Annotated in this window: 57 protein-coding genes, 1 other RNA gene, 1 pseudogene and 2 riboswitches (1 of these 61 cut by a window edge); of the genes and pseudogenes, 23 read left to right on the top strand and 36 right to left on the bottom strand. The window is 38.1% G+C overall.

Going from position 1 to position 53684, the window contains the following annotated elements; translation table 11 throughout:
• From V4T18_RS06385 to V4T18_RS06365, 5 genes are all read right to left on the bottom strand, one after another.
• The coding region (locus V4T18_RS06385; protein WP_332647775.1) for a hypothetical protein at positions 1-245 on the bottom strand (245 nt) is incomplete at its 3' end.
• 122 nt (positions 246-367) lie between these two features.
• Positions 368-2572: a HAMP domain-containing sensor histidine kinase gene (locus V4T18_RS06380; RefSeq protein ID WP_332647773.1), complete on the bottom strand. Its 2205-nt coding sequence runs from the start codon at positions 2570-2572 to the stop codon at positions 368-370.
• A 12-nt stretch (positions 2573-2584) separates the two neighbouring features.
• A complete protein-coding gene (locus V4T18_RS06375; RefSeq protein ID WP_332647771.1) occupies positions 2585-2728 on the bottom strand; it encodes a hypothetical protein in 144 nt (47 codons plus the stop codon).
• Entirely contained in the window at positions 2718-3407 is a 690-nt protein-coding gene (locus tag V4T18_RS06370; protein WP_332647769.1) for a response regulator transcription factor, read from the bottom strand. Before V4T18_RS06370 ends, V4T18_RS06375 begins: the two co-directional genes overlap by 11 nt.
• Before the next feature lie 106 nt (positions 3408-3513).
• Positions 3514-4371 carry a DMT family transporter gene (locus tag V4T18_RS06365; protein ID WP_332647784.1) on the bottom strand — a complete coding sequence of 286 codons (858 nt, stop codon included), beginning with the start codon at positions 4369-4371 and terminating at the stop codon, positions 3514-3516.
• A gap of 98 nt (positions 4372-4469) precedes the next feature.
• On the opposite strand from V4T18_RS06365, the gene V4T18_RS06360 reads away from it, so the two are divergent.
• Both V4T18_RS06360 and V4T18_RS06355 read left to right on the top strand, forming a co-directional pair.
• Positions 4470-4700 carry a DNA-binding protein gene (locus tag V4T18_RS06360; protein WP_332647766.1) on the top strand — a complete coding sequence of 77 codons (231 nt, stop codon included), beginning with the start codon at positions 4470-4472 and terminating at the stop codon, positions 4698-4700.
• Positions 4701-4814: 114 nt separating this feature from the next.
• Positions 4815-5501 carry a TraR/DksA C4-type zinc finger protein gene (locus V4T18_RS06355; protein WP_332647764.1) on the top strand — a complete coding sequence of 229 codons (687 nt, stop codon included), beginning with the start codon at positions 4815-4817 and terminating at the stop codon, positions 5499-5501.
• A gap of 91 nt (positions 5502-5592) precedes the next feature.
• On the opposite strand, the gene V4T18_RS06350 is transcribed toward V4T18_RS06355, so the two are convergent.
• The 3 genes from V4T18_RS06350 to V4T18_RS06340 all read right to left on the bottom strand — a co-directional run bounded on the left by V4T18_RS06350 (position 5593) and on the right by V4T18_RS06340 (position 8765).
• Entirely contained in the window at positions 5593-6579 is a 987-nt protein-coding gene (locus V4T18_RS06350; RefSeq protein ID WP_332647762.1) for a homoserine dehydrogenase, read from the bottom strand.
• A gap of 257 nt (positions 6580-6836) precedes the next feature.
• The gene (locus V4T18_RS06345; RefSeq protein WP_332647760.1) at positions 6837-7235 is read right to left on the bottom strand and encodes a hypothetical protein; all 399 of its coding nucleotides are present in this window, start codon (positions 7233-7235) and stop codon (positions 6837-6839) included.
• A 225-nt stretch (positions 7236-7460) separates the two neighbouring features.
• Positions 7461-8765: an O-acetylhomoserine aminocarboxypropyltransferase/cysteine synthase family protein gene (locus V4T18_RS06340; protein ID WP_332647758.1), complete on the bottom strand. Its 1305-nt coding sequence runs from the start codon at positions 8763-8765 to the stop codon at positions 7461-7463.
• A 166-nt stretch (positions 8766-8931) separates the two neighbouring features.
• A riboswitch (SAM riboswitch) is annotated at positions 8932-9042 on the bottom strand.
• A 293-nt stretch (positions 9043-9335) separates the two neighbouring features.
• On the opposite strand from V4T18_RS06340, the gene nfsA reads away from it, so the two are divergent.
• Complete coding sequence (gene nfsA / locus V4T18_RS06335) at positions 9336-10067, top strand: oxygen-insensitive NADPH nitroreductase (RefSeq protein WP_332647756.1); 732 nt, start codon at positions 9336-9338, stop codon at positions 10065-10067.
• Between the two features lie 258 nt (positions 10068-10325).
• Positions 10326-10703, top strand: coding sequence for a hypothetical protein (locus tag V4T18_RS06330; protein ID WP_332647753.1), 378 nt, complete (start codon positions 10326-10328; stop codon positions 10701-10703).
• A gap of 17 nt (positions 10704-10720) precedes the next feature.
• On the opposite strand, the gene V4T18_RS06325 is transcribed toward V4T18_RS06330, so the two are convergent.
• Positions 10721-12406 (bottom strand): hypothetical protein, encoded by a 1686-nt coding sequence (locus V4T18_RS06325; RefSeq protein ID WP_332647750.1) that lies wholly within the window; start codon positions 12404-12406, stop codon positions 10721-10723.
• A gap of 140 nt (positions 12407-12546) precedes the next feature.
• On the opposite strand from V4T18_RS06325, the gene V4T18_RS06320 reads away from it, so the two are divergent.
• The 3 genes from V4T18_RS06320 (at position 12547) to V4T18_RS06310 (ending at position 15530) form a co-directional block, all read left to right on the top strand.
• Positions 12547-13200, top strand: a complete 654-nt coding sequence (locus V4T18_RS06320; RefSeq protein WP_332647782.1) for a lysoplasmalogenase — start codon at positions 12547-12549, stop codon at positions 13198-13200.
• 33 nt (positions 13201-13233) lie between these two features.
• Positions 13234-14457, top strand: a complete 1224-nt coding sequence (pepT, locus tag V4T18_RS06315) for a peptidase T (RefSeq protein ID WP_332647747.1) — start codon at positions 13234-13236, stop codon at positions 14455-14457.
• A gap of 119 nt (positions 14458-14576) precedes the next feature.
• Entirely contained in the window at positions 14577-15530 is a 954-nt protein-coding gene (locus tag V4T18_RS06310; RefSeq protein WP_332647744.1) for a DMT family transporter, read from the top strand.
• Between the two features lie 730 nt (positions 15531-16260).
• Here V4T18_RS06310 and V4T18_RS06305 read toward each other — a convergent pair.
• Entirely contained in the window at positions 16261-16704 is a 444-nt protein-coding gene (locus V4T18_RS06305; RefSeq protein WP_332647742.1) for a DUF4395 domain-containing protein, read from the bottom strand.
• A 108-nt stretch (positions 16705-16812) separates the two neighbouring features.
• Between V4T18_RS06305 and V4T18_RS06300 the strand changes: the two genes are divergently transcribed.
• On the top strand, positions 16813-17523 hold the full coding sequence (locus tag V4T18_RS06300; protein WP_332647740.1) for a Fe-S oxidoreductase: 711 nt from the start codon (positions 16813-16815) through the stop codon (positions 17521-17523).
• Between the two features lie 257 nt (positions 17524-17780).
• Here the strand turns inward: V4T18_RS06300 and V4T18_RS06295 are convergent, their stop codons facing one another.
• The 8 genes from V4T18_RS06295 to V4T18_RS06260 all read right to left on the bottom strand — a co-directional run bounded on the left by V4T18_RS06295 (position 17781) and on the right by V4T18_RS06260 (position 25489).
• On the bottom strand, positions 17781-18431 hold the full coding sequence (locus V4T18_RS06295) for a GNAT family N-acetyltransferase (protein WP_332647737.1): 651 nt from the start codon (positions 18429-18431) through the stop codon (positions 17781-17783).
• Complete coding sequence (locus V4T18_RS06290; RefSeq protein WP_332647735.1) at positions 18431-19549, bottom strand: mandelate racemase/muconate lactonizing enzyme family protein; 1119 nt, start codon at positions 19547-19549, stop codon at positions 18431-18433. Before V4T18_RS06290 ends, V4T18_RS06295 begins: the two co-directional genes overlap by 1 nt.
• A 5-nt stretch (positions 19550-19554) precedes the next feature.
• The gene (locus V4T18_RS06285; protein WP_332647732.1) at positions 19555-20667 is read right to left on the bottom strand and encodes an amidohydrolase; all 1113 of its coding nucleotides are present in this window, start codon (positions 20665-20667) and stop codon (positions 19555-19557) included.
• Between the two features lie 213 nt (positions 20668-20880).
• Positions 20881-21021, bottom strand: coding sequence for a hypothetical protein (locus tag V4T18_RS06280; RefSeq protein ID WP_332647730.1), 141 nt, complete (start codon positions 21019-21021; stop codon positions 20881-20883).
• A 168-nt stretch (positions 21022-21189) separates the two neighbouring features.
• Positions 21190-23202, bottom strand: a complete 2013-nt coding sequence (locus tag V4T18_RS06275) for a TRAP transporter permease (RefSeq protein WP_332647727.1) — start codon at positions 23200-23202, stop codon at positions 21190-21192.
• The gene (locus tag V4T18_RS06270; protein WP_332647724.1) at positions 23192-23704 is read right to left on the bottom strand and encodes a DUF1850 domain-containing protein; all 513 of its coding nucleotides are present in this window, start codon (positions 23702-23704) and stop codon (positions 23192-23194) included. The genes V4T18_RS06275 and V4T18_RS06270 overlap by 11 nt, the downstream gene beginning before the upstream one ends.
• 70 nt (positions 23705-23774) lie before the next feature.
• Positions 23775-24779 (bottom strand): TAXI family TRAP transporter solute-binding subunit, encoded by a 1005-nt coding sequence (locus V4T18_RS06265; protein ID WP_332647721.1) that lies wholly within the window; start codon positions 24777-24779, stop codon positions 23775-23777.
• 164 nt (positions 24780-24943) lie between these two features.
• On the bottom strand, positions 24944-25489 hold the full coding sequence (locus V4T18_RS06260; RefSeq protein ID WP_332647720.1) for a superoxide dismutase family protein: 546 nt from the start codon (positions 25487-25489) through the stop codon (positions 24944-24946).
• 524 nt (positions 25490-26013) lie between these two features.
• Here V4T18_RS06260 and V4T18_RS06255 point away from each other — a divergent pair.
• From V4T18_RS06255 to V4T18_RS06240, 4 genes are all read left to right on the top strand, one after another.
• The gene (locus V4T18_RS06255) at positions 26014-26196 is read left to right on the top strand and encodes a YjfB family protein (RefSeq protein ID WP_332647718.1); all 183 of its coding nucleotides are present in this window, start codon (positions 26014-26016) and stop codon (positions 26194-26196) included.
• A gap of 163 nt (positions 26197-26359) precedes the next feature.
• Entirely contained in the window at positions 26360-26998 is a 639-nt protein-coding gene (locus tag V4T18_RS06250; RefSeq protein WP_332647717.1) for a YfbR-like 5'-deoxynucleotidase, read from the top strand.
• 221 nt (positions 26999-27219) lie between these two features.
• Positions 27220-27412, top strand: a non-coding RNA gene (gene ssrS / locus V4T18_RS06245) — 6S RNA.
• Positions 27413-27879: 467 nt separating this feature from the next.
• Positions 27880-28305 carry a VOC family protein gene (locus V4T18_RS06240; RefSeq protein ID WP_332647715.1) on the top strand — a complete coding sequence of 142 codons (426 nt, stop codon included), beginning with the start codon at positions 27880-27882 and terminating at the stop codon, positions 28303-28305.
• 53 nt (positions 28306-28358) lie between these two features.
• Here the strand turns inward: V4T18_RS06240 and V4T18_RS06235 are convergent, their stop codons facing one another.
• The 6 genes from V4T18_RS06235 to V4T18_RS06210 form a co-directional block, all read right to left on the bottom strand.
• A complete protein-coding gene (locus V4T18_RS06235; RefSeq protein ID WP_332647712.1) occupies positions 28359-28730 on the bottom strand; it encodes a hypothetical protein in 372 nt (123 codons plus the stop codon).
• Positions 28731-28740: 10 nt separating this feature from the next.
• Entirely contained in the window at positions 28741-28962 is a 222-nt protein-coding gene (locus tag V4T18_RS06230) for a transcriptional regulator (RefSeq protein WP_332647710.1), read from the bottom strand.
• Positions 28963-29091: 129 nt separating this feature from the next.
• Positions 29092-29679, bottom strand: a complete 588-nt coding sequence (locus V4T18_RS06225; protein ID WP_332647708.1) for a hypothetical protein — start codon at positions 29677-29679, stop codon at positions 29092-29094.
• A 133-nt stretch (positions 29680-29812) separates the two neighbouring features.
• Positions 29813-30115 (bottom strand): hypothetical protein, encoded by a 303-nt coding sequence (locus V4T18_RS06220; protein WP_332647706.1) that lies wholly within the window; start codon positions 30113-30115, stop codon positions 29813-29815.
• Positions 30116-30430: 315 nt separating this feature from the next.
• Complete coding sequence (locus tag V4T18_RS06215) at positions 30431-30598, bottom strand: hypothetical protein (RefSeq protein WP_332647704.1); 168 nt, start codon at positions 30596-30598, stop codon at positions 30431-30433.
• Positions 30599-30686: 88 nt separating this feature from the next.
• Positions 30687-31493: an SDR family NAD(P)-dependent oxidoreductase gene (locus V4T18_RS06210; RefSeq protein ID WP_332647701.1), complete on the bottom strand. Its 807-nt coding sequence runs from the start codon at positions 31491-31493 to the stop codon at positions 30687-30689.
• Between the two features lie 278 nt (positions 31494-31771).
• On the opposite strand from V4T18_RS06210, the gene V4T18_RS06205 reads away from it, so the two are divergent.
• Positions 31772-32200, top strand: coding sequence for a GatB/YqeY domain-containing protein (locus tag V4T18_RS06205; RefSeq protein WP_332647699.1), 429 nt, complete (start codon positions 31772-31774; stop codon positions 32198-32200).
• Positions 32201-32267: 67 nt separating this feature from the next.
• Here the strand turns inward: V4T18_RS06205 and V4T18_RS06200 are convergent, their stop codons facing one another.
• Entirely contained in the window at positions 32268-32906 is a 639-nt protein-coding gene (locus V4T18_RS06200; protein WP_332647697.1) for a LysE family translocator, read from the bottom strand.
• A 137-nt stretch (positions 32907-33043) separates the two neighbouring features.
• On the bottom strand, positions 33044-33463 hold the full coding sequence (locus tag V4T18_RS06195; protein WP_332647695.1) for a hypothetical protein: 420 nt from the start codon (positions 33461-33463) through the stop codon (positions 33044-33046).
• Between the two features lie 225 nt (positions 33464-33688).
• On the opposite strand from V4T18_RS06195, the gene V4T18_RS06190 reads away from it, so the two are divergent.
• From V4T18_RS06190 to V4T18_RS06175, 4 genes are all read left to right on the top strand, one after another.
• Positions 33689-34882, top strand: a complete 1194-nt coding sequence (locus V4T18_RS06190; protein ID WP_332647693.1) for a YbfB/YjiJ family MFS transporter — start codon at positions 33689-33691, stop codon at positions 34880-34882.
• Positions 34883-35019: 137 nt separating this feature from the next.
• On the top strand, positions 35020-36189 hold the full coding sequence (gene norA / locus V4T18_RS06185; RefSeq protein WP_332647691.1) for a multidrug efflux MFS transporter NorA: 1170 nt from the start codon (positions 35020-35022) through the stop codon (positions 36187-36189).
• A gap of 386 nt (positions 36190-36575) precedes the next feature.
• A complete protein-coding gene (pruA, locus tag V4T18_RS06180; RefSeq protein ID WP_332647690.1) occupies positions 36576-38123 on the top strand; it encodes an L-glutamate gamma-semialdehyde dehydrogenase in 1548 nt (515 codons plus the stop codon).
• Between the two features lie 11 nt (positions 38124-38134).
• A complete protein-coding gene (locus V4T18_RS06175) occupies positions 38135-39325 on the top strand; it encodes an ornithine--oxo-acid transaminase (RefSeq protein ID WP_332647689.1) in 1191 nt (396 codons plus the stop codon).
• Between the two features lie 135 nt (positions 39326-39460).
• Here V4T18_RS06175 and V4T18_RS06170 read toward each other — a convergent pair whose 3' ends face one another.
• A complete protein-coding gene (locus tag V4T18_RS06170; protein ID WP_332647688.1) occupies positions 39461-39805 on the bottom strand; it encodes a DUF6176 family protein in 345 nt (114 codons plus the stop codon).
• Positions 39806-39975: 170 nt separating this feature from the next.
• On the bottom strand, positions 39976-40767 hold the full coding sequence (locus tag V4T18_RS06165; RefSeq protein ID WP_332647685.1) for an alpha/beta fold hydrolase: 792 nt from the start codon (positions 40765-40767) through the stop codon (positions 39976-39978).
• Positions 40768-40881: 114 nt separating this feature from the next.
• Between V4T18_RS06165 and V4T18_RS06160 the strand changes: the two genes are divergently transcribed.
• Both V4T18_RS06160 and V4T18_RS06155 read left to right on the top strand, forming a co-directional pair.
• Positions 40882-41433: a DUF1273 domain-containing protein gene (locus tag V4T18_RS06160; protein ID WP_332647682.1), complete on the top strand. Its 552-nt coding sequence runs from the start codon at positions 40882-40884 to the stop codon at positions 41431-41433.
• A gap of 132 nt (positions 41434-41565) precedes the next feature.
• Complete coding sequence (locus V4T18_RS06155) at positions 41566-41877, top strand: hypothetical protein (RefSeq protein WP_332647681.1); 312 nt, start codon at positions 41566-41568, stop codon at positions 41875-41877.
• Between the two features lie 94 nt (positions 41878-41971).
• Here V4T18_RS06155 and V4T18_RS06150 read toward each other — a convergent pair whose 3' ends face one another.
• Together V4T18_RS06150 and V4T18_RS06145 are read right to left on the bottom strand one after the other, a co-directional pair.
• Positions 41972-42196: a sulfurtransferase TusA family protein gene (locus V4T18_RS06150; RefSeq protein WP_332647679.1), complete on the bottom strand. Its 225-nt coding sequence runs from the start codon at positions 42194-42196 to the stop codon at positions 41972-41974.
• Positions 42197-42212: 16 nt separating this feature from the next.
• Positions 42213-43277 (bottom strand): YeeE/YedE family protein, encoded by a 1065-nt coding sequence (locus V4T18_RS06145; RefSeq protein ID WP_332647676.1) that lies wholly within the window; start codon positions 43275-43277, stop codon positions 42213-42215.
• A 463-nt stretch (positions 43278-43740) separates the two neighbouring features.
• Here V4T18_RS06145 and fumC point away from each other — a divergent pair, with 463 nt between their 5' ends.
• Positions 43741-45132, top strand: a complete 1392-nt coding sequence (gene fumC / locus V4T18_RS06140; RefSeq protein ID WP_332647675.1) for a class II fumarate hydratase — start codon at positions 43741-43743, stop codon at positions 45130-45132.
• A 103-nt stretch (positions 45133-45235) separates the two neighbouring features.
• On the opposite strand, the pseudogene V4T18_RS06135 reads toward fumC, so the two are convergent.
• Positions 45236-45457: pseudogene (locus tag V4T18_RS06135) on the bottom strand (nitroreductase family protein); the annotation flags it as partial.
• A gap of 222 nt (positions 45458-45679) precedes the next feature.
• Here V4T18_RS06135 and V4T18_RS06130 point away from each other — a divergent pair.
• Together V4T18_RS06130 and V4T18_RS06125 are read left to right on the top strand one after the other, a co-directional pair.
• Complete coding sequence (locus tag V4T18_RS06130) at positions 45680-46444, top strand: MerR family transcriptional regulator (protein WP_332647672.1); 765 nt, start codon at positions 45680-45682, stop codon at positions 46442-46444.
• Positions 46434-48179 (top strand): ABC transporter ATP-binding protein, encoded by a 1746-nt coding sequence (locus tag V4T18_RS06125; RefSeq protein ID WP_332647671.1) that lies wholly within the window; start codon positions 46434-46436, stop codon positions 48177-48179. Before V4T18_RS06130 ends, V4T18_RS06125 begins: the two co-directional genes overlap by 11 nt.
• A 44-nt stretch (positions 48180-48223) precedes the next feature.
• Here V4T18_RS06125 and V4T18_RS06120 read toward each other — a convergent pair whose 3' ends face one another.
• Together V4T18_RS06120 and V4T18_RS06115 are read right to left on the bottom strand one after the other, a co-directional pair.
• Entirely contained in the window at positions 48224-48892 is a 669-nt protein-coding gene (locus V4T18_RS06120) for a potassium channel family protein (protein WP_332647669.1), read from the bottom strand.
• Positions 48893-48919: 27 nt separating this feature from the next.
• Positions 48920-50257: a TrkH family potassium uptake protein gene (locus V4T18_RS06115; RefSeq protein ID WP_332647667.1), complete on the bottom strand. Its 1338-nt coding sequence runs from the start codon at positions 50255-50257 to the stop codon at positions 48920-48922.
• Positions 50258-50460: 203 nt separating this feature from the next.
• A riboswitch (cyclic di-AMP (ydaO/yuaA leader) is annotated at positions 50461-50603 on the bottom strand.
• A gap of 190 nt (positions 50604-50793) precedes the next feature.
• On the opposite strand from V4T18_RS06115, the gene V4T18_RS06110 reads away from it, so the two are divergent.
• Positions 50794-51084: a hypothetical protein gene (locus V4T18_RS06110; protein WP_332647665.1), complete on the top strand. Its 291-nt coding sequence runs from the start codon at positions 50794-50796 to the stop codon at positions 51082-51084.
• A gap of 11 nt (positions 51085-51095) precedes the next feature.
• Here the strand turns inward: V4T18_RS06110 and chrA are convergent, their stop codons facing one another.
• From chrA to V4T18_RS06095, 3 genes are all read right to left on the bottom strand, one after another.
• Positions 51096-52247, bottom strand: coding sequence for a chromate efflux transporter (chrA, locus tag V4T18_RS06105; protein ID WP_332647662.1), 1152 nt, complete (start codon positions 52245-52247; stop codon positions 51096-51098).
• A gap of 225 nt (positions 52248-52472) precedes the next feature.
• Entirely contained in the window at positions 52473-52664 is a 192-nt protein-coding gene (locus V4T18_RS06100; RefSeq protein WP_332647659.1) for an ABC transporter permease, read from the bottom strand.
• Positions 52665-52785: 121 nt separating this feature from the next.
• On the bottom strand, positions 52786-53684 hold the 3' portion of the coding sequence (locus V4T18_RS06095; RefSeq protein WP_332647656.1) for a nucleobase:cation symporter-2 family protein. 418 nt of this gene lie beyond the right edge of the window; 899 of the gene's 1317 nt are visible here — the last part of the coding sequence; its start codon lies beyond the right edge, outside the window; the stop codon is at positions 52786-52788.

Genomic DNA, 53684 nt, shown 5'->3' with positions numbered 1-53684 from the left:
GTGCGGATAGCACACCCTTTCGTTCGGATACGACCTCCTCTTGTGCGGATAGCACACCCTTTCGTTCGGATACGACCTCCTCTTGTTCGGATAGCACACCCTTTCGTTCGGATACGACCTCCTCTTGTTCGGATAGCACGCTTTTGTTCGGATACGACTTCCTTTCGTTTCGGATAAACAACTCTCATATTCAGACGCCCACCTTCCATTGCGGATAGCCACCCTTCCGTAGTCAAATCCACCATCTTGTGTAAATACCGTGCACATAGCACCACCTTTTATTCATATACACATTAGGTCGGGAGTCCATAATTTACAAATATCACAAAAAAACACACCTCTACTAAAATAGAAGCGTGCCACATAGTTAAGCAGTTGGAATAACGACCTTCACTTTAAATAAATCGCCATCCACTTCGATATTTAATTGGGCGTTGTGTAAATCTATAATTGACTGTGCAATTGCTAACCCTAGCCCTGAGCCATCTGTATGACGAGATGTATCTGCTCGTTTGAAGCGCTCTGTTAGCTCCTCCACATTATCACCTAGCTCATACTTCGCCACATTTTTCACTGTAAACTCAGCTACCCCGTTTTCTTGCTTTAGTGTCACATAAACACGCGTGCCCTCTAAGCTATACTTACGTGCATTGATAACTAAATTATCAATCACACGCCACCATTTTTGACCGTCTACGTAAGCGAAAATCGGCTGTTCACTAATGGAAACACGTAAATCTAAGCCCGCAGCAACAAAGTCCTCCTTCTGCTCACCTACAGCCTGTTGTAAAAGCTGCGCTAAGTCTACTCGTTGTTTAACCAGCTCAATGTTGCCACTTGCCATTTTCGATACATCGAACAAGTCCTCAATTAATGTTTTCAGTCGTTCGGATTTTTTATCTAAAATATTTACATATTTTAAACGCTCTTCCTCTGTTAGCTCTGGATTTTTCAATAAATCCGTATACGTAATAATCGATGTTAGCGGTGTTCGTAAATCATGACTAACGTTCGTAATCAACTCGGTTTTCAAACGTTCACTTTTCGCCTGCTCGCTCATCGACTTTCGAACACCCTCACGTAAATCATTTAAATGACGGGCATGATCTGCAAAAGGAGATTTCCCCTTCACCTTGATATCATTCGTTAATCTTCCCTCAGCCATATCCTTCGTTTGCTGCATAATACGGTTGAGATAGCCAATTCGACGCAGGAAAACATACAACACCGGCAATAATACGAAAAAGAAGCAAGGGATATAAATAAGTAATAAAGCAGGTTGCATCATTATCGGAGTGATCCCAACCCCACCAAGGAAAAATACAGCCAGCACAAACATCGATTGAACCCCAATTGACCGATTTAAAAACGAATCCGTTATTGCATCTTTAATTCTGAACAAAATTGAGTTTTGGAGTATCACCATACGATTCTCCGCTTTTAATACATCATATAGCCAAATACCAGTTAAAATTGTGCCACCAATAACCGCAAAATCAAAAAGGTAAAAAAACATATATTCAGTAAATATCTCTACGCCACGATAACCCTCATTATCGTAATAATAAGCCATACCTTCTATCGTATACTCAAAATCAATTAAGTTGAAGTAGCCCAACATCCCTAGTGTAATCGGAATTGCCAGTTGGATATCAATCGTCCATTGTTTAAATTTCCCTTCCACTTCTGGAAATGCAGAAAAAATAGCTCGATTCGGCTTTAACACGGTCAAAAGAAGGATTAATGCTATAATCCCCAATATCCATAGCGTAAAATAACTGATTTTCTGTATCTTAAATGTTTTATAGTTCTGCTGGAAATCTGTATGCTCCAACATCGCATTTGAAATAGAAATCGTTCCTGAAAAATACGCACGTTCAATTGGTAAGTATAGTTCTTCACCAGACACCCCTGATCCACCTGGAATATACTCACCTAAATAAATGCTATGTCCACCATCAGATACAAGCGGATTATCCTCTGTAAAATTTTTCTTAAATACGAGTTCGTAATTTAGGTTATTTGAGAAAGTTTCGTCCGTATCCGTATTCGTTAAGTTATAAGAAAAATATTTATAATCTTGTTTAAATTGCTGCAAGTCATTCGCCCGCTCTTTAAAATAAGCATCGACAGCTCGTTCCTTAATGGCACGAATTTTTTTCTCAACGGTATCGGTATCCTCAAAGTTTGCCTTCACATCAGCAATTTTAGCATCTCGCTCTTTGATTAACGCTTCCTGTACATCTTGATCCACAGCGGCATCTTCACTTCCAAGCTGTTGCGCATATTGCTCCTTAATTTTAGTGATTTGCTCAGCTAATGTGCCGTAATAATTGCGATACTGCGCAATTTCATCATCAGAAACCGTAATCTTTTCCTTCGCTTTCTCAGGAGTAATTGGATTTAACACATATGATTTCAATCCCTCTTGAAAGCTATTTTCTATATTTTTAAAGTCCGTTGACTCAAAATAATCTTGTCCAATAATTTCAGTTGATTTCGTCAGAAACGTATAGCCTGAAACAATTACTAAAAACATAAGAAAAAGTGTGAGGAATAATCGTCCTTTCATTTGACCTTCCTCCTAAAATAATTTTAATAATAGTTGAATCGTATCCATGAAATGTGCATCTATCACTTGCCATATGTATGTCCCGATACATACAATCCCAATCGCTGCAGCAATAATACTGCATGTTGAGCAAACGGCCTGTAGTTTATTTTTCAATTTTATAACCTAATCCCCATACGACTTTTAAATAGCGAGGATTTTTCGGGTCAGCCTCGATTTTTTCACGGATTTTTCGGATATGCACTGCCACAATATTTTCTGCATTATACGCCTCTTCATTCCAAACGAGCTCATAAATTTCACGAATAGAAAATACGCGCCCTGCATTTTTTAGTAGCAGCTCTGTAATTTTATATTCAATCGGGGTTAGCTTTACAGGTTCACCATCTAAACGTACCTCTCGAGCCTCTGCATTTAACGAAAGCCCATTCACTTCAATATTTTCCTCTTTCGCGTATGTCCCAAGCTCGACGTAACGACGCAGCTGCGATTTCACACGCGCCATGAGCTCTAGTGGATGAAATGGCTTCGTTAAATAGTCATCTGCCCCTACTGATAATCCGTGAATTTTATCCGAATCCTCTGCCTTTGCACTGAGCATAATAATCGGGATATTTCGCTCAGTTCGAATTTTAAATGTTGCCGTTATTCCGTCCATTTTCGGCATCATTATATCTAAAATAATTAAATGTACTTCATTTTTTTCAAGCTGCTGCAATGCCTCTACACCGTCCGCAGCCTTTAACACATTATAGCCTTCATTTCGTAAATAGATCTCGATACCATCACGAATATCTTGATCGTCGTCTGTTACTAGTACAGTCAGTTTATTCATTTCACACACCTCACTGCTTTTCCTTATACGCTTATCTTAAATTATAAAAATGAACTTTCAATCATCATAAATATGAAGAAATTCTTAAGAAATACATAAGACATGTTTAGTCCGTAGCCTTAGATCCTAACGTTAACACGACAATCCCACTTAACAATAAAAATACGCCTATCCAAGAAGTGAAAGATAAATACTCCCCTAGCCAAAACACACCGAGCAGGGCAGCTGTCAATGGCTCCGCTAAGCTTAAGGTTACAGCTGAAGATGCATTTATTTTTTGTAATCCATTCAAAAAAAGAACATAAGCAACACTTGTTGTTGCAATGCCCATAAATAACATTGGTGCTATATTTTGTGGAACGGTTACCCAGGATACACCATCCATACTAGCAAGAGGCGCGAGCAAAATTGCACATAATGTAAATGTCATCGCAACTGCGGGAAGCGTTTCCTCCCGTTTCATAAGTTCTTTACTAACATTTGTATATGTGGCAAACATAGCACCAGCACCTAATGCAACTAAAACACCCAATGGTTCAACCTTTGCCTCTCCACTATGAACAAATAATAATAAACAGCCGATAATCGCTAAAATTGTAGCAATTATCCATACTCTTGTTGGTCTCGCCTTGAAAAATAACCATTCAATAACACCCGAGAATACAGGGGCACTTCCGATCGTAACTACCGTCCCAATCGCTACGCCTGAATAACGAATTGATGTAAAAAATAAACCTTGAAACAGCGCAATACTAATTGCTGCAAGGAATGTCCATCGCCATGACCAATGACGGACCTTTAGCTTTCCTAAAATTATCACGATGATTAATAGTAGACCGCCTCCAATAGCTGAACGAACACCAGCTATAGCAAATGAAGAAATCCCTTCCTGTAAGTACATTCTAGTAGTCCCAGTCGTCCCCCAAAGAACAGCGGCAATTAACACAAATATGTATGGTAATATACGCAAGATTACAACCTCCCTTAATCTCATGCTTTTCTAGTACATTCTTATAAATATGCTTATAATAAACATACATATATGAAACGGAGATTATAAACATGTATAAAACAGTTGCAGAAACAGCAAGCGACTTAGGTATGCCTGAGCACCAAATTCTACATTACATCTATAACGGACGCATTAGAGCAGTGCACGACGGCGAACAATTTTTAATTAATAGCGGTCAATTCGATACGTATCACGAGCAAATCGAACGTATTAAAGAAGAAATTGAAATTTGGCGTAACACACCAATCCCAGAAGATATAGATGTGAAGGACGAAGATTGACTTCAATTACATATTTTACCACGTTTTACCTTAATATCAAAAACCTTTATCCTCTACTGGAATAAATAACTTTGCCTTCATTCGCCCATACTATGTTTGAAAAGGAAGGACGTGATGACGATTCTAACCGAAAAACAAAAGGCAACACTTAAAAAAATCTTACTGGAAGAACAAGAAGCATTACAGCGAGTCGTTGCAGATGATGATTTATTAGAGGGAGGGAGCTTACGCGATGCAACAGACGAATTATCTACTATCGATAATCACCCTGCCGATTTAGCAACCGAACTTTTTGAACGCGAAAAGGATATAGCGCTCAAGGCTCACGATGAGGATGAATTATCAAAGGTAGACGCTGCACTTCATGCAATGGAAAACGGTACGTATGGAGTTTGTGCAAAATGTAAGGTCGATATTCCGTATGAGCGATTAATCGCCATTCCGTACACTGCATTTTGTCTTTCACATTCCGAGGATAGGTCTGTGCCAAATGATCGCCCTGTAGAGGAACAGGTCATTCTACCAGCTGTCGATAACTCCTTTGCTGGACGAGATGACAAGGATGATATTCATGATTATGAAGATTCCTTCCAAACGGTTGCGCAATACGGTACATCTGAAACCCCTTCAGATTTTGAAGGTGATTTTGATAATTATAATGATTTATATGACGACCCAGAGGAAATCGGAATGGATGAGGAACTGGATTCATTAGCTATTTCTGAAATAGACATATTAACACAGCAAATTTCACGACTCGAGGCGGAAGAAGCAAGAAAATATGATTATTTAGAAGATTAGTTTCCTTTTTGCTTTGCCAAACGGTGGAGCTTTCGTCGCAAAAAAGGCTTTTGACATCCGGTACATCCGGTTAGCCAAAAGCCTTTCATTATTAAATCGATACGACGAAGCCTGCACGCTTGCCAATAATTTCTGCATAGTCCTCTACCATTACACTAGCAGTTGGATACATACCTGCTCCTGGACCGACTAATGTTAATGTCCCAATATAATTTGTTTCCATTGTAACAGCGTTAAATACATCATCTATCGGGTATAGTGGGTGTTCACTATCTACTAAAATAGGCTCCACCTTCCCTACAATACGACCGTCGGATAATTTATCTACCTGCGCTACATGTCGATAGCGGAGACCTTTTGCTGTTGCTTCTTTAACGGCTTCTGTCGAAATCGTATCGATCCCGATCACTTCAACCTCTGACCAATCTGGTTGCTCTCCAAACGCTAAAGAAGATAATACCATTAATTTTTTAAATGCATCCTGACCTGAAACATCGTTATATGGATCGGCCTCTGCATAGCCTAAACGTTGCGCCTCTGAAAGTGCCTTATCAAAGCTCCAGCCTTCTCCACGCATTTTTGTGAGGATATAGTTTGTTGTTCCGTTTAAAATCCCTTGAATACGGCTTACGTCGTTTACAAGTAAAATATTTTTCATTGTTTTAATGACTGGTACGCCACCTGCGACTGTCGCTTCATAGCCTACAAAAACACCGTTCTTTTTCGCTAGGTCCTGAAGCTCCGTTCCACGCTTTGCAAACATCACTTTATTCGCCGTAATAACATGACATTTATGCTCCACCGCACGTTTTAAATAGGTATACGCCGGCTCCTCATTAACGATTGCCTCAAAAACAACTTGCAGGCCCTTTTCTGCGAGAACCTCGTCAATATTTTCTGTCATTAAATGCTTCGTACCCGGTACACGCTCACGACTTGCGTCTGTTACTAGTATTTTCGCTACCTCTAACTCGACACCAAGCTTTTCACGAAGCTCTTCACGCTTTTCATTTAAAATATGGTATATCCCTTGACCTACTGTGCCAAATCCTAAGATGGCTGCCTTTATTGTTGCCATATTGTCTCCCCCAAAATCATCGATAAATCTATATAAACAAATTATTCTAATAATTTTACATAAAAAAATTCTATCTTATATTATACAGGAAAACAAGAAAAATCTCCCCTAGATGAACAAATGTTTATGTAAAATGTACATTAAGCGGTTACATCCTCAAAAAGCTTTCATCATTTCGACACATTTAGAGTTTCTACTATTGATAATAATAAAAAGATGTCTTTGGACACTAGACATCTTTTTTACACAGATTTATTTTATACTGCGATCAAGATTTTTTTAGAGGATATTGCACGATAACGATCCATAATCTTTCTCACGATAATTTCTTCTTTTTTTGTAAATGCTGGTATACCATATGTACGATGTACGAGCTGGAATTGACCATAGGCTAAGTACCATTCCTTTGCTGGCATAACGATGTGATCTCCCCCGTGCTCCCTATATGCCTCGTACACTTCATTTACAACATAGCCTGTTGATGCAAGGTCGTGTGTTTCCTCTGAAAATGCACTATGCCCAAAAGTTTTCTTCCACATAGTATCAACAGCCGCCAATAAATTTTGGATAACCTTCTGATTAATAAATGTTTCAACTTCGTTTAATTCATATACGAAATAAGCAGTAATATTTTGTGCACTGTAGACATTTCCCATAGTCAACACTCCTTTTATCATTTTGTAAGCTGTCTCATTCTGTTTTGGAACAATGGATGGGGATTTCCCTTTACATTATGTAAATATTACCCTATGTACTACACATTGTCAATAATACTTATAAAAATACTAGGAATTAAAATTATCACTATTTTAGTTAATTGAAAATGTAGCGATTTACTCGTGAAATGATACGAGTCAAACCGCTACAACTTTGTTATATACTTAAGCTTTTGCTCCTGCGCCAAATGAGGCTGCAACTTTTGATAATGCTTGGTCTAAGTCTGCAATAATATCTTCAACATTTTCTAAGCCGATTGAAAGACGAATGAGCCCTTCTGATACACCAGCTACCTTTAGCTCTTCAGCGGATAATTGCTGATGTGTTGTAGATGCAGGGTGAATAATTAACGAGCGTGCATCTCCTACATTCGCAACATGAGAGAATAGCTCCACATTATCGATGACATTTCTTCCTGCATCACGACCGCCTTTAATCTCAAATGTGAGAATAGAGCCGAAGCCATTTTTCAAATATTTCTCCGCTAAATTATGTGATGCAAAATCCTCAAAGCCTGGATAATTTACATACTCCACGAATGGGTGTTTTTGTAAATATTCGCCGACATTTTTTGTATTTTCATTATGCTTCGTTACACGCAGATGAAGCGTTTCTAAGCCCTGAATAAAGTTAAATGCGGCATCAGGTGAAAGTGTTGGACCAAAATCACGAAGCAGTTGCACACGTAGCTTCGTTGCAAATGCGGCAGTTGCTGTATCAATACCATAGCGAATACCATGATAGCTTGCGTCAGGCTCTGTAAATCCTGGGAAGCGACCCTGTGTCCAATCGAATTTACCAGCATCTACAACGATTCCGCCAATTGTAGTCCCGTGCCCACCAATCCATTTTGTAGCTGAATGAATAACTACATCTGCTCCGAAATCAATTGGATTGGAACCATATGGAGATGGGAATGTATTATCAATAATTAATGGTAAGCCATGTTCATGTGCAATGCCTGCTACTGCCTCAATATCTAAAATATTTAATGACGGATTGCCGACTGTTTCCGCATAGATTGCCTTAGTATTTTCATTAATGGCTTTACGGAAGTTTTCTGGATCACGCTCGTCAACAAATGTAGTTGTAATACCATAGCGTGGAAGAGTTGTAGCAAATAAATTATACGTACCGCCATACAGTGAACCTGCTGAAACGATGTTATCACCAGTCCCTGCAATATTTAAAATCGCAAAGCTAATAGCTGCCATCCCAGAGGACAGGGCTACAGCGGCAGTTCCTTTTTCAAGTAAGGCAACTCGCTCCTCAAACACACCTACTGTCGGGTTCATAATACGTGAATAAATATTCCCTGGTTCTTCAAGTGCAAAAAGTCGTTGAGCATGAGCTGTATCGTTAAATGCATAAGCTGTTGAGCGATAGATCGGTACCGCGATTGCACCTGTCACAGGATCAGGCTTTTGACCTCCGTGAAGTAATAATGTTTCCGGTTTTAAATTTGACATGTATCTTCCTCCTAATAAATTTCGATGGACTAATCGGTTTGAGGAGGATTTAGAAAACTAAACCTCTCTTCGTATGAGTCAAGGGCTTACTTGCTTGGCAAATGAGCGAATAAAAAAGCCCCCTTCTCAAATTAAGAAGAGGGCTGCGAATGAGCAAGTTTTCCTCCCCTTATCTTTCAGATCCCGATTCGAATCTGTAGGAATTAGCACCTTAGTAAAAGAATTACTGGTTGCCGGGCATCACAGGGCCTAGTCCCTCCGCCGCTCTCGATAAGAGTATATAATTCATGTTCCATCTGTTGCTTCACAGTATAAAACACAAAAAATCAATCCGTCAACTATTAATTGAAAATTTTCTGAAATATTTATTTTTTAACCTACTAGCTTTTCAAAAAATCCACCGCTATTAAAGTATTCCTTACAAGGATTCCCCTGATTATCTTAGTGAACACTTTTGGACTACTCTTTCAAGGTCCTAGGAAATGGATTGGTTTGTCATAATAAATAGTATAATATGGGCTTAGAGGGCTTTCATTCAAGCCCATTTTCACTAAGGGAGAGAAGTATATGATGACAAGAGAACTTTTACGTAGTCACTCATCCGTACGTAAATATACAGGGGAAAAAATACCACGCGAAACAGTACTTGATCTGATTGAAACAGCACAGATGGCAGCTAGCTCACATTTTGTACAAGCCTATAGTGTTATTTGGGTAACAGATGAAGAGAAAAAACAAAAATTAGGGGAACTATCAAAAAACGATTTCCAGTTCAAAACGGCAGGTGCCTCTTTCCTATTTTGCGTAGACTTTAAGCGCCTTCAAGTGGCAGGACAAAAGCACGGGATTGATATTGTTGCGGATTCTGCAGAAAATGTGCTCGTTGGCGTTGCTGACGTTTCGCTCTTTGCACAAAACTTTGTTATCGCTGCAGAGGCTGCAGGCTACGGCATTTGTTATATTGGCGGCGCTCGTACAAATCCGGCTGAAATTAGCGAGCTATTCAATTTACCAGATTTCGTTTTCCCACTGTTCGCTATGACAATTGGAACACCAACAAAGAAAAACGAAACAAAGCCGCGCTTGCCGGTACAAGCTGTTTTACATGAAAATACGTACGATGTTGAGCAATATAATACGCTTTTAGATGATTATGATGCAACGATGGAGCAATATTATGCGAGCCGTTCCTCTAACCAAAAGATGGCAACGTGGACAAAGCAAATGGCTGATTTTTTAATTGATCAAAAACGACCATTTATTAAAGAATTTTTATCGTCAAAAGGGTTCAATTGGAAATAAATATCCTGTATTAACAATCACATTGCAACGTCACATGCAAGCTAGTTGTCATAATACCTATAATAAAAATAGAGTTATACATGACCTAAGTCCGTATAACTCTATTTTCTTTTTAGTTATATTTATACTATATATCTGTTAAAATAGTAGTATTCATGTTCATTATGAAGGGATGTTTTTCAGATTACTACAAATAATTATGTTGCCAATTCCATCGAAAAGCAACAAATGAAAAAAGTGCGCAAATACTACCTTTCTGTGGCAGATATTAACCTAGCTCTTGCAAAAATACATGACAGTATCGGGCCCTATATCGATAAAGAGAAATACAAGGACGCATCGGATTATGTGAATCAATTCGTATCCTACACAGATATTTGGCATATGAAATTTGTATATAATTTAGAAAGTCCTGAAATAGCCTTATTACAAATCTTCCACTTAATTTATATATTTGAACAAGAGCCTGCCGACAAGTTTGGGAAAGAGCGAGAAATTTTAAAGCAGCAGCAAATGGAATTTGATAGCTTAAAGCCTTATAAGGACGAGCAAATCGTGGCACGAAAAGAAAAAATGCTACAGTATATTGTAGAACAGCATAGTCTTCGTCAACATGGAAAAGAGCTAGATGCATAATAGCATCTAGCCCTTTTTTAGTGTGTTCGTAACCCTGATATCGTTACTTCCTTTACAGGTTGGAATTGTTCCCCTGTTGCATAAAATGTCACGTACACTGTATCGCCCTGTTCTAGATAAACAGCTAGCGGAACAACCTCAGAGCTTACGATAAAATTCTCGCCTGTTTCTAGTAAAAACGATACAAGAGTATAATCACCCACTCGTTCCTTATACACGCGCTCTACTTTTCCTTGCGTTTTTGCTTCCTCCGCACTTGAGGAGCCATCTACAGTAGAGCTTCCCTTCGATAACGCGGTCTTGTAAGCCTTAAGTGCCTCGTTTGGTGTAGAGGCATACGCCGAAATTTCAGGATTCGCAGCAGATACAATGAAATAATTTTGTAAGAAGCCATTAGAATCAAGTACAGCCGTTAACCAACTTGCCTCACCATAGAAGTTATAAAGGATCGGCATTTCGCCTTCCCATTCCTTCTCAATGAATTTTTTAGAAATAATATCTAATGCACCTTGAGAATCCATATAGGACTCCTCTAAATTCCCCGTATAATATGTGGCCTCACCTGTTCTGGCATTCGTTAACGAATACCCTAACATTGAGTCTACGCCCTCTTTCGGACTTGTAAAATCAGTAAAGTAATACATTTCACCACTCTCTGTAAAGATTGGTGATACGTTAGCCTCAGTCCCTTCGTCTGACGGAAGCTTAACATCCCTTTTCCCAAACATACTATTCCAGTATCCATGTACATAATTTCCATAATAACTGTTTTGTAAGCTAACAGCCTCTGGAGACACTGCCCCATCAACAAACGCCGGAACATCCTCTAAAGGTATTTTTTCTGACGACCCCGTTGCTGCATCTACAAGCACGACCCCTTTTACATCAAAGCCGTTTCGTGCAGAAATGAATTCACCATACGAACGAATATAATAAGGCTTTCCATCATCATCCACTTCAAGCTGTGGCTCTCCATAAAAAATAAGCGTAGGGTATTGAAGACGCATATGACGCTCTAAATTTTTATTTAAAAACGCAGACGGTACATACGTCATGTCATACTCGATAAATTTCGGATTATCACTTGAATCTGTCGCGCTCATCGTAAAATAGCCTGGCGTTGTCTTGCCATTAAACCATTTAAACAAGCTTGAAAATTCAACTGGCGCTATATACACATACTGACCATTTACTCTTTGAATTTGCAAATTACCTAGCTCATAAAAACTCGTATTTGGTACTTGCCCAAATGCCTTTTTCATTTTATTTTTCACAAATTTCGGCGGTACACTGGCAGGTGTTTTTGTTTCATCAAAAGGTGCAATTTCTACCTCTTCTACCATTGCTGCTGAGTCATATTTTTCTGCTGCATTCCAAAATGGTGCACTTAAAAAATATGTAACGGCTATGATACTTACAAGCACAATAGCAGATTTAACCTTCTGCTCCACACCTACTGCAAATATTGCCCCTACTAATGCAGCAACCGGTAGACCATACAAGAAAATTGTCCAATGCACATCAATTTTAGAAATATACACAAAGGAAAATACACATATAAAACTAATAATGATTACAGTTGCTCCTAATATACCTCGTTGCTTAACGGTTAACTTGCCTTTCGAAACTTTTCCTGATAGCGGAATAATTAGTACAACACTTATAATTGAAGCTATAATAGACAGTAAAATAAGCTGCCCCATGGCAATCATCCTCTCTCTCTTGTAATACGGTATAGTTAACAAAAAAGTTTCATATTTATGTAGTGATGCTTAAAAAATCATTTCTTTTCGACTAATTAAGTTTCGTGTTGTACGCACATGGAACGCAACTTTAAGGAGGGATTTCTATCAAAAGAAACATTCTACTTTCACTCATATTAATCTTTGGTTTATTTTATGTATTTTTCATCTCTATGATTGATGATAGCCTAATAATGCTGTTCAAACTTATTCCTATGCTTCTCATTATCATCTTAGCTTTTACATCAAAGGAAAAGGTGCCTCGATATCATCTTCTGATATGCATTGGACTTATTATTTGTGCTATAGGTGATTATACTATTCAGTGGTTCATTATTGGTTTAGTGAGCTTTTTAATTGGGCATTTGTTTTATATCACGGCTTTTTTAGGAACAAACGAGCAAAAGGTGCCCTCTGCCGCTAAAGGTATACTGCTACTTGCAGGGGTAATTATGGTCGGCGTAATAAGCGGCACGCTCATCGGTCGCGGAGAGCTCGTGCTAGCAATTGCCGTATTTGCCTATGTTGCTGTTATTCTGACGATGGGCTGGACTTCCTTTAGAACAGGCTCACGCTTTGCAATCATTGGCGCCATGCTATTCCTTATATCCGATACGGTGTTAGCTTTAAATAAGTTCATCCTAGATGTACCCTATTCACATCAGCTTATTATGTTCACGTATTATGGGGCGCAAATTTTCATCGCACTTAGCATCACAGAATATTCCGCATCTCGAAATAAGATGGTACAATAATTTTAACAGACACAAAGGGAGGCAATACGTTACATGAAAGAACAACTAATCGAGCGTTTAATTCGCTACGCCAAAATTGATACACAATCTGATTTTGCTAGCTCTACAACCCCTTCTACACAAAAACAATTCGATCTTCTACACGTACTGAAGGATGAGCTTGCCGCTATCGGATTAACTGACATTACATTAGATGAAAATGGCTATTTATTCGCTACATTGCCGGCTAATACTGAAAAAAATGTACCGACAATCGGCTTTTTAGCGCATGTCGATACAACATCAGATTTTACAGGTACGAATGTGAATCCACAACGAATCGACAACTATGACGGCAAGGATATTAAGCTAAACGAAAGCTTAGTAATGTCTGTTGACTACTTTCCAAACTTAAAAAATTATGTAGGGCAAACATTAATTACAACAGATGGTACTACCCTTTTAGGGGCTGATGATAAAGCTGGAATTGCTGAAATTATGACGGCGATGGAATACCTCGTTAAGCACCCTGACATAAAGCACGGAAAAATTCGTGTTGCCTTTACACCTGATGAAGAAATTGGACGTGGACCACATAAATTTGATGTCGAAGCATTCGGTGCAGATTATGCTTATACAATGGATGGCGGACCACTTGGCGAGCTTCAATATGAAAGCTTTAATGCAGCCGGAGTAAAAGTTACAACGTACGGAACAAGTGTGCACCCTGGCTCAGCAAAAAACAAAATGGTCAATGCTATAACAACAGCAATCAAATTCCAAAACGGGATGCCTGCTGATGAAGTGCCTGAAAAAACGGAGGGGTATGAAGGCTTTATCCATTTAATGAGCTTTACTGGACATATTGAGGAAGCAACAATGAGCTATATTATCCGCGACCATGATCGAGCAAAATTCGAAGCGAAAAAAGCACATTTCCTTGAGGTAGAAAAGCAAATCAAAGCTGAGTACGGCGAATCTGCAATTGCAGTTGAAATCGAGGACCAATACTACAATATGGGCGAAAAAATCGAGCCTGTGATGGAAATCGTAGATATTGTAAAAGAGGCGATGAGTAAGCTAGATATTACCCCTATCGTAGAACCTATTCGTGGCGGTACAGACGGCTCTCAACTATCGTATATGGGTCTACCTACACCAAATATTTTTGCAGGTGGCGAAAACATGCACGGTAAATTTGAATACGTTTCTGCCGAGACAATGGAAAAGGCAACCGAAGTTATACTAGAAATTGTTCAACTATTTGAAAAAAAATAATGCATTCTCTTTAGATAACCATGTATAATTCTAAATTAAGCGGTGTGTTCTTACACGTCGCTTTTCTTTTATTCACAAAAGACAGAATATTGAAAGTTTTTTAAAAAGAAGGTGTAAAGATGAAAGAAATTATTATCGGTATTATATCAGCTTTATTTTTCGGTTTTACGTTTATTCTTAATCACTCCATGGAGCTGGATGGAGGCAGTTGGTTATGGAGCGCTTCTCTACGTTATTTCTTTATGCTTCCCTTTTTAATCGTTATCGTTTGGATGCGAAAAGGCTTCCCTACTCTACGGAATGAAGTACGTGCCCATCCAAAGCAATGGTTACTATGGAGCTTTGTTGGCTTTGTATTATTTTATGCCCCTTTAACATTTGCAGCAGCTTTCGGGCCAGGCTGGATAGTTTCTGGAACATGGCAGTTTACTATTGTTGCAGGAGTACTACTTGCTCCACTATTCGTCACGGTGGTCGGTAAAGTAGAAGTACGACAAAAAATCCCGATGATCTCACTCTTAATTTCTAGTATCATCCTAATAGGGATCCTATTAATTCAAGTTCCACAAGCAAATTCTGTTTCAGCTGAGACCCTATTACTTGGTATTTTCCCCGTCATGATAGCGGCCTTTGCCTACCCGTTAGGTAACCGCAAAATGATGGACATTTGTGGTGGTCGGTTAGATACATTTCAACGTGTGCTTGGGATGACGATTGCTTCCCTACCTGCCTGGATTATTCTGGCCGGTATCGCCTTATTTACAGTAGGTCTACCTTCTAGTAGCCAAGTGTTCCAAAGCTTACTCGTTGCCGTTAGCTCTGGGGTTATTGCAACAACCCTTTTCTTCGTAGCAACAGACCGCGCACGACATGATCAAGGAAAGCTAGCTGCGGTTGAAGCGACACAATCGACCGAGGTTCTATTTGTAATGGTTGGAGAAATGATGTTACTAAGTGTAGCACTACCGGAGCCTATAGCACTTGCCGGTATTGGTGTAATTATCGGAGGCATGCTTCTTCATAGCTATCATACAATGCTCGTTGCTAAAAAGGCTAAATTGATTGATGTATAATGCAAAGACATCCTCTCAAAGTTAATCGTTGAAGGATGTCTTTTTTATATTTACCTAGTTCAAACGATTTTCTTACAAGAGATAATAATCAAAAAGGATTTCCGCATAACTTTACTAGCCACATTTTTTTAAATACTAGCCGAAATTCCGAAAATACTAGCCACTTTTTTCAAAATACTAGCCTAAATTTCAAATTTACTAGCCAATGTAAAACGGAGCCAAAATTTTACTAGCCTTTCAAGGTGAATACTCGCCAATTTTCCGATTCTATTAGCCATTTGAACTACTAATGTTAGTATATTTTCACTCGCTTTACTTCCAGTGCTAAAAAACAATGTTCTGTAGGGAAAGGCGAATCCCATCAGCTACACTCGCCATCTTCCCCTTCAATCCAAAATAATGTTCGTGCTTTTCGGAATTCAAAATAAAAAAGACGCCAAAATCTTGTCGAAGGATTTTGGCGTGTAATTTTCTCTTATTACAATAAGAGAAGCTTTGAAGAAAATAAAGGGTGAAAAACTAATCAACGACAAACAATCTATGCTGCCGTTACATTTGAAAATACGTTCTAAAATGAGGGGGGTTTAGAACGCAATTATGAACTAGCGAACTTCTGGAGAAAAGCAGCTAAAGTTCAAACTCACCTGCACTGAATTGCAAGCGAGTAATATTGCTTATGTGATAATGATAATCGTTATCAGTTATGGAGTCAACATGTTTTTACACTTTTTTAATTTTCTTTTAATCGTTGTTTTTGCGCACGTCTGTAAATTAATTGGTTTAGCTGAAAATGAACAAAGCAGCCCACACAAAAGCCAAGAATAGCAATAAATGAAGCGATAGCAACCATAGCTGTAAATATATATGCAATAGTATTCCAACCGATACTAAAGCTAATAAAGCCACCCGCTAAGCAAAACGTGGCGATACTTGAGTTAAATCTTTGCTGAACCGGATCCTCTGGAATATAGCTCTTTGGCTCCTTTAATAAAAACAGTTTGGCAAATCGCATAATCGGATTAACCCCAAATGTAATGCCAAGTAAATTTGCAATAAGAGGAATTAATATGATCCATGCATAACCTGTTACCCAAGTAAGTATGACGGATATAAATATGGTCCATTGATTAACACGAACTAACGGGCGAGGAACTGATAAAGGTATAGATGACATTTAATAACCAACCTTTCTTATATGTTTTATATATTTTAAACAATTTTTAAGGTTTTGTATAGTGATAAGTGGTACACTATTTTAAAAAAAGATGAAAAGGTGAGTTTTATGCCAGCACTTTCTTACGATCAAGTTCGTCAATTGAATTCATATAGCATTTTTACAGAAGATCCTGAGCGCCCCCTATTCACATTAGCAAATCTACAAAAGGATTTTTATTTAACGGATTTTCGCAATTTAATGATGGGGATTACTAATGCTCCTACCGAAGCGGCTGCGATTTCACATTTCAGTCGTCGCTACGGTATGTTTGTTGCAATGCAGTTTTATATGTTAACAGCATACGATGAGGTTTGGGACGGAAATTTCAAGGACATTCGCTTTGCAGTGATAGAGGAATATGGTATTCGTACGTTAGGGACTTTTATTACTCAGAATGATTTTCGTTATGTAGAGGATGAAGAGCGAGAAGCTGTTATGACACAAATACTATTTAAACAAACTTACGAAATAGTACAGCAGCTTCGTAAAACAACTACGATTTCTCCATTAACAATATGGGAAAATATTTTTGGATACATGCTTTGGCATTATCATACGTTGCTAGAAAACCCAGCGCTTTCCGACCGTGCCTTTGAAGATATCGAAATACTAGAGGACGTCAACGTATGGCGCTACTTTTCTAACAAATCCTTATTCCGTGAATATACAGGTGGATTAAACCCTTCTCAGCTCATCAATGTACCGGTCCGTAAAAGCTGCTGCTTTTCTAAGGATATTCCTGGCTTAATCGCTTGTGGGTTCTGCCCGCTGAAATAATCACTTCCTTTTTAGATGTGTTATAAAAGCTCTACAATGTATTTATGCAATGAGGTTGATTAGAAATTAAAGCTCTATAATCAACCTCCTAAAGGTAACGTTAATGCAATAGTGTTCCTGCTATAATCGCTATACCGATAGCCTGACTGGAACTATTTTTCTCTAGATAGATCAGACTGAATAGAGCTTTTTCTGTCAAAGCACTAAAAAAAGAAAAGCGATTCGAAACTAAAAAGCTTCGAACCGCTACTAATTAATTATTTCCTATATTGAACTAACCAATCCCCATTAGAGCTTTGCATTCCGATACCTACATAGCCATTTGCAAGTAATTGTTGCTGTGCCTCTGTATCCCCCATCGATACTAAAACCTCTTCTGAAGTAAGGGCTACCTCTACTCCAAGCTTTTTACCAAAAACATATCGTAACTTCCCACCATACTTATACTTTAGCGCAAAAATTTGCATTCCTTGTGCAAATTTATCCTTCAAGCTAGCAATATTGTAAGGCATAACAGTAGCACATATCCAATCAACTGCGTTTAGATCAGCCTCTTGCATAATTAACTTTGCCATCGTCTTCTGCAAACCATGACCACGGAATTCCGGATGTACATTTGAAATTTCCTGATACAGTACACGTGATAAATCCTCTGCACCAACATCGATACCTAAATGCTCTTCTTCCTCTACATCTGGTTTTAGCAGCGCTCGAAACGCTATTAATTGACTATCCACGAAAATACCAAGCATTGCGCCACGCCCCTTTAATATATGCAGGAGCTCGCTCTCACTTAATGGCTGTAAAATTTCTGGATTTTCAAGAGCAGCACAAACCGCCTCTTGAAGTCGTTGGATCGATATTAAGTCCTTTTCTGTTAACAGTCGATACGTGAAATCTAGCGCCATTACCCTTTCACCACATCACTATACTGTGTTAGCTCAGCTAAAATGCCTTCATCAACTTTCACGCCTAGACCCTTACCTGCTCCAAGCTCAATAAAAGGAATTTTATAGCTCGCTTTTAAATCGCCAATATCCTTCGAGAATTTCAAGGGACCTGTCAGCTCTACACTTGTCATAACCTTTTTCGAAAAGGCAACATGGAAGCCAGCTGAAGAACCTACCGAAGACTCTAGCATCGACCCAATTTGGCACTCCATCCCTGCCATTTCTGCCATTGCTGCAAGCTTCATGGCAGGGTAAATGCCTCCACACTTCATTAATTTAATATTTACTTTATCGGCCGCACGCTTGGCAATGATTTCGCGCATATCACGTACTCCGCAAAGACCCTCATCAATCATGACTGGTACTGTTGTTTTGGATTTAATTTCAACCATAGCATCGATATCATCTGCTACAACAGGCTGCTCTAGCCAATCAAGACCTGCTCCCTGTAAGGCTTGAAGCGCCTGTAACGTATTGCCGCTATTTTTCCAGCCCTGATTGACATCTACACGAATGGCAATGTCGATTCCGACACGCTCACGTACCGCTTGGATACGGGCAACATCACTTGCCACATCCCGCCCAACCTTCATTTTAAATGAGCGATACCCCTCGCCAACACGCTCCTCGGCTTCACGTGCCATTTTTTCCGGCTCACCTATGCTTAATACATGGGTAACAGGGAATTTCTCATGATAACGGCCACCGATTAGTTGATAAACAGGTACACCTAGTTTTTTTCCCGTTACATCAAAGCATGCAATATCAATTGCTGCTTTTGCTGCTGGCGCATCCTTTACAAGCTTATCCATGAGCTCATGGATTTTTTCAAATTCCATTGGGTTAGCACCGATTAATTTAGGAGCCAATCGATCCTTTATGACAGCATATGTCCCCTCGAATGTTTCTCCTGTAACGTGATCATCTGGCACAGATTCACCCCAACCGACTAAGCCGCATTCTGTTGTTAGTTTAACGATAATTGAAGGCATAGATGGATACGTATCGTAGCTCACAATAAATGGTTCAACTAATGGTAAATCGATTGCAAAAATTTCTAACTGTTTAATCTTCATGTTTTTCATCCTCTTGCTGCATTTTTTAACGTTGTTGTTAATACTTTTGCTCCTATTAGTAGAGCCTCTTTTTTAAAAGTCATTTTTGGGTGATGTAAGCCAGGTGTTAGGTCGGCTCCTACACCAATCATAGCTGCCTTTAAACTCGGCTCCTGAATCGTATAGAAGTGGAAATCATCACTTCCCGGCGTGACTACTGCTGGCGCTAAATAGTCTGTTCCAAGCTCCTCAATAATCGATCGCTCTGCAATACTGGCTGCCTCTTCTGATACTTCTGCGCCAGGTGTCATATCGAGCCACTCCCACTCAATCGATACGTCGAATAGAGCTGCAATATTCGTAAAGCCTTTTTCAATATGAGCTTGAAGCTTACTTATCACTTCATTTTTTTGCGCACGTACGTCTAGAGAGAATGTTGCATTCCCAGGAATAATATTAACACTGCCGCCATCCGCTACCATTTTTGTTAGTTTAGCTGAATATGCTTCAAATGGATCCACGTGCAAATTCTTCAGCAATTGTTGAATAGCCATTAATACATCCACTGCATTTTTCCCTTGGTGTGGACGAGCCCCGTGCGCATCAATTCCATGGATTTTACCCTCTAAAAATACAGCCGCACCATGGTGGATAGCTGGTGCTACTTTACCTAGTGGTAGCTCCTCGGCAGGTCTTAAATGCACGCCGAATAAGTGTGTTACATCCTTTAATACATGACGTTCGATCATCGACAAGGCACCACCACCTGTTTCCTCCGCAGGCTGGAAAATAAATCGAATACGTTTATTTAGTGACATATCCTTTAATTGATACATTGCCCCTAGCACCATCGACATATTAGCATCATGGCCGCAAGAGTGATTCGCTCTCATAACGCCATCAACCTCTTGCCATAGCGCATCAATATCTGCACGAACAGCGATCACGTCTTTTCCTTCACCGATTTCAGCTATTATGCCCGTCACATCATCAAATAGATGGTACTTGATATTGAAAGAATCTAAAATTGACGCTATTTTCTTTGTTGTATTAACTTCCTTCCAGCTTACTTCTGGATTTTCATGAAAATGATGAAACCACTCGAAAATGATGTCTCTCATAGTTGCCACTTGTTTCATATTTTGCACCTCGAATTTTTCGAATTAACTTAATATATTATACATAACTATTTCCGAAAGTTTAACCGAGAATGCCTACTTATTCGAAAAACAAATTTCGTTTCGTAAAAGTGTGAGATGAGTTTTTTTCTAATGTAGATAATCACCTATTCTATACTGATTTATAGGCTAAAAAGAAAAAAAGCTAGCCTATGCCAGCTTTTCAATTATTCGTTATAAACTTGTGAAAAAACCTTCTGGATATTGTTCAAGATATATATGATAAACTTGCTCTTCATGCTGCTCATAACATTCCATTTCGACCTCTTCATCCAATAAATACGTTTCGAATCTAGAAAGTAATAAATTTGTCATTTGAACTACCTCCTGTATATAGAATTTTCTGATAATTAAACTATACACGGAGTACTCTATACTTTCAACCAATTTATCACTCGTATGCATAATAAGCATAAAACCTATCTCAAAACGAGATGAAAGGGGTGTCCAGATAGTAATAACTTTCTGGACACCCTCTTTTTCCTATGAAGAAGCTAAATTTGAACCGCTTCCTTTATTTTTAGTGAACCATTGGAACGCAATCATTACCGCAAAGACAATTAGCCCAACCGTATCCGATAACGATTCTGGGTAAATCATAGCAAGTCCTGCACCTACTAAAATAATTCTCTCTAGCCAATTAATTTTACGGAACCAAAAACCAATGATTCCAGAACCTATCGCAGTCATTCCCATTAGAGCTGTAAATGTTACCCAAAGGATTTGACCTGCTGTTACATCTACCATAAGTAACGCCGGTGAGAAGACAATCATATACGGAATGATAAACGCTGCAATGGCGAGCTTAGCAGAGTTTACACCGGTTTTAATTGGGTCTCCACCCGAAATACCCGAAGCTGCAAAAGCTGCAAGCGCAACAGGTGGTGTAATATCGGCAATAATCCCAAAGTAAAATACAAAGAAATGTGCTGATAATAACACTACGACCGGAACTAGCTCTTGAGGCGTACCTGGTGCCAATAGGGCAATAATAGCCGGCGCCGCAATAGTTGATGTAATAACATAGTTAGCAGTAGTTGGTGCCCCCATTCCTAATACTAACGAAGCAATCATTACAAAGAATAAAGTTAATAAAATATTTCCACCCGCTAGACTTACTAAACTATTAGCTAAACTTAAGCCTAAACCAGTTTTCACGACTACCCCTACAATAATACCTGCACATGCTGTTGCTGCAACAACCCCCAGAGCTGTACGAGCACCATCCACTAAAGCATCTAAAACATCTAAAGGACCCAGTCGCGTCTCTTTATTAAACATACCAACTAAAATACTAGCTAGCACACCATATAAAGCCGCCTTCATAACAGGAACCCCAACTAACATTAATACAACAATTAGAATAATCGGTATTAATAAATATATCTTTTTAAAGACTTCCTTGCGATTTGGCATCTCTTCTGGTGATAAGCCACGAAGACCTAAACGCTTCGCTTCAAAGTGCGTCATAATCCAAATACCTGCGAAATACAATAGAGCAGGAATTGCTGCCGCCTTAGCGATGTCCCAGTACGTAACCCCTCGACCAATAAACTCAACCATTAGGAAGGCCGCCGCACCCATAATCGGAGGCATAAGCTGCCCACCTGTTGAAGCCGCTGCCTCAACAGCACCAGCAAATTCTTTTTTGTAGCCTAGTTTTTTCATCATCGGAATTGTGTATGATCCGGATGTTACAACATTCGCTACTGATGACCCTGAAATTGTCCCTTGTAAAGCAGATGAGAAGATTGCTACTTTTGCTGGACCACCAGTTAACTTACCCGCTAGCGCGACTGCTAAATCGTTAAAGTACTGACCAACACCTGTTTTCACAAGAAATGCACCAAATAGTAAGAATACAAAAATAAATGTAGCAGAAACACTAATCGGTGTACCTAAAATACCATCTGTTGAGAAATACATAAGATTTGCAATACTATCTAAGCTTTGCCCTCTGTGTGCAATAGACGCTGGCAAGTACGGGCCGAAATATGCATAAGCTAAAAATAATCCAGCTATAATAGTAATCGGTAAACCGACCGCACGTCTTGCTGCTTCTAAAACAAGAGCAATAGCCAAAATCCCAATATAGAAGTCCATCGTTTCTAATTGACCAATCATTTTAACAAGTCGCTCATAATTTAACGTCCAGTATGAACCAACAACAATTGATAACAACGATAGAATAATATCGTAAAACGGTATTCGATCCTTTTTCGTTTTACGTCTTGCAGGGAATAGTAAAAAAATAAATGTTAATCCAAACCCTAAGTGGATTGTACGTTGGATTTGTGCTGGAAATACGCCCTGTATCGCCGTATACAGTTGGAACAATGAAAAAGCTAAAAGACCAAAATAAATAATCCACTTAAATATGCCACCAACATTACGAGTGTTAGATTCAATATCGTATTTTTCGAGTAAAGCCTGTTGGTCAGCATCTGATATTTGGTCGAATGTATCTTTTTCTTTTATTTCTTTGTTATTTTCCATTTAGCTCGACTCCTTTCATCTTTTCATATAAAGATATTTTTTTCACTTCAAATAAATACGACTTTCCACGTTTCAGTTCCTTTTTTAGATCATAACGTTTTTTTTCATATACAAAATGTAAAGAATAGTCAACATCACCAATGAATAAGGTGAAATTCGGTAACACCTTATCATCATAAAATAACGTATACATTCCATCCTCATAAACTAATGTTTCCCCTTCTTCAGCATGAGCTGGCATCCCTATTGCAACGTCACTATACGTCATTGACTTTAGACGAATAGCAAAAGAGGGCTGTACATTATACGCTTCCAAAACCTCTGTTAGATGGATGGAATGAGTAAACGTCATTTGAAAATTTCGATCTTCTTTTAATAATGTATAATATATTGTCGGTTGATCCACTCGTGTTTCAGAAAAAGTATACGCTGGTATCATCGGCAAAAACAAAAAAACTAATGCACCTATAATTGCAATTAGCAGAAAAATTATCTTTTTCAAGCCTTCCCAAACCTCTCACAATGCAAAAGAGGCTCCGAAGCTATACGCAACAGAGCCCCACCTACATTGATTAGTTGTTTACTTCATCAAAATATTTTTTAGCACCTGGGTGAACATCGATACCGATACCATCTAAAGCTGTTTCAGCCTTGATGAATGCACCTTTAGCGTGACTAATTTTACTTGCGTTACCATATATTGCCTTTGTCATTGCATATACAAGATCTTCTGAAAGATCCTTTTTAACTGCTAGCATCGCTAATACCGATACAGCTGGAACTTCCTCCGTTAAGCCGTAAGTGCCTGCTGGAATTGCATCCACAGCATAGTAAGGATATTTTTCAATTAATTCCGCTGCTTTTTCTGCAGAAACAGGAATAATATTTACATTTTTCGTAGCATTTAATGCTTCAACAGCGCCAGTTGGGTAACCTGCTGTAATGAAAGCTGCATCAATTTGACCTGATTGAATTCCATCAGCCGATTCGCCAAAGTCTAAATTTTGCGCCTCGATATCATCCTCGATAGATAATCCATGAATCTCAAGAAGTTGCTCTGCGTTTGCGTAAGTACCCGAACCTGGAGCACCAACTGAAACTTTTTTACCCTTTAAATCTTCAAAAGATTTAATGCCTGAGTCTGCTAATGTAACTAATTGTACTGTCTCTGGGTAAAGTGCACCTAAAGCTGAAACTGTATCAATTTTCTCTTCTTTAAACATTTCTAAGCCGTTGATTGCATAGTAAGCAATATCCGTTTGTACGAAAGCGATTTCACCGTCACCCGCTTGTAAAGCTGTCATATTTGCTGCAGATGCTTGTGAAACTTCAGCTGTTGTATTAATATCAGTCTCACTTTTAATGAATTCCGCAAATGTACCACCTAAAGGATAATACGTACCCTGTGTTCCACCTGTTAAAATACTCAAATATTTTACACCATAATCTTTTGAACCCGCGTCATCTCCCCCTGACTTATCGCCAGTAGACTTGTCGCCATCACTTGAACCACATGCAGCTAAAATTAGCACGAATGCACTTAAAATGGCGAACAAAAGAAACTTATTGTTCTTCATTTGTTTTTCCCCCCTGAAAACTTAAAATATAGTTTATTGTACATATATATTTCGAAAAATGTCAAATAGTATTACAATTTAGGTATTTTAGTAGAAGGTTATTATTTATAGCAAATAAAAAGCATGCACGAGAAATAACGCGCATACTTTGTAATATTTATTCACTATTCGATAACCCCACAAGCAATTCTTGCTCCTGAATTTCCTGAAGGGTCTGTTTTATAATCATCTGCACCCTCATGGATTACAATAGAGCTTCCATCTTCATCAAATAAGGAGTTATCCTTCCCTTTTTCTAGCGTAAACTCCTTCGAAACAAACCGTACTTCTAATGTACCATCTTCTCCAATTTCTAAATTCGGAAGATCACCAGCATGAGGACCCTTTGGATTTTCTATGCCATGCTCCTTATGCTGTGGATTAAAATGCGCGCCAGCCGTTTCAAAGGTCGGTGCCTCACATTTACCGACATCATGTATATGAATAGCATGGGTACCCTCTGGCAAATTTTCAAAATTCGCAGTTAGCTCCACACCCGTTTCTGTTTGTGTGAACTTTACATCTCCAACATCTTCTCCACTACTATTTTGTAGCTTCGCAGTAGCAGTTAATGGCGTTGGTGCCGTCACCGGAATAACCTCTTTCTTTTCAAATAACGAGCAGCCAGCTACTACAACCGATAGCAGCATTACTAAAAATATTTTCTTCATGCAATCCCTCCTTGATGTGTTTTTAGCATGGACTAAAAAACATCGGAATATGCTTGAAATACATGGAATTGCAAAGACAGATTAATAAAATCACCTTCCTAATCGTTTATCACGAATAGAGAGGCAAAGGAATACTCATCTTAATTTAAAATTTTCACTGTGACCGTTTTACAACCTCATTGGAGCGCCTCGTCTTTCGATGGCCCTCCAAGTTGTCCTTCATACCGCATGTTTTCCACGGTCGTGCTCGGAATCAACTCTACAGAAAGAATATTGCAGTCCGATAACAAAATTCACTATTGATCCTTACAATACTATTTCGAAATACCATACAGTTTTTTCTATATTAACGAATAATTTTGTATGTATATTACTTTAGAATATCTTATTAATAGCATTTAGCGACTTCTTTTGACACATCATCCTATTACAGACGTATAACTTTTTTTCGTAACATTAACAGGCATAGACTATTATACAAACCTATTTGATATATCCGATATAAAGGAAAAGGAGGGATTAGGATGGAAATCAATTCACTTATGTCAGCTCAAGTTGCCCAACTGCAGCAAACTCTACAAATGAGCATTATGGATAAAGCTATGAATATGGGCGCTGCTGGTGCAGTACAAATGCTTGAAACTATGCCTGAGCAGCCCGCCGCTACACATCCGCACAAAGGTCAAACGATCGATATACAAGTGTAGATACTTAACACATTTTGCCCTCTTAAAGAGAGCAAGATGTGTTTTATTTTGCGCATATTTCACCCTTTAATGTTAAGGACATATTAATTCTTTATAAATAAGAGTAAATTTCCATCAATGAGGGGAATACATATAGTAAGATAAGATTACAAACGGAAAAGGAGTGATTATTATAGGCATTCATACGTTTTTTACAAGTTTAAATGATTTAGAACGAATTATTCGTTGTCCAGGTCGTTTCAAATTCGAGGAACACAATGTTGCTGCGCATTCATGGAAGGTATCTCAATATGCAATGTTTTTCGGTACACTTGAGGAAATGAATGGTGCAAAGATCAACTGGAAATCATTATACGAAAAAACGATTAATCATGATTTTGCCGAAGTATTTATTGGTGATATTAAAACACCAGTGAAGCACGCTTCTCCAGAATTAAAGGAAATGCTTGCCCATGTAGAAGAAAAGATGATGGAAAAATTTATACGGGAAGAAATACCGCCCGATTACCAACAAATATTCTTTGAACGTATGAAAGAGGGCAAGGACAGCACTATAGAAGGTCGGTTACTTGAATTTGCTGATAAGCTCGACCAATTTTATGAGGCTTTTGCAGAGCTGAAACGTGGGAATACGGACAAAGAGTTTGTGTACATGTATCAAAGTGCATTAGCAAAGCTAATCGAAATACCATTAAAAAATAGTGTTCAATATTTCCGAAACGAAATATTAAACGATGCCATGGCAGAGGAAACACAAATTGACCTAACTCATTTAACCCAAGAAATTTTACAAAATAAATAACTGACTTCAAAGTTTTCCGCAAGATGGAAGGCTTTTTTTATTTTTTTATAAAATAGTTTGTAACGAAGGTCGGAATCCGGAAAATTAAGCAACAAAAAGGAACGCAAAGAATTTTTTACGACTTTACCATGAAATACTTTCGAAATCGACGCTCTTTTATTTGACAATTTTCTTGCAAACCACTTACTTGCACATATTAAAAACCTGCATTACAATACATATTGAAGCTACGTTGTACGTATAAATATTAAGTTTTAACCTTTATACTATGGCAGGGAGTTTTACATCGAAGTTGGAATGGCGGGCCTCGACCCTTTGTGCTCGAGGATAAACAGGATAACTTTTGCGAACACCCACTTTGAGGAGTGGTGGTTTAAAACTTTCTATAAGACATACGGCATACGTGGCTTTTACTTTAAGTATTATTATATCAAGATTTATACAGCATCTTAACCAAAATGGTTGAGGTGCTTTTTTGTTCCTGAATATGCGTTGAGGTTAAATCGGGGTTACAATTCTTTGTAATTAAAAATAATCAATAACAAAGACCGCCTTCCACACAGTTATTCATTTCTGCCATGATTTGGTAAAGTAGATTATGAATTGTGGAGGGCTAACCATGCTTAAACGATTGATTAGTAAAAAGAAGAGACAAGCCAAGTAGCAAGCAAAAAAGACATTGTATGAAGCAGTTGAAATTAAACCAGTTAAGATTGCGAAGCCAAAGCCATTAATCAAAAAGAAACGTAAGCCATCATTAAAAAGATCAATTAAGAAACTATTTTAAACAGACGACAAATAATGTTGTCTGTTTTTTGTATTGACTTTAACGCAGCGTAAACCCTTATGGTTATTGTATAATCCTAAAGGAGGAAACGAAAATGCACGAATTTTATCAGATGCCCCTATTTATTAAGCTAAAAGTGAAAGATATTGAAAAATCAAAAGAGTGGTATAAAAACGTGTTGGATTTTGATTCGGTATTCGATTTTCCAGGTGTCGATGGAATAATAACAATGTCACATTTAAGAGGGATAAAGTACCAAGATTTAATGTTAATACAGGATGAGCAGGTCAACTCTTCTAATTCAGTAATTATCAATATATTTTCTAATAATATTAATAGAATTTATCAATTTGCGTTGGAGAATAATACAAATATTATTCAAGAACCAACAGTTCAACCCTGGAATGCAAAAGAATTAACTTTAGAAGATCCAGATGGTTATATCTTTACGATAACAGAAAGTTTAGATACCGATAAAAAATTTGATTCCGTTATTGATAATGTTAAAGATCAAATTTAATAAAGAAGAAGTAGATTAGCTTTTTAATTTACTCAACAAACAAGCCCTCCACATCAATCTGTGGAAGGCTCTTTTTGTTCATATGGTTTTCGGTATTCCATTCCAAGTAATTTCCGCATCTCATTAGTCACACGATTTTTAAGTGTAATATTGCTGTATCTGCTCTCTTCTGTTTTACCACATATTAACACGAAATATTGTGTAATCACGCCGTCATTTTCGCCTTTATCAATTCGACAACCGGCATTGTATAGCGTTTTCTTTACGTTTTTAAACTCTTCATACACTTCATTTACTTTTAATTGGTACCATTCATTAAATACCTCAGACATTTTCAAACTGGTTAAATAGTTTTTATCACGCTCTAATGTTCGCAATAATACTTCTAGTGTAACGTATCGACTTATTTCTTCCCTTAGTTCCATAAAAAATCCATCATATAACCATTCGCTCTCTATCGATGATTGGCATTACAGCTAATACGTATTCAATTTTAAAAGTACGTTTCGCGTGGCGAATGAAACAGTAAGCTTGCATAGTATCGCCAGTCAATTTGATTACTTTCACACATCGTTTAGTAATTGAGTTGTCTTTTGCCATGTACATTATATTGATTAACTGATTATACTGCATTGCTTTGATTAACTGCCGTTTCATTTTGCCACCCCCCTTTTAATATACGAATATTCGTTTGTATTTTGACAATAAAAAATGGCCCCTCATTAATTGTGAAGGGCACATTCTTATTATAAATAATCTATCACCATAAGTGATAACTAGTTTCTATTATTCTTTTAACTCTAGCATCTCTTTGTTTTTAAAAATATCATTTTTTAATTTTAATAATTTATCGTTTTCTTGATATTTCTTAAGTTCATTCTTATCTTTACCATCTAAATTAAACTTTCCTTCTTGTGAAGAAGAGATGCCATACTGCCCCCAAGCTTCTCCCCATCCGAGAAACAGCAAGTATTTTTTACCCTTCTCCATTTTTGTGTAGTCCCCATAATATACTTCTTCTTTACCGGGCATAGCCCCTTTTTCTCTTATAAAATACGGTTCTCTAATTTCTATAACTTTTTTATTAATTTCACCTTTAATTTCACCTTTAATAATTTTTGATATTTTAATTTTACTTAAATGGTAACCATCTGAAAGACCATTAAGAGTAGTCTCCACACTTACTGGATCATCTGCTAACTGGGCAACTACTACCAAGTCACTATTAGCCAGTCGATCTTGATAATTATCATATGAAATCATGAATCCACTTTCAATATTAGTTACTTCTACTATTTTTTGATCAGCAACCATATATCCTCCAATAGCTATACCAATAACTACTATTAGAGAAGCAATGATTTTCTTTTTCATTCTCAATTCCCCCATTTACTACGAAGATGCGACTTATCGTCTGCTGGTGGGTAAGCACCATCCGTAAATACTCCCGTATACATCCATGACCTAAAATTTGAGTGCGCAGGAGTATCTTCAAAATGGTTTAGACTCAAACTGTGGCCCATTTCATGACAACTAATTTCACCAATTGATTCCAACTCGAAAAACCTTTACCTGTAGCTTGTGTTTTATCAATATGTATCGTTACCTTTTCAAAATTCGTCCCATTCTTTACATCAGAAGGTTTGTGTTCCACTATTTGTCCTAACCAGTTATAAGAATACATATCAATTCGACCATACCAGCCTTGAGGAAGATTATTACTCCCAACATATACTTTTGCATTAGCTGTTGAACTTGAACTGGTTTTACTTAAGCTAACTTTTGATGATACACCATTCCAATTCGCCATAGCGTGGTCAACATGGGGTGTTAATCCATAAGATGAAACACTCGGACTGTACCAATATCTGCATTTGTACTACCATTAATCGTCATCGCTGTTATAAAAAATCAGAAATGCAAATAAACTTTTTTCATAAGATTCAACTCTCCTCTTCACTTTTATTTCTTCACTTCACTAAAAAACAATCCCCCTACTTTACAAGGAGAATACAAATAACAATTAACATAATGTTACAAATTTAACAACAAATAATTAACTTGTTAGAATAGTATTTATTTAGAAAGCCCGCTACCACTAATTAAAGTGATAACGGGCTTTAACTCATTTCAATTTAGTTTGTACATTATAAATCATTGTAATTAGTTCTTCTCGTGTAGCTGGGAGTTTTAGATAAGTGCCATAGGATATACCATTTTCTTTTGCCCATTCTACAGCATCTTTCGAACATACATTAGGCTTTGCATCAATATCATAATTGGGTTGTGTCACTGTTATTTCTTCCTCTAACAATAAAAAAGGCCGCCCCTAAAAGCCATGATGATGACCTTAGGGACAGCCCATATATTTTTTCTAACTGTTACTTTTGTAATGAAGCGATCCAATTGTTCGTATCTGCAATTGTTGGATTAGCAAGGTAGTGGCCACCTTCAATTTGAAGTGTTTGACCAGTCATGAACTTAGATTCATCTGAAGCTAAAAATACTACTGCATGACCGATATCATCTGCTTCACCGTGGTACGGTAATGCATTAAATTTCATAAAGATATCTTGCATTTCTTTTGGCATATTTCTTTCAGCTGCTGGTGTTAAAATAAGGCCTGGTGCAATTGCATTACTACGGATTTTATCTTTTCCGTATTGTGTTGCAATATATTTTGTCATATTTACAACGCCTGCCTTAGTCGCACCATATGCAGTACGAAGCTGATCGCTTGCAAAGCCTGCCATTGAAGCTGTGTTAATAATCGAGCCGCCACCTGCTTTTTGCATATGAGGGATAGCGAAACGACTTCCAAGTAGGACTGACTTTAAGTTTACATTTACTAAGCGATCCCACTCATCTAAATCGATATTTAAAACGTCTAAGTCTTTTTGAAGGTTAGTTAAACCAACATTATTAAATAGAACTGTTAAAGTGCCGTATTGCTCAACAGTAAAGTTAACCGCATCCTCGATAGATTTTGCGTCGCCAGCATCTAAGAAGATGGCAGATGCCTCGTAGCCTTCTTTTACTAATGCTTCTGCAGCTTCTTTAGCACCATCAATATTAAAGTCAGCAATAACTACTTTTGCGCCTTCTTTTGCTAATAAATTTGATGCTGATAAACCAATTCCTGATGCTCCACCTGTAACAAGTGCAACTTTATTCTGTACACGATTCATAAGAAATTCCTCCTAATACACTGAGCATAAAAAGTAAATTTTGGATAAATACGACTCACTCTCGATGCTTTGTGATTTTTTTCACAAAAAACAGTGTAGCATTTAATTATTAAATTTAAAACTATTAACTCTAATTAGAAACATTTAGAATTTAAAGTTAATTAGCCCCTTTTGTAAATTAGCATTTCCCTCATTCCGTCAAAAATACTTCTAAAATTTTCTCCCTTTTTACAAAGTGCTATAATAAATTTATCCTTTAAAGAAACGGAGAGAGGCATATGTTAAAACAGCAAGTATTTGAGCAATTAAAAGTTGCTATGAAGGAAAAAAATGCGTTGGCAAAAGGTGTACTAACTCTTTTAAAGTCTGGACTAGATGCTGCCGAAAAGGAAAAAGGTTCAGCTTTAACAGAGGCAGAGGAAATTGCCGTTATTAATCGTGAAGTAAAGCAAACAAACCAAGCTTTAGACGGTGCTCAAAAGGCTGACCGAGCAGACCTTATTGAAAAGGAAGAGGCTAAATTAGTCTTACTAAAAAGCTTCCTACCTAAACAACTATCTGAAGACGAAATCGCTGCTGTATTATCCGAGGCAGGGATCGCAAGCGGTATGAATATGGGAGATGCAATGAAAATTGCCAAGCCATTATTAAACGGAAAAGCTGAAGGTGCAGTAGTTTCGAAGGTTATAAAATCGTTAATTTCATAATTCTTGCAACATAAAAAGAGTTGCCTAATTATAGACAACTCTTTTATTTTTAGAGTAGCGCCACTTCTTATTGACTCTTTTCGAACGCAAGCTTAATACCGAAGCCTATTAAGATGGCACCTGTTACCCCTTCAATTATTACCTTTGTTTTAGGCTTTTTCATAAAAGCACTAATCCGGTCTAGTAAATATACATAAAAAATAAACCACAGAGCCGTTAATACAGTGTATATCACGCCCATCATTAAAAACGGTAGGAATGTCTCGCCTTTCCCATCAACAAATTGTGGTAAAAAGGTTAAAAAGAACACTGCAACCTTTGGATTCGTTACATTCGTTAAAAACCCCTGCTTGAAGCAAGAGTGATCTTTATATTTATCGGTTGTATTTAGCTCTCCCACTGCTTCTTCCTGTTGTGTACGCAGTGCTTTTAATGCCCATAGTGTTTTTATACCTAAATAACATAAGTATACTGCTCCGACATATTTAAGAATGGCAAATACATAGGCTGATTTAACAATAATAGCTGAAAGTCCGATTACTGCAGCTAGTGTATGGATTAAGAGACCACTGCAAGAGCCTAGCATTGTTTTTAACCCGCCATTACGCCCAACTGTTAATGTGTTTTTAGTTGCTATTGCAGTATCAGGTCCCGGTAAAATAATGAGTAGGATACACATAATCAAAAATAATGAAAGATTCATCATTTTAGTTCACCTCTTTCTAATTCAGAAAATTTTTAAAATTATTTTACCATATGCACAGAGCGCTGTTTCATTTAAATAAAAATAGATTAATCGTATACCAACTGAAAACAATTGCCCTCACTTCAGCCACTTCATAATTACCAAAAATGAGGCTTGGCAACCATAAGCCAAAGCATAATGAGCATTATTACTATATATTTAATTGTGGCATTTTTCATTACCGTAATAAATTGCTCTCTGGAAAAATCCTCCGCGCTAACTAACCGCCATGCTGGTTTAAATGCCCTTGCTAAAAAAAATAATGAGCCTAACATAACAAGAATTGTGACGATTACCCACGAGGTTGTCCATGACCAGCCACCAAGCCAAATAAGAACTAGTCCACTCGGTACGAGTACATGCCCCGCTAGCTCTATCGCCCGTATTGAACCTCGTAGTCCTTCTATCATCCCAAGAATTTTAGCATCCTGTGCCTCTTTCATTCGGTTCAGGATTGGAAAAACCCCGAATAATGGGCCGATTGCGATAGCTGCACTTAAAATATGTATAAATAACATTAGATTATAAAGCAATATGATCTTTCCTTTCACAGCATATTGGATAAATTCTCATTGTAATTGTAGCGTAAATACGATGGAATAAACACTTCAGAAGAGTCCATTGAGCAAACTACCTTCGTCTTCTAAAATTTAATTTCGTTGTTTTCCTAAAATAAACTACCACAGCTTTTTTCGCAATGTTAAGATAATTTTAGGGGAATAATTTCATAAAGGGGATATGCTATGACACGTCAACATGCAGGAGTATTATTTGGGGGAATATTATTTCTCGTAGTTGCCATGGGAATTAGTCGATTCGCGTTTACACCATTACTGCCATTTATGCGAATCGATGAGAAACTTTCTTTTGAGGCAGGTGGTTGGTTAGCCTCAAGCAATTATATCGGTTATTTTATAGGCGCTCTAGGTGCGGCCTTCATTTACAAACGAAAAAAAGAGCTTTTATTAGGGAATGTTGTACTGAATGTAGCTGCAATTATTTTTATGGGTTTCACTCATTCTTTTGCTCTTTGGATGATCCTACGTTTAATTGCAGGCGTTACAAGTGGATTTATTTTCGTCTTAACATCTAGCCTAATAATGGATTATCTAGCCCAGCATAACCTGACACGGTGGTCTGGCTATTTATTTAGCGGGATTGGACTCGGTATTGCTATATCCGGATTGTTTGTTCCTTCTATTGAGGCATTCTATTCTTGGGAGGGTACGTGGATAGGGCTTGGTCTTTTATCAGGTTTGTTTTTATGCACAACATTATTTTTATGGAGACGTATATCTGTTCAAGATGGGGAAAAGCTACCTAAAACTGATGATACAAATATTTGGCGTGGTATTATGCCATGGTTAATTGCGGCTTACGGTTTAGAAGGCTTAGGCTATATTATTACAGGGACGTTTTTAGTAGATATTATTTATAACATCGAAAATTTACGAGCCTATGCAAGCTATAGCTGGGTCGTTGTTGGACTTGCAGCCATACCGTCTGCCCCTATTTGGATGGCACTCATGTCTCGCTTTAAACCCGTAACCATTATGTACGTAGCATACATATTACAAGTGTTCGGTATTTTGCTTCCGGTACTAACTCAGACCGTTTGGAGTGTATTACTTTCGGCTTTTTTATTCGGGATGACGTTTGTTGGACTTGTTACCCTTTCTACAGGGTATGGTCGACAACTTTTCCCAAAACAAAGCGGGGTCGTAGTTTCCGTTCTTACAACGTTCTATGCAATTGGACAAATTATTGGACCTGTCATCGCTAGTATATTGGAAGGTTATTTTAAAAGCTTCAAGGCACCGTTGATATTTGCTGGTTCTATCGTCGCCTTTGCACTAATTATTTTATTTATCGGACAAGTACTTACACAGCGAAAAGCTGTACTATTAAATTGTCAGCAAAGTGAACATATGAGTTAAAAAAATCGCGCTAATTAAGTCACTTCACTAGCACTTACATTGCCGCTATATTACAATACTACAATGCACTTTAAGCCCTGTTCTCAGGGTTTCTTTTTTTGCTTACGTAACTTTTTTAATGATAGAGGAGAATTAACATGGGATCGAAAAAACAAAAAGTCACCTTAAGTATTTTACTCATGAATTTGTTTATCGCCTTTTTAGGGATTGGACTTGTTATACCCGTCCTACCAACGATTATGAATGAACTTTCCATTAACGGTAAAGTTGTTGGTTATATGGTGGCGGCCTTCGCTATCACACAATTAATTGTATCGCCTTTTTCGGGTCGTTGGGTAGATCGATTCGGACGGAAAATTATGATTGTAATCGGTCTATTCATCTTCGGCATTTCTGAATTTTTATTCGGTATAGGAAAAACGGTTGAAATATTATTTTTATCTCGTATTTTAGGTGGAGTGAGTGCCGCATTTATTATGCCAGCTGTTACTGCCTTTATCGCTGATATTACAACTACCGAGACAAGATCAAAGGCACTTGGCTACATGTCTGCCGCAATTTCTACAGGATTTATTATTGGTCCAGGAATTGGTGGGTTTTTAGCCGAAATTAGTACGCGTATGCCGTTTTACTCTGCAGGTGTATTAGGTATTGTTGCAGCTATTCTTTCCCTTGTATTACTTACAGAGCCAGAACGTCAACAAGAAGCAGTAACTACTGAGCAAGGTGAAAAAACTGGACTTGCCAGAATTTTTGTACCTAAATATTTTATTGCGTTTATTATTATTTTCATCTTTTCATTTGGACTAGCCGCTTTCGAATCCTTATTTAGTTTATTTGTAGATCATAAATTTTCTTTTACACCTAAGGATATTGCTATTGTCATTACAGGGAGTGCCATTGTTGGCGCCATTGGGCAAATCGTGTTATTTGATCCATTAACAAGAAAGCTTGGGGAGATTGGTGTTATTCGTTACAGCATTCTTGTATCAGCAGTCCTTACCTTCTTAATGACGATTGTCCATACGTATTTCACTATTTTACTTGTCACGTTCGTGTTATTTATCGGATTTGATTTAATGCGCCCGGCCGTTACCTCCTACTTATCTAAAATAGCAGGCAATGAGCAAGGCTTTGTCGGCGGAATGAATTCTATGTTTACAAGTATCGGAAATATTTTCGGTCCGATCATCGGTGGTATTTTATTTGATGTCGATTTAAACTACCCTTACTATTTTGCGACGATTGTTCTAGCCATCGGATTTGTTCTTGCTCTATTTTGGAAAAAACCGAAAAGCTACGCTTAAGTTTGAGGAATCTTTAGATTGGGCGGTACTCCCGGCGAATTGGGCGTATTCTTTAATTAATTGGGCGATTCTCCCTAGGAATTGGGCGAACTCTATAATTTATTGGGCGATTCATGGACATAATTGGGTAACTTCTCCAGAAGGGGCTGCGTTGAAGCAGCCCCTTTTTTAGTTTAAAAAGTTTCGAGGCATTCGCGCCGCACGCTCTCAGGCGCTTGTCACGTACAAATGGGCGCAGCAAATGCGCTTTTCTTATTTTCACTACTATCCTTTTATTAGCATAATTGTAAGTAGATTTGTTATCCTTAAATTAATCCATAGGAAGCTAGGATGATAAGTTTTCAGAAAGTTGATAGTCATACAAATTTCGAGGAGGTTTTTTATCTATGCCAGTACCCTATAAACACGAAGCATTCACAAATTTCCAAAACGAACAGGAAGCTACAGCTTTTCTTGCAGCGCTTAAAAAGGTCAATAGCGAATTAGGGCTCGAATACCCAATTCAAATTAACGGCGTGGCATATAAAACAAATAATACTGTCGAATCGATTAACCCCGCAAATAAAAATGAGGTCATCGGAACAGTGCATCAGGCCGATGTTGAACTAGCCAAAAAAGCCATTGCAACTGCGGCTGAAAGTTTTAAAACTTGGCAATATACAGACCCTGAAGTACGGGCAGGGATTTTATTCCGCGCTGCTGCAATTATTCGTCGTCGAAAGCATGAATTTTCAGCTTGGCTTGTGAAGGAAGTCGGTAAGCCGTGGAATGAAGCTGATGGAGATACGGCGGAATGTATTGATTTTCTTGAATATTATGCACGTCAAATGGTGGAGCTCGCTCAAGGCAAGCCAGTGATGAGTCGAGACGGAGAGCATAATGAATTTGGCTATATTCCATTAGGTGTAGGAATCATTATTTCACCGTTTAATTTCCCACTTGCCATAATGGCTGGAACAACTGTCGCAGCGATTGTTACGGGTAATACAGTCGTATTAAAGCCAGCAGAAACGGCGCCTGTTATCGCTTCAAAATTTGTAGAAGTAATGAAAGAGGCTGGGTTACCAGATGGTGTCCTCTCCTACTTACCTGGGTCTGGCGCTGAAATTGGTGACTACTTAGTGGACCATATTCAGACACGATTTGTTTCATTTACTGGATCACGTGCTGTTGGCTGTCGAATTTATGAGCGCGCTGCAAAAGTGCATGATGGGCAAATTTGGTTAAAGCGTGTCATTGCAGAAATGGGTGGTAAAGATACGATCATCGTTGACAGCGACGCTGATGTAGAGCTAGCTGCCTCATCTATCGTAGGCTCTGCATTTGGTTTTTCAGGGCAAAAATGCTCCGCCTGCTCTCGTGCAGTGATTCATGAAAGTATTTACGATGAAGTGCTTGAAAGGGTTGTAGAAAAAACAAAGGCACTTAGAGTAGGGAACCCTGCCCAGCAAGCAACATTTATGGGACCAGTTATAGATGAAAAATCATTTAAAAAAATATCAAGCTATATCGAAATCGGCAAAAAAGAAGGCCGTATCGTTTACGGTGGTGAAGCCGATGATTCCACAGGCTACTTTGTACAGCCGACGATTATAGCAGATGTTGATGAAAATGCCCGTCTTATGCAGGAAGAAATATTCGGGCCGGTTGTGGCGTTTTGCAAGGCAAAGGACTTCGATCACTTATTAACAATTGCGAATAACACAGAATATGGTTTAACAGGTGCCATCATTTCAAATAATGCTGACCATATCTCACGAGCTAAACGAGAATTCCAGGTTGGAAATCTGTACATTAATCGTGGATGTACGGGCGCAATCGTTGGCTACCAACCATTCGGCGGCTTCAATATGTCTGGTACGGATTCTAAAGCAGGTAGCCCAGACTATTTAGCGCTGCATATGCAGGCAAAAACAATTTCTGAAAGCTACTAGGAGGAGACACCATGACAAAAACTAAGAAACTCATTGAGCAAACGACTGCCTTCGGTGCAAATAACTACCACCCCCTACCGATCGTCATTTCAGAAGCGGAAGGCGTATGGGTAAAGGATCCAGAAGGAAATAAATATTTGGATATGCTATCTGCTTATTCGGCTGTCAATCAAGGACACCGTCACCCTAAAATTATTCGAGCATTAAAGGATCAGGCAGACCGTGTGACATTAACGTCTCGTGCATTCCATTCGGATCAGCTTGGACCTTGGTATGAAAAGGTAGCGAAATTATCAAAAAAAGATTTAGTCTTACCAATGAATACTGGGGCTGAAGCGGTGGAAACTGCCATTAAGGCGGCACGTCGTTGGGCTTATGATGTAAAGGGAGTAATGGAAAACAGTGCAGAAATAATCGGCTGTACTGGCAACTTCCATGGTCGAACAATGGCTGCTATTTCGCTATCATCTGAGGCAGCATATCAACGTGGCTTCGGTCCCCTACTGCCGGGGTTTAGTCTCATTCCTTACGGGGATATCGAAGCATTGAAGAAGGCTATTACACCAAATACAGCCGCATTTATCGTCGAACCAATACAAGGTGAGGCAGGCATTATTATTCCACCTGAAGGGTTTTTAAAGGCTGCCGAGGCGCTATGTAAGGAGCACAATGTCCTATTCATTTTGGATGAAATACAGACTGGACTAGGCCGAACAGGTAAAATGTTTGCCTACGAATGGGAAGACATTACACCCGACGTATTGATTTTAGGAAAGGCTCTTGGTGGAGGTGTATTCCCTATTTCCTGCATCGTGGCGAACCAAGATGTGTTAGGTGTCTTTAACCCTGGCTCACACGGCTCTACATTTGGTGGGAATCCACTTGCCTGTGCTGTTTCGATTGCTTCATTAGACGTAATCGAGGATGAAAGCTTAGTCTCTCGTTCACTAGAGCTCGGAAATTATTTTCAGGAGGCACTTCGCCAAATTAACCACCCTTCCATCAAAGAAGTACGAGGACGCGGTCTATTTATCGGATTAGAGCTAACAGAAGCTGCACGACCATATTGCGAGAAACTAATGGAAAAAGGTTTACTATGCAAAGAAACGCATGACACAGTTATCCGCTTCGCCCCACCATTAATCATCTCTAAGGAGGATTTGGACTGGGCAATTGAAAAAATACGCTCTTTATTCTCTTAAATATAGAAATAGCTCCTCTTAATTGAAGGATGTAGACTGTAGATAACTCCAAAATCTTTGAGAGATGATCTGCAGTCTTTTTTTCTAAAATCAATATTTAATAATAAGAAAAAGACCTCGAATAGGAGGTCGAATTTATATCATATTTTCTCTTATTTTTTCAGGAATCATGACAACTTCTGTTTTTAAATCCACAGGCCTAAATGTTTCGTCAATACATTCTTCCCAATACTCTAGATGTTTTTTATCGATCCAATGCTCTGAATCATCTACTTCAATACCACCTACACCTTGAACCGAATACCAATATAAATACTCATCACCATTTAACAGCTCTCTAAATATCGTTTCAACATACATTTTTTCACCTTCAAGGGTTACAAGTACGTCTTTCATATTGTCGTTTAGAAATGCTAACCATTCATCTACACGCTCTGATTTCCCCTTCTTCACTCTAAATCTTGTTAATTCTACATTCACAATAATAACCCCCGATTATCCGCTAATTCTTATTACATATTTAGTATATATTAACAATCCTTCAAAAACCATCAACCTAACAAATGCGACTCAACAAAACAACCTTCTACCATTAATACTCTACAAAAAAGCTAATAGGAAATATTCCCCTATTAGCCCTCTACTAGTTGTTATACAATTGCATGCCTCTCGATAAAATCAATGGATAGTTCATTAAATTTCCTTGGCTGATCAACATTACATACATGTCCGCAGTCCGAAATAACTTCGATGCTACTTAGCTCAAAGCGACTTGCAATTTCTTGTACTGGAATTAAAAACATATAATCCTCCGCCCCCATAATATAAAGCGTCGGTATTTTTGTATCCCTTTCACCGTATTCAAGTAAAATTGAAGCAATAGAGGAGGTAAGCTTAAACCATCGTAAAAATTCCTTTTGATGAACCTTCTTCGCCTCCGTAACAAATAAGAAGCGTGACTGCCTATGTGATTTTTTCGGCATAAGAATCCATGCTAAAAAACGATATAGCCACATATATGGTACATAGTACTTCAATGCATTAGCTAGCTTTAGCAGCACATCTAGCTTCGGCGTAATGCGTATTACCGCCCCACCTAGCACCATGCTTTGTACACGCTCTGGATGTTGCTCTGCAATGCTACGAATAAGTATTGTCCCGAGGGAAATCCCGATAAAATGGGCTTTTTCTATCTTTAAATGATCCATTACTTCGATAATATCCCTACTTACTAAATCGAATGTGTAATCCTTTTTACCGAGTAATGGTTTTTTTGACTTTCCGTGACCACGTAAATCGAGTAATACAACATTAAAATACTTTCTATACTCTCTTATCTGTTTAAACCAAATAGAAGAGCTTCCACCAGCACCGTGCACAAATAACACCCACTCAGTGCTTGTTTCATGCTCAAACAACTTATAATATAAAATATAAAACACCTCTGCTAATTCTAATGAAGTTTATACTATTACTACGCGATTTTCTTATAATAGTTTCAGATTTTCTACAAAACTACGAAGAATAATCAAAAATTATCAAAAGGAGTTCACAATTTGAATACAATTTACGTTACAGGCTACCGTCCACATGAGCTCGGTATATTTAATGACAAGCATCCTGGTATTGCCATCATTAAAAAGGCGCTTTACGACCAACTATATACACTTGCAGATGAAGGTCTAGAATGGGTTGTGATTAGTGGTCAGCCTGGGGTAGAAACATGGACTGCCCAGACAGTGCTATCCTTAAAGCAGGAATTTCCGGCACTAAAATATTCAATTATTACGCCTTTTCTAGAACAGGAGAAAAACTGGAACGAGCAAAAACAAGCCCAATATCTTCACATTAGTAACCAGGCCGATTTTGTAACAAGTGTAACGAAGCGCCCCTATGAAGCACCGTGGCAATTTATTGAGAAGGATAAATTTATTATTAACAATACGGATGGCATGCTGCTCGTTTATGACGAGGATAATGAAGCTTCACCTAAATATGTATTACGGCTTGTTGAAAAATTTATGGAAAGCCATCGTTACGAACTTTTACGTATTAATGCTTATGATTTGCAGGTGATTGCTGAGGAAATGCAACGTGAAGAATGGTGAAATGAGCCTTTTTAAAAAATACAAAATTTATTCATAATTTAAACTGAACTTTCTGATTATTATCGCGAGATATTTGATATAATTCCAGTGAAGGAAGTTAGCTTTTCTAACATACGAGAGGGGTTGGCAATTTTGAATAAAATTGAAATGGTACTAGAACGTACACCGATTAACATTTCACACGACACATATCGACGAGAGTGCCGTTATACTCGTGGTATTCATATCCCCGAGCAAGATTTCAATGACATCGTAAATCGTATGTCCCCTGACACAAAAGCATACTTTGACTTTCACAATGTAGCCAAAAAAATTGAACGTGGTACGTATTTTAACGGTCACTCAGGCTTAGCAAGACATATTGCAAACTACTACAAAACAGAAAAAGATGTTGAGATTGTGGGCATTAACGATGGTCGGGATTTTTACGTCAAAGTTCTGTAATCACTAGAGATGAAGCATAATTCAATTCACAAAAGAACACCGCCTTCATGTGAGTGCTAAAATAAGCATTCTATAAGGCGGTGCTGTTATTACATTATTTTTTTTGAATCGTAATCGTCCATGCTGCTTCACCAACTTGTTCATAATTAGTTACTTTATGACCTGCTTCAGCCGCCCAACGTGGGATTGACTCCGTACCTTGTGTACAGTCAAAATTAATGACTAGCTCTTCACCTGACGGAATTTCTTCAATTACTTTTTTTGCTTCTACTAATGGGAAAGGACATACCATTCCCATCACTTCTAATACTTTTGCCATACCATTTTCCCCTTTTCTAAGCAGTAACAGCTTGTGCCGCTTTTGCCTCCGCTTTTTTCAGTGGACGAACAAACACAAAGTACGATGCCGTCCAAGTACCTAAAATCATACATGCTAATGTAATCCAGCCAGACCAAGTCATCATTGCTGTCATTACTAAGCCGTTACCAATTGAACAACCGCCCGCTAGTGTAGCACCGAAGCCCATTAATAAACCACCTGAGAAGCTATTAAGCCCTGTTTTAACGTCTGGCATACGGAAGCGAAACTCGCCGCTCATTTTTGCCGCGAATAACGAGCCCAATAAAACACCAAGCACTAAAAATACGCCCCAGTTAATAAAGCTCACATCACCAGTTACTAAATATTGAAGAATATTGGCAGATGGAGTTGTTACACCTAAACCAAACATACGGCCTGTAGCTGCACTTAATGGCCATGCTGCTGTTGCAATAACGCCAATCAGAATCGCTGTAAAGAATGGATGCCAGCGTTTTTCGAACAAAATATGGGCTATTCCTGTTTTCTTTGGCTTTAATCCAGGAATTTTCACTTTTGGCTTTTTTAATTCACGAATGATAATAAATGCAACGATTGCTACAAAAATCGAAACGATTATCCATACATTAACACCCAATGTTTCTGCAATTGAATTCGTTCCATTCGTGTTACTATAAGCTTGCGACTGAATCCAGCCTAATGGACCTGTTCGCATTACTGTAGCCATTAACATATAACCTGCTAGCGCGATCCAGCTCCCTACTAGCCCTTCTCCTGCTCGATACCATGTACCTGTTGCACAGCCACCAGCTAAAATAATTCCAATTCCAAAAATAAAGGCACCAATAATGGCAGGCAAAATGGATAGAGTCCCAGCTGTAAACTGGAATATACCAAAGCTAATTAGTGCATAGACACCCACAGCTTGAACAGCAATTGCTAAAAGTAATGAGTAAAACATACGATTATCCTTTGCGATATACATATCACGGAAGCCACCTGTTAAGCAAAATCGCCCTCGTTGCATAACAAAGCCTAATGCAGCTCCACAAAGTAAACCTGTTAAGACTGAATATAACATGAAGTATTATTCCTCCTTTTAATACATAGTAAGTTTATATGTTTTATAATATATTGATTTCAGATAATTCTGCAATAAACAAAATTACCTATTTATTTACTAGGTATTAACAAAATGACAATTAGATTTCAAAAGAACACATGCTAGCTTTTTATCATTCTCATAACATTTTCCTCATAAAAGTTCGTATGAGAGGCATACTACATATGTAGAGACTATTTTTCTTAGACTTTGTTGTTTTTTAATTGTTTCATTTTCAATAATTGACATCTGCAGTGAGAATGATTATCATTATTGTTATAAGGATTCAGTTTTTACTGAGTTCTCACTATTCGAAACCACCCCCCAGAAAGAGTTTCGAACCCTCCCTTAATTATTTTCATATTGTACAAAATGGCAAATCTTGCACGGGAGGTTTGTCATTTTCTCTATGTAACCTAAAAAATCAAAGGAGCGATTTCACATGGAATATCGTATTGAAAAAGACACTTTAGGAGAAGTAAAAGTACCGGCAAATAAGATTTGGGGTGCACAAACGCAACGTAGCCTAGAAAATTTTAAAATTGGTGGCGAAAAGATGCCCATCGAAATAATTCGTGCTTTCGCTACTTTAAAAAAGTCAGCAGCAATAACAAACAATAAATTAGGGAAACTATCAGAAGCGAAGACAAACGCTATTGTGCAAGCAGCGGATGAAGTGTTAGAAGGAAAATGGGACGAAGAATTTCCGCTTGTAGTATGGCAAACTGGATCGGGTACACAATCTAACATGAATGTTAATGAAGTACTTGCTTTTCGTGCCAATGGAATCCTTACGACTCAAGGCATTGATGAAAAAGTTCATCCAAACGATGATGTCAACAAATCTCAAAGCTCCAATGATACATTCCCAACAGCATTACATATTGCTGCTGTTGAAAGCGTGGAAGATTACCTATTACCGCGCCTTAGCGTATTAAAGGCAACATTGCAGAAAAAATCAGAGGCATTTACAGACATTATTAAAATTGGTCGTACACATTTACAGGATGCCACACCACTGACACTTGGTCAGGAAATATCGGGGTGGCACCATATGCTCGTAAAATCAGAAAAAATGATTCGCGTAACAACCGAATTTATGAAAGAGCTTGCGATTGGTGGAACAGCGGTAGGAACCGGCATTAATGCTCACCCAAAATTCGGCGAGATGGTAGCAAATGAAATTGCTACGCTTACTGGGAAAAATTTTATAACCGCTGAAAATAAATTCCATGCACTCACTTCTCATGATGAAATCGTAACAGCCCATGGTGCACTAAAAGCCTTAGCAGCGGACTTAATGAAAATTGCCAATGATGTTCGCTGGTTGGCAAGTGGACCACGTTCAGGTATTGGTGAAATAATAATTCCAGAAAACGAACCAGGGTCTTCAATCATGCCTGGTAAAGTCAATCCAACCCAATCTGAGGCCATGACAATGGTTGCTACACAGGTCATCGGAAACGATGCAACAATTGCCTTCGCAGCATCGCAAGGTAATTTTGAGCTCAATGTATTTAAGCCTGTTATCATTTATAACTTTTTACAATCGGTACGTCTTTTAGCCGATGCAATGCAATCCTTTAACGATCATTGTGTAGTGGGCATTGAACCCAATAAGGAAGTATTGGATGCAAACTTACGAAATTCATTAATGCTCGTCACTGCACTAAACCCTTTTATCGGCTATGAAAATGCGGCCAAAATAGCCAAGAATGCTCATAAGGAAGGTACAACATTGAAGGAAGCTGCCATTAAGTCCGGCCTACTGACAGAAGAGCAATTCCACCAATATGTAGATCCAAAAACGATGATTTATCCAAATGCAGAGTAGTAACTTTTTGCTTTCTCACATAAACACACAAACCACCCTTTCTTCTGAATATAAATATGAAATCCCACGAGCCATTTCGATGCCCGTGGGATTAATAATGTTATTATTTTTGGAATGTTACAAACTCATTTACCGGTTTTCGATATCCTCGTAAATTTCGACTACTCTCTTTTTCTTTCCCATTCGTTATCATTAATACGACTTCATGAGTAGACGGTATATGTAAAATATCTTTTACCTTTTCCTCATCAAACCCAATCATCGGACACATGTCCCATCCACGATTTTTTGCCGCTAGCATAAAGAGCATAGAGGATAGCGATGCATATATAGCCCCCCCGACTTACGGTGATGAACCACTTATTGATCTATATCTTGTACAAATATTTACTCAATCGTCTAAAAACACACCGTACAAGTTATGCTACTAATTTAGAAAAAATTATAAATTGAACGACCTTAAGTAAATGTATGTACTTTTCTCTTGCTTCTAACGTTACGTTAGCTTTTAAAATAAGAAATAAGAATTGAACAAGGGGGTACAGAAATGTCCAAGCAATATTCAATTGGCGATTTTGCAAAAAAGACAGGAATAACCATTAGAACACTGCATTATTATGATGAAATTGACTTATTAAAGCCTTCATTTATTTCAGTTAGTGGACGTCGCTATTATTCAGACGACAATATGATTCAACTACAAAAAATAGTTTCTCTAAAATATTTAGGCTATCCGTTAGAAAAAATTCATGAATACATTCATTTACATGACTGGGATCTTCAAGAATCCCTACAATTTCAAAAGCAGGAAATGCTACAAAAAAGAGCACAAATTGACCGCGTTATTCGCACACTGGACCACGCACTATTTATGATGGAGGAGCAAGGATCGATAAACTCTACAATTTTTATGACACTCATCCACAATATTCATAATGAAGATGAGCAAAAGGAATGGTTGAAAAACTATTTTCCAAAGGATTCTGTAGAGCAAATATACAATTTATCTGAGGAAGAGCTGAAGGAATTAAACAGTAAGATGGTTCACCTTTTTGATAAGTTAAAGGGAGTCGCTGGGCAAGACCCAACAAGCCAGCATGTGCAGGCTTTGATTCACGATTATTTTGCTTTAGCACTAGAGGTTTACCCAGGTGCATTCGAGCTTGTTCAAGAATTGCAGGATCAAGAAATTGAAATAGAGGATAACCTCGAGTTGTTCCCTACTCCGTTCTCACCAGACGAGGAAGAATGGCTAGCACATGTAATTCAATACTATTGGGAACATAGAGAGGTAGATTCGAATGGAGAGTAATAATGTAGAAAAAACAGCCCAATGGAAGGACTTTATGAAGCTCATTAAAAGTTCTAACCCGCCAAAGTGGATTATTTTTTTCGCTATCGTTTTAGGATTGGTCGAAACAGCTGCTGGTTTATTAGTACCATTATTTACTATGGATTTAGTCGATCAATTAGCAAGCGCCAATTTCAAAATATCCTTCATGCTATTACTCGGAGGCTTATTAATCATACAAACTATTTTTTCAGGCTTATCCTTTTATTTTATGACCTATATTGGAGAGTCCATCGTTTCATCTATTCGTAGTCGATTATGGCAGCATGTTTTACGCCTACCTGTTTCGTTTTTCGACGAGCATCAATCAGGTGAAACGATGAGTAGAATTACACAGGATACAAATATCGTAAAGACATTGATTACACAGCATTTGATCACCTTTATGACAGGGATCATTTCCATAATCGGTTCGATTATTTTCCTATTACTTATTGATTGGAAAATGACTGTTATCATGCTTATTTCTGTTCCACTGTCGATTGTACTTATCTTGCCACTAGGACAAAAAATGTATAAAATCTCAAACGCTACTCAAGATGAAATGGCGAATTTTTCTGGAAATCTCGGGCGGGTTCTATCGAATATTCGTCTCGTGAAAGCGTACCATGCTGAGCAAGCGGAAAGTAACTATGGTAATCAAAATATCCATAACTTATTTCAATTCGGACTAAAAGAAGCGAAAATTCTAGCCTTCATTTCTCCCTTTATGACATTTGTGATGATGCTTGTGCTCGTTATTTTAATTGGTTATGGTGGGGTGCAGGTAGCTTCCGGTGCCTTAACGGCTGGCGCATTAGTTGCGATTATCATTTACATGTTTCAAATTGTCGTGCCGTTTACACAAATGGCATCGTTCTTTACTGCCCTACAAAAGGCACTTGGTGCAACTGAAAGAATCCAAGAAATTCTCGCCGTCGATTGTGAGGACAATCAGCTGTTAGAGCAGGTTGAAAATGCAAATGGACCAATTTCGTTTCAAAATTTATCCTTTTCTTATGCCGACAATGAAATTATTAAAGGGGTCAATTTAACCATTCCGAGTGGTAAGATGACTGCATTCGTCGGTCCAAGTGGTAGCGGAAAGACAACTTTATTTTCACTATTAGAGCGCTTTTATACACCTAGCTCTGGTGAAATAAAGCTTGGTGATAAAAATATAGAGCACTTCAACCTCCTATCCTGGCGTAGTCAATTTGGCTATGTATCACAGGAAAGCCCATTAATGTCAGGCACGTTTAAGGATAACATTTTGTATGGCTTGGACACTAATGTATCAGAGGAAGAAATTCAGCACGCGATTAGACAAGCAAATGCACTTGAATTTATTGAAAGGCTTCCAGATGGGATAAACACAGAGGTTGGTGAAGGTGGCATGAAGCTCTCTGGTGGACAGCGCCAGCGAATTGCTATTGCAAGAGCGCTTATCCGCAATCCGAAAATTCTATTATTAGATGAAGCTACTTCAAATTTAGATAGTGAATCCGAGCACCTCGTGCAAAAGGCGCTGCAGCAATTAATGGCGAATCGAACAACACTTGTCATTGCCCACAGACTCTCCACGGTACTCGATGCCGATCAAATTGTCGTATTAGAAAACGGTACAATTACAGGTACCGGAAAGCATGCGGAATTATTTGAAGGCCATAGCTTTTATAGAAAGCTTGCTAGCCAGCAGTTAAGAAGTAAGGTGTAAGTATGAAAGCGGCGTCATTAAAACTTTTGACGCCGCTTTTCGTTTTATTTTAATTTATGCTCTATTGCTGAGAATTTTTCGAGATCACGTTTTTTTCCAATCATCACGAGGATATCCCCTTTTTCGATTAACTGATCCGGAGACGGGGAAACAATAATATCATCCCCTTTTAATATCGTAATCACACTTATATTATATTTTGCTCGAATATCTAACTCTCTTAAGCTTTTATTCGCCATTTTTTCTGGAATCATCATTTCTTCAATACTATGTTCCTTTGATAATTCAATATAATTTAGCATATTTGGTGATAGCAGCTGATTTGCAACCCGTTCCCCCATATCTCGTTCCGGGAAAATAATCCAATCAGCTCCAACCTTTTCGAGCACCTGACCATGTCGCTTTCCAAGAGCTTTCGCAATAACCTTTTTGATACCAAGCTCCTTTAGTAAAGAAACGGTCAGCACACTCGATTGAATATCATTGCCAATCGCTACGATTACGCAATCAAAATTGGTAATCCCTATGGCTTTTAGGGCCTTTTCCTCTGTTGTATCTGCAACTAATGCATGTGTAACAAAAAACTCTGCATCCTCTACACGTTCATCATTGCTATCAATCCCTAATACTTCCTGCCCGGCCTCGTACAATCTTTTAGCAACACTTCTCCCAAATCGCCCTAAACCAATAACAGCATACTGTTTCATTGACATTAGAATCCTCTCCTTATTAGAACACCATTAACCAATCATTACATTGCCTTTTGGATGATGAAAATGTGTATTCTTTTGTTGCTTTGCAATTGAAAATGCTATTGTTAACGGACCCAACCTACCAGCAAACATAGCCAGGATGATAATTAGTCGCCCTAGTGGAGACAGCTCTGGTGTTAAACCCATCGATAACCCTACTGTGCCAAATGCAGAGGTGGCTTCAAATAAATAGACGATAAACTCATGACCCTCTTCTGTTATACTAAGAAGCATTGTGACTACTACAACTATAGTTAAGCCACAAAAAGCAACCGTCATCGCCTTTAAAACTGTCTCCATTACAATTCCACGTTTAAAAAGCACTACACTATTTCTCCCCCTTAGCTGTGACCAGACAGCTGCCATTAATACAGCAAAGGTAGTAATTTTAATCCCACCTGCTGTCGAGCCTGATCCTGCTCCAATAAACATAAGGAAAATAATCAAAAACAGCGCCGGATGTGTTAAATCCCCAATCGGTAAAGTATTCGACCCCGCTGTCCTAGGTGCTACTGCTTGATAAAACGAACCTAATATTTTGCCGGTGTCGGATAATGGACCTAATGTTTTACTATTATGAAATTCAAATATAAAAATAACAAACGCTGCCCCGACAGTAAGAATGACGGTTGTTACTAGTACGACTTTTGAATGTAGCGACAACCTTTTTGTACGCTTATAATCATAAATTTCATTCATGACGATAAACCCTAGCCCACCAATTGTGATGAGTGCACAAATCGTAAGAACAACTGTTGGATCATCTACATACGAGGTTAATCCATTAAAGTCCCCCATTAGATCAAAGCCCGCATTATTAAAGTTTGAAATGGCATGAAAAAAGCCAAAATAAATAGCCTTTTCTATCTCCATATCGAATGAGAAACGAATGGCTAATATAATGCCGCCAATCCCTTCAACAATAATCGTGAAAAGCAAAATTCGTTTTACGAGCTTTACCATACCCGCGAATGAACTATTATTAAATGCTTCTTTCAGCAGCATCCGTTCCTTAAATGAAATTTTCTTTCCTAATAGGACAAATAGGAATGTTGCAAACGTCATAAAGCCAAGACCACCGACTTGAATAAGTGATAAAATAACTAATTCTCCAAAGGTTGAAAATGTATCCCCCGTATCTACTACCACAAGCCCCGTTACACAGGTTGCTGAGGTTGCAGTGAATAGGGCATCTAATAGTGAAAGACCTTCCCCATTCTCAGTAGCAATCGGTAATGTTAATAAAAAAGCACCCAGCAGAATAATGCTTGCAAAGCCCAACACGAGAATCTTCGGTGGGTTCAGTTTGTTCTTTCTTGTTTTCATCGCTTTCTCCTTCTCGTCTAGCTATCACATAGTAGGCTAGTCGTATGTTTACAGGGATGGATATAACAATATAACAAGCTTTTATTTTTACTTTTCCTTGAAAGAAGCCTTAAAAGAAGGCATAAGAAAAAGACCTACAGCATTGTAAGTGCATTTCTTTTTTGCCCACGACAAAAAAGCCTCTTACTAAGGGTGGTCTCGTTGACCTCCTTCGCTTTAGCCGACGAAGTTAGCTGACGGGTAGGATGGCGAAAGAGCTTATCATCCCTTCTACAACTGCAGAATTAACCCCAAAAGATTGGTTCCTCCGTTCCCAGCAAACGCTGAGATTAAGCCGATTAAATTTTGGTAAGTGAGCTTATTCTACTCCTGTTTCAATAAAATGTAAACAATTAATTTTAGTAGCGTAAAACATGCATTTCTCATAATAATTTGCTATAGTAAGTAGCAAACTTATATAACGAAGAACATGGAGGAGCCTGTCACTTAAGGATTCTCTATGTTCTTTTTTAAATTTGCCACAAGGAGAAAAACTAATGAAGTGTTTTATTGCTAGCAATCGACAGTTACCCATTCGATATTATGAAAATCAGCAATGTTATATTAAAAGAGGTATTACATGCCCACATGAAATTCTCTTGCCCTTCTTTGTAGAGGTAGAACTTCTCGGTGACCATGCAATTATTACAGATTATATAGAGGAAGTAAAAAATCAATATACACAATGCAATATTCAAATATACAGTAGCGAACCATTTCTACTTGAGTGGTTAAGTGAAAAGCATACGGTAACACTTAAACATACTCGCTACATTTTAATTGAATAATGTTTTTCACGTTAAAGAAGGATACCTACAATCACACCTAATCCTACAATCCATAATGGCTGTAGCTTTGCTTTCGCTAGTAATGCATAAAAAATAATGGCGACGATAATATCCATTCCATTATGAATAGAAGTAGTAACAATGGGATTGACCCAAGCAGCAGCTAATATCCCGACTACGGCAGCATTTAATCCTGCCATCCCTTTACGTACGGTACTATTACCTTTTAATTTATACCAGATTGGCCATACGCCAAATAGGATTAAAAATGCAGGTAGAAAAATAGCAATAGTTGCTACAAGCCCACCAAAGAAGCCAAATAGTGTCGTACCAAGATACGATGCGAATGTAAATAGCGGACCAGGTACTGCTTGTGTAAATCCATATCCGGCTAAAAATTCATCCGCTGAAATGATACCCGCCTGCACAAATTGTGTTTCTAGCAATGGAAGTACAACATGTCCGCCACCAAAAACAAGTGATCCTGATACGTAGAGGCTACTAACCATTTGAAGCCAATCATTCGGAAAAATTCCGAGAAGAGCTGGTAGTCCAATTAACCCGACAAAAAATGCAAAGAGTAATAGTAAGCCCGTTTTCAATGATGGTAGGGCACGTTCCTTACTTTGTTCAAATTGCCCTGGCTTTAAAAAGAATAGTCCACATAATATCGCTACTGCTAATACGATTACTTGCGAAAGTATCCCCGTCCATAGCAGTAAAATGGCTAAGCTTCCAATTGCAATACCCCAATGACGCTTTGTAACGAGTATTTTTTTAGCCATATCTACGATTGCATGTGCCACAATGGCAACGGCTACAAGCTTAAGTCCATCCAACCAATCCATAGCAAGAGCTGTGTTTTGCAAAATAGTCGCAAATAGCATTAACAAGAACACGGACGGAAATGTAAATCCAAGGAACGAACAAAAGCTTCCGAACCATCCTCCTCTTATAAACCCAATGCCCATCCCCACTTGACTCGAAGCAGGTCCAGGTAAGAATTGACTAAGTACTACCAATTCCGCATATTCCTTATGATTTAACCATTGGCGATGATCGACGTACTCCTTTTGAAAATACGCTAAATGTGCTGTAGGTCCGCCAAATGATGTCAGACCAAGCTTTAATGACACAATAAAAATTTCCCAATAATTTCTCATGCTATCCCTCCCTGCACTAGAATACCAAAATCAATTTCGGTTATGGTATTTTCCTAACATTCTTTACGTAAATGTAACGTACTATGTAAAAATTGGATATTCAATGTAGCTCCTTATAAAAAAGTGCCCATAAATACATCAAGGCGCTGCTCGTATTTCTTTGCTTGAGCAGCGCCTTTAATCAAATGTGTCTTGATCGTCGTATGTTTCGATTGTTTTTTCCAATTATTTTGCCTCCTGTAAGATCGTCTTATTGTTCTCAAGAAGCTGTATCATCGACTGAAGAATCTTTTCCTCCATTCTCGGTGATGCTTTTACCTCTTTTGCAATAATACGTTTTAAATCTAAAACTGTTTGAACTTCGAGCATGTGCTTTTCTGCTAATTTAAAAGCCTGCTCTAACTGACCGGTCACCATGGGCAACACTCCTTTTTGATATAGTTACTATTAGTATATCGCTAATCCACATAAAATTCACTCCATTCAAATAGAATTTTAAAATAAAAAAAACGCCTCTCATTTTGAGAAGCGCTTTACCTTATTGATTAACCTTTTGAGAATTGCTTACTGTATTGATTTCAGTTTCTGTTTTCTTGCTGCCAATCATATTAAATAAAATATTAAGCACAATCGCTGTTACAGAGCCTGTTACGATTCCGTTAGAGAATAGTAATGAAAGCGAATCTGGTAATTTCGCAAATACTGAAGGTACTACGGAAACACCAACACCTAATCCAACAGCACAAGCAACGATTAATGAGTTTTCCATAGATTTTGTAATCTCTGGTGCAAGCATTGTCATCCCTTGTGTAATAACTAAACCAAACATAGCAATCATCGCTGCACCAAGTACTGGTGTTGGAATGATTTGAGTTAAGGCTGCAAATTTAGGTAAGAAACCTAATACGATTAATAAACCACCTGTAATAAAGATGACTTTACGTTCTTTAACACCTGTAATTTTTACTAAACCAACGTTTTGAGAATATGTTGTATAAGGGAACGCATTAAAAATACCACCGATTACGGAAGCTAATCCCTCTGCACGATAGCCCTTTGCTAAGTCTTTAGAGTCTATAGGCTTTTTACAAATATCACTTAATGCATAGTATACACCTGTTGATTCTACAAGAGATACCATCCCAACTAATGTCATCGTAATGATGGACTCTAAATGGAATTCTGGTGCTCCAAAATAGAATGGCTGAATCGTGTGGAACCAACCTGCTTCTTTTACAACTGTAAAATCAACAACATCCATCGCTAACCCTAAAATAGTACCTATGATAATCCCCATTAAAATCGCAATAGCACGCATAAAGCCTGTTGTAAAACGATATACGACAATAATAGTGATTAATGTAACGGCAGCTAGTATTAAATTTGTACTTGAACCGAAATTATCTGCTTTTACATCGCCACCACCGATATTTGTAA

This window comes from Lysinibacillus sp. 54212 (genome assembly GCF_036662795.1).
Lineage (GTDB): Bacteria > Bacillota > Bacilli > Bacillales_A > Planococcaceae > Lysinibacillus_B.
Note: the sequence above shows the minus strand (reverse complement) of the source record. Positions and strands in the feature narration are given on the sequence as shown.

Bases quoted from the DNA above. Each gene is read 5' to 3' on its own strand.
- V4T18_RS06380 (WP_332647773.1), bottom strand. From the start codon at position 2,572: ATGAAAGGACGATTATTCCTCACACTTTTTCTTATGTTTTTAGTAATT.
- V4T18_RS06370 (WP_332647769.1), bottom strand. From the start codon at position 3,407: ATGAATAAACTGACTGTACTAGTAACAGACGACGATCAAGATATTCGT.
- V4T18_RS06360 (WP_332647766.1), top strand. From the start codon at position 4,470: ATGTATAAAACAGTTGCAGAAACAGCAAGCGACTTAGGTATGCCTGAG.
- V4T18_RS06355 (WP_332647764.1), top strand. From the start codon at position 4,815: ATGACGATTCTAACCGAAAAACAAAAGGCAACACTTAAAAAAATCTTA.
- V4T18_RS06350 (WP_332647762.1), bottom strand. From the start codon at position 6,579: ATGGCAACAATAAAGGCAGCCATCTTAGGATTTGGCACAGTAGGTCAA.
- V4T18_RS06345 (WP_332647760.1), bottom strand. From the start codon at position 7,235: ATGGGAAATGTCTACAGTGCACAAAATATTACTGCTTATTTCGTATAT.
- V4T18_RS06340 (WP_332647758.1), bottom strand. From the start codon at position 8,765: ATGTCAAATTTAAAACCGGAAACATTATTACTTCACGGAGGTCAAAAG.
- nfsA (WP_332647756.1), top strand. From the start codon at position 9,336: ATGACAAGAGAACTTTTACGTAGTCACTCATCCGTACGTAAATATACA.
- V4T18_RS06325 (WP_332647750.1), bottom strand. From the start codon at position 12,406: ATGGGGCAGCTTATTTTACTGTCTATTATAGCTTCAATTATAAGTGTT.
- pepT (WP_332647747.1), top strand. From the start codon at position 13,234: ATGAAAGAACAACTAATCGAGCGTTTAATTCGCTACGCCAAAATTGAT.
- V4T18_RS06310 (WP_332647744.1), top strand. From the start codon at position 14,577: ATGAAAGAAATTATTATCGGTATTATATCAGCTTTATTTTTCGGTTTT.
- V4T18_RS06305 (WP_332647742.1), bottom strand. From the start codon at position 16,704: ATGTCATCTATACCTTTATCAGTTCCTCGCCCGTTAGTTCGTGTTAAT.
- V4T18_RS06300 (WP_332647740.1), top strand. From the start codon at position 16,813: ATGCCAGCACTTTCTTACGATCAAGTTCGTCAATTGAATTCATATAGC.
- V4T18_RS06295 (WP_332647737.1), bottom strand. From the start codon at position 18,431: ATGGCGCTAGATTTCACGTATCGACTGTTAACAGAAAAGGACTTAATA.
- V4T18_RS06290 (WP_332647735.1), bottom strand. From the start codon at position 19,549: ATGAAGATTAAACAGTTAGAAATTTTTGCAATCGATTTACCATTAGTT.
- V4T18_RS06285 (WP_332647732.1), bottom strand. From the start codon at position 20,667: ATGAAACAAGTGGCAACTATGAGAGACATCATTTTCGAGTGGTTTCAT.
- V4T18_RS06280 (WP_332647730.1), bottom strand. From the start codon at position 21,021: ATGACAAATTTATTACTTTCTAGATTCGAAACGTATTTATTGGATGAA.
- V4T18_RS06275 (WP_332647727.1), bottom strand. From the start codon at position 23,202: ATGGAAAATAACAAAGAAATAAAAGAAAAAGATACATTCGACCAAATA.
- V4T18_RS06265 (WP_332647721.1), bottom strand. From the start codon at position 24,779: ATGAAGAACAATAAGTTTCTTTTGTTCGCCATTTTAAGTGCATTCGTG.
- V4T18_RS06260 (WP_332647720.1), bottom strand. From the start codon at position 25,489: ATGAAGAAAATATTTTTAGTAATGCTGCTATCGGTTGTAGTAGCTGGC.
- V4T18_RS06255 (WP_332647718.1), top strand. From the start codon at position 26,014: ATGGAAATCAATTCACTTATGTCAGCTCAAGTTGCCCAACTGCAGCAA.
- V4T18_RS06240 (WP_332647715.1), top strand. From the start codon at position 27,880: ATGCACGAATTTTATCAGATGCCCCTATTTATTAAGCTAAAAGTGAAA.
- V4T18_RS06235 (WP_332647712.1), bottom strand. From the start codon at position 28,730: ATGGAACTAAGGGAAGAAATAAGTCGATACGTTACACTAGAAGTATTA.
- V4T18_RS06230 (WP_332647710.1), bottom strand. From the start codon at position 28,962: ATGAAACGGCAGTTAATCAAAGCAATGCAGTATAATCAGTTAATCAAT.
- V4T18_RS06225 (WP_332647708.1), bottom strand. From the start codon at position 29,679: ATGAAAAAGAAAATCATTGCTTCTCTAATAGTAGTTATTGGTATAGCT.
- V4T18_RS06220 (WP_332647706.1), bottom strand. From the start codon at position 30,115: ATGGCGAATTGGAATGGTGTATCATCAAAAGTTAGCTTAAGTAAAACC.
- V4T18_RS06210 (WP_332647701.1), bottom strand. From the start codon at position 31,493: ATGAATCGTGTACAGAATAAAGTTGCACTTGTTACAGGTGGAGCATCA.
- V4T18_RS06205 (WP_332647699.1), top strand. From the start codon at position 31,772: ATGTTAAAACAGCAAGTATTTGAGCAATTAAAAGTTGCTATGAAGGAA.
- V4T18_RS06200 (WP_332647697.1), bottom strand. From the start codon at position 32,906: ATGATGAATCTTTCATTATTTTTGATTATGTGTATCCTACTCATTATT.
- V4T18_RS06195 (WP_332647695.1), bottom strand. From the start codon at position 33,463: ATGTTATTTATACATATTTTAAGTGCAGCTATCGCAATCGGCCCATTA.
- V4T18_RS06190 (WP_332647693.1), top strand. From the start codon at position 33,689: ATGACACGTCAACATGCAGGAGTATTATTTGGGGGAATATTATTTCTC.
- norA (WP_332647691.1), top strand. From the start codon at position 35,020: ATGGGATCGAAAAAACAAAAAGTCACCTTAAGTATTTTACTCATGAAT.
- pruA (WP_332647690.1), top strand. From the start codon at position 36,576: ATGCCAGTACCCTATAAACACGAAGCATTCACAAATTTCCAAAACGAA.
- V4T18_RS06175 (WP_332647689.1), top strand. From the start codon at position 38,135: ATGACAAAAACTAAGAAACTCATTGAGCAAACGACTGCCTTCGGTGCA.
- V4T18_RS06150 (WP_332647679.1), bottom strand. From the start codon at position 42,196: ATGGCAAAAGTATTAGAAGTGATGGGAATGGTATGTCCTTTCCCATTA.
- V4T18_RS06145 (WP_332647676.1), bottom strand. From the start codon at position 43,277: ATGTTATATTCAGTCTTAACAGGTTTACTTTGTGGAGCTGCATTAGGC.
- fumC (WP_332647675.1), top strand. From the start codon at position 43,741: ATGGAATATCGTATTGAAAAAGACACTTTAGGAGAAGTAAAAGTACCG.
- V4T18_RS06130 (WP_332647672.1), top strand. From the start codon at position 45,680: ATGTCCAAGCAATATTCAATTGGCGATTTTGCAAAAAAGACAGGAATA.
- V4T18_RS06125 (WP_332647671.1), top strand. From the start codon at position 46,434: ATGGAGAGTAATAATGTAGAAAAAACAGCCCAATGGAAGGACTTTATG.
- V4T18_RS06120 (WP_332647669.1), bottom strand. From the start codon at position 48,892: ATGTCAATGAAACAGTATGCTGTTATTGGTTTAGGGCGATTTGGGAGA.
- V4T18_RS06115 (WP_332647667.1), bottom strand. From the start codon at position 50,257: ATGAAAACAAGAAAGAACAAACTGAACCCACCGAAGATTCTCGTGTTG.
- V4T18_RS06110 (WP_332647665.1), top strand. From the start codon at position 50,794: ATGAAGTGTTTTATTGCTAGCAATCGACAGTTACCCATTCGATATTAT.
- chrA (WP_332647662.1), bottom strand. From the start codon at position 52,247: ATGAGAAATTATTGGGAAATTTTTATTGTGTCATTAAAGCTTGGTCTG.
- V4T18_RS06100 (WP_332647659.1), bottom strand. From the start codon at position 52,664: ATGGTGACCGGTCAGTTAGAGCAGGCTTTTAAATTAGCAGAAAAGCAC.